Source organism: Streptomyces sp. NPDC091280 (genome assembly GCF_044768565.1).
GTDB lineage: Bacteria > Actinomycetota > Actinomycetes > Streptomycetales > Streptomycetaceae > Streptomyces.
The window spans coordinates 628,029-685,050 of sequence record NZ_JBIVUZ010000002.1; the positions used below are offsets into that span (position 1 = coordinate 628,029).

At 68.8% G+C, this 57,022-nt stretch carries 52 protein-coding genes and 1 pseudogene (2 of these 53 only partly in view); 14 read left to right on the forward strand and 39 right to left on the reverse strand.

From position 1 onward, the window contains the following. A protein-coding gene (locus ACIQPR_RS09375) for a GntR family transcriptional regulator (protein WP_403644370.1) crosses the window boundary here: on the reverse strand, positions 1 to 365 show its start. The gene continues 442 nt to the left of window position 1, outside the view; only the first 365 of its 807 coding nucleotides appear in the window; the start codon lies at positions 363 to 365; its stop codon lies beyond the left edge, outside the window. Between the two features lie 177 nt (positions 366 to 542). On the opposite strand from ACIQPR_RS09375, the gene ACIQPR_RS09380 reads away from it, so the two are divergent. The 6 genes from ACIQPR_RS09380 (at position 543) to ACIQPR_RS09405 (ending at position 7,480) form a co-directional block, all read left to right on the forward strand. Next, positions 543 to 1,964 carry an amidase family protein gene (locus ACIQPR_RS09380; protein ID WP_403644373.1) on the forward strand — a complete coding sequence of 474 codons (1,422 nt, stop codon included), beginning with the start codon at positions 543 to 545 and terminating at the stop codon, positions 1,962 to 1,964. 35 nt (positions 1,965 to 1,999) lie between these two features. Next, the gene (locus tag ACIQPR_RS09385) at positions 2,000 to 2,902 is read left to right on the forward strand and encodes a phosphotransferase family protein (protein WP_403644375.1); all 903 of its coding nucleotides are present in this window, start codon (positions 2,000 to 2,002) and stop codon (positions 2,900 to 2,902) included. A gap of 11 nt (positions 2,903 to 2,913) precedes the next feature. Beyond that, complete coding sequence (locus ACIQPR_RS09390) at positions 2,914 to 3,891, forward strand: phosphotransferase (protein WP_403644378.1); 978 nt, start codon at positions 2,914 to 2,916, stop codon at positions 3,889 to 3,891. Between the two features lie 73 nt (positions 3,892 to 3,964). Next, positions 3,965 to 5,314 (forward strand): aspartate aminotransferase family protein, encoded by a 1,350-nt coding sequence (locus tag ACIQPR_RS09395; RefSeq protein WP_403644380.1) that lies wholly within the window; start codon positions 3,965 to 3,967, stop codon positions 5,312 to 5,314. After that, complete coding sequence (locus ACIQPR_RS09400; RefSeq protein WP_403644383.1) at positions 5,311 to 5,976, forward strand: HAD family hydrolase; 666 nt, start codon at positions 5,311 to 5,313, stop codon at positions 5,974 to 5,976. The genes ACIQPR_RS09395 and ACIQPR_RS09400 overlap by 4 nt, the downstream gene beginning before the upstream one ends. Before the next feature lie 721 nt (positions 5,977 to 6,697). Next, a complete protein-coding gene (locus tag ACIQPR_RS09405; RefSeq protein ID WP_403644386.1) occupies positions 6,698 to 7,480 on the forward strand; it encodes an ABC transporter substrate-binding protein in 783 nt (260 codons plus the stop codon). Here the strand turns inward: ACIQPR_RS09405 and ACIQPR_RS09410 are convergent. Continuing rightward, a pseudogene (locus tag ACIQPR_RS09410) lies at positions 7,475 to 8,233 on the reverse strand (ABC transporter substrate-binding protein); the annotation flags it as partial. The gene ACIQPR_RS09405 and the pseudogene ACIQPR_RS09410 sit on opposite strands and share 6 nt — an antisense overlap. Positions 8,234 to 8,980: 747 nt before the next feature. Between ACIQPR_RS09410 and ACIQPR_RS09415 the strand changes: the two are divergent. From ACIQPR_RS09415 to ACIQPR_RS09425, 3 genes are read left to right on the forward strand one after another with little or no spacing between them, the layout of a single operon-like run. Next, entirely contained in the window at positions 8,981 to 10,078 is a 1,098-nt protein-coding gene (locus ACIQPR_RS09415) for an ABC-three component system protein (RefSeq protein ID WP_403644388.1), read from the forward strand. After that, on the forward strand, positions 10,075 to 10,536 hold the full coding sequence (locus ACIQPR_RS09420) for an ABC-three component system middle component 2 (protein WP_403644390.1): 462 nt from the start codon (positions 10,075 to 10,077) through the stop codon (positions 10,534 to 10,536). Before ACIQPR_RS09415 ends, ACIQPR_RS09420 begins: the two co-directional genes overlap by 4 nt. Further along, on the forward strand, positions 10,529 to 12,370 hold the full coding sequence (locus tag ACIQPR_RS09425; RefSeq protein ID WP_403644393.1) for a hypothetical protein: 1,842 nt from the start codon (positions 10,529 to 10,531) through the stop codon (positions 12,368 to 12,370). The genes ACIQPR_RS09420 and ACIQPR_RS09425 overlap by 8 nt, the downstream gene beginning before the upstream one ends. 293 nt (positions 12,371 to 12,663) lie before the next feature. Here ACIQPR_RS09425 and ACIQPR_RS09430 read toward each other — a convergent pair whose 3' ends face one another. The 6 genes from ACIQPR_RS09430 to ACIQPR_RS09455 all read right to left on the reverse strand — a co-directional run bounded on the left by ACIQPR_RS09430 (position 12,664) and on the right by ACIQPR_RS09455 (position 20,866). Then, the gene (locus ACIQPR_RS09430; RefSeq protein ID WP_403644396.1) at positions 12,664 to 14,760 is read right to left on the reverse strand and encodes a hypothetical protein; all 2,097 of its coding nucleotides are present in this window, start codon (positions 14,758 to 14,760) and stop codon (positions 12,664 to 12,666) included. A gap of 46 nt (positions 14,761 to 14,806) precedes the next feature. After that, complete coding sequence (locus tag ACIQPR_RS09435) at positions 14,807 to 16,816, reverse strand: hypothetical protein (protein ID WP_403644398.1); 2,010 nt, start codon at positions 16,814 to 16,816, stop codon at positions 14,807 to 14,809. Further along, entirely contained in the window at positions 16,813 to 17,511 is a 699-nt protein-coding gene (locus tag ACIQPR_RS09440; protein WP_403644400.1) for a hypothetical protein, read from the reverse strand. The genes ACIQPR_RS09435 and ACIQPR_RS09440 overlap by 4 nt, the downstream gene beginning before the upstream one ends. Positions 17,512 to 17,857: 346 nt before the next feature. Continuing rightward, positions 17,858 to 18,400 (reverse strand): dihydroxy-acid dehydratase, encoded by a 543-nt coding sequence (locus tag ACIQPR_RS09445; RefSeq protein WP_403644403.1) that lies wholly within the window; start codon positions 18,398 to 18,400, stop codon positions 17,858 to 17,860. A gap of 205 nt (positions 18,401 to 18,605) precedes the next feature. Continuing rightward, a complete protein-coding gene (locus tag ACIQPR_RS09450) occupies positions 18,606 to 20,588 on the reverse strand; it encodes a TniQ family protein (RefSeq protein ID WP_403644406.1) in 1,983 nt (660 codons plus the stop codon). Next, positions 20,588 to 20,866, reverse strand: coding sequence for a hypothetical protein (locus tag ACIQPR_RS09455; RefSeq protein ID WP_403644409.1), 279 nt, complete (start codon positions 20,864 to 20,866; stop codon positions 20,588 to 20,590). The genes ACIQPR_RS09450 and ACIQPR_RS09455 overlap by 1 nt, the downstream gene beginning before the upstream one ends. A gap of 240 nt (positions 20,867 to 21,106) precedes the next feature. Here ACIQPR_RS09455 and ACIQPR_RS09460 point away from each other — a divergent pair, with 240 nt between their 5' ends. Together ACIQPR_RS09460 and ACIQPR_RS09465 are read left to right on the forward strand one after the other, a co-directional pair. Next, the gene (locus ACIQPR_RS09460) at positions 21,107 to 22,276 is read left to right on the forward strand and encodes a hypothetical protein (RefSeq protein ID WP_403644412.1); all 1,170 of its coding nucleotides are present in this window, start codon (positions 21,107 to 21,109) and stop codon (positions 22,274 to 22,276) included. Between the two features lie 236 nt (positions 22,277 to 22,512). Next, on the forward strand, positions 22,513 to 22,770 hold the full coding sequence (locus tag ACIQPR_RS09465; protein WP_403644415.1) for a hypothetical protein: 258 nt from the start codon (positions 22,513 to 22,515) through the stop codon (positions 22,768 to 22,770). Between the two features lie 367 nt (positions 22,771 to 23,137). Here ACIQPR_RS09465 and ACIQPR_RS09470 read toward each other — a convergent pair whose 3' ends face one another. The 29 genes from ACIQPR_RS09470 to ACIQPR_RS09610 form a co-directional block, all read right to left on the reverse strand. Further along, the gene (locus tag ACIQPR_RS09470; protein WP_403644417.1) at positions 23,138 to 23,824 is read right to left on the reverse strand and encodes a type I-E CRISPR-associated protein Cas6/Cse3/CasE; all 687 of its coding nucleotides are present in this window, start codon (positions 23,822 to 23,824) and stop codon (positions 23,138 to 23,140) included. Next, the gene (cas5, locus tag ACIQPR_RS09475; protein WP_403644420.1) at positions 23,821 to 24,579 is read right to left on the reverse strand and encodes a CRISPR-associated protein Cas5; all 759 of its coding nucleotides are present in this window, start codon (positions 24,577 to 24,579) and stop codon (positions 23,821 to 23,823) included. Before cas5 ends, ACIQPR_RS09470 begins: the two co-directional genes overlap by 4 nt. Further along, positions 24,579 to 25,805, reverse strand: coding sequence for a type I-E CRISPR-associated protein Cas7/Cse4/CasC (locus tag ACIQPR_RS09480; RefSeq protein WP_403644422.1), 1,227 nt, complete (start codon positions 25,803 to 25,805; stop codon positions 24,579 to 24,581). The genes cas5 and ACIQPR_RS09480 overlap by 1 nt, the downstream gene beginning before the upstream one ends. Beyond that, the gene (locus tag ACIQPR_RS09485; protein ID WP_403644425.1) at positions 25,802 to 27,904 is read right to left on the reverse strand and encodes a type I-E CRISPR-associated protein Cse1/CasA; all 2,103 of its coding nucleotides are present in this window, start codon (positions 27,902 to 27,904) and stop codon (positions 25,802 to 25,804) included. The genes ACIQPR_RS09480 and ACIQPR_RS09485 overlap by 4 nt, the downstream gene beginning before the upstream one ends. Next, positions 27,901 to 29,526: a helicase gene (locus ACIQPR_RS09490; RefSeq protein WP_403644427.1), complete on the reverse strand. Its 1,626-nt coding sequence runs from the start codon at positions 29,524 to 29,526 to the stop codon at positions 27,901 to 27,903. The genes ACIQPR_RS09485 and ACIQPR_RS09490 overlap by 4 nt, the downstream gene beginning before the upstream one ends. 371 nt (positions 29,527 to 29,897) lie before the next feature. After that, complete coding sequence (locus tag ACIQPR_RS09495) at positions 29,898 to 30,416, reverse strand: tetratricopeptide repeat protein (RefSeq protein ID WP_403644430.1); 519 nt, start codon at positions 30,414 to 30,416, stop codon at positions 29,898 to 29,900. Further along, on the reverse strand, positions 30,413 to 31,087 hold the full coding sequence (locus ACIQPR_RS09500; protein WP_403644432.1) for a GntR family transcriptional regulator: 675 nt from the start codon (positions 31,085 to 31,087) through the stop codon (positions 30,413 to 30,415). Before ACIQPR_RS09500 ends, ACIQPR_RS09495 begins: the two co-directional genes overlap by 4 nt. Then, positions 31,084 to 31,707, reverse strand: a complete 624-nt coding sequence (locus ACIQPR_RS09505; RefSeq protein ID WP_403644434.1) for a methyltransferase — start codon at positions 31,705 to 31,707, stop codon at positions 31,084 to 31,086. Before ACIQPR_RS09505 ends, ACIQPR_RS09500 begins: the two co-directional genes overlap by 4 nt. Then, entirely contained in the window at positions 31,704 to 32,993 is a 1,290-nt protein-coding gene (locus ACIQPR_RS09510; RefSeq protein WP_403644437.1) for a protein-L-isoaspartate O-methyltransferase, read from the reverse strand. Before ACIQPR_RS09510 ends, ACIQPR_RS09505 begins: the two co-directional genes overlap by 4 nt. 3 nt (positions 32,994 to 32,996) lie before the next feature. Further along, a complete protein-coding gene (locus tag ACIQPR_RS09515) occupies positions 32,997 to 34,496 on the reverse strand; it encodes an NUDIX domain-containing protein (RefSeq protein WP_403644440.1) in 1,500 nt (499 codons plus the stop codon). Next, positions 34,493 to 36,496, reverse strand: a complete 2,004-nt coding sequence (locus ACIQPR_RS09520; RefSeq protein WP_403644443.1) for an ATP-binding cassette domain-containing protein — start codon at positions 36,494 to 36,496, stop codon at positions 34,493 to 34,495. Before ACIQPR_RS09520 ends, ACIQPR_RS09515 begins: the two co-directional genes overlap by 4 nt. Before the next feature lie 379 nt (positions 36,497 to 36,875). Beyond that, entirely contained in the window at positions 36,876 to 37,904 is a 1,029-nt protein-coding gene (locus ACIQPR_RS09525; RefSeq protein ID WP_403644445.1) for an endonuclease/exonuclease/phosphatase family protein, read from the reverse strand. A 127-nt stretch (positions 37,905 to 38,031) separates the two neighbouring features. Then, the gene (locus ACIQPR_RS09530; RefSeq protein ID WP_403644448.1) at positions 38,032 to 38,952 is read right to left on the reverse strand and encodes a hypothetical protein; all 921 of its coding nucleotides are present in this window, start codon (positions 38,950 to 38,952) and stop codon (positions 38,032 to 38,034) included. Beyond that, positions 38,949 to 39,860, reverse strand: a complete 912-nt coding sequence (locus ACIQPR_RS09535; RefSeq protein ID WP_403644450.1) for an SAM-dependent methyltransferase — start codon at positions 39,858 to 39,860, stop codon at positions 38,949 to 38,951. Before ACIQPR_RS09535 ends, ACIQPR_RS09530 begins: the two co-directional genes overlap by 4 nt. 876 nt (positions 39,861 to 40,736) lie before the next feature. Next, positions 40,737 to 41,516: an aldo/keto reductase gene (locus tag ACIQPR_RS09540; protein ID WP_403644452.1), complete on the reverse strand. Its 780-nt coding sequence runs from the start codon at positions 41,514 to 41,516 to the stop codon at positions 40,737 to 40,739. Next, a complete protein-coding gene (locus ACIQPR_RS09545; RefSeq protein WP_403644455.1) occupies positions 41,513 to 42,109 on the reverse strand; it encodes an AAA family ATPase in 597 nt (198 codons plus the stop codon). Before ACIQPR_RS09545 ends, ACIQPR_RS09540 begins: the two co-directional genes overlap by 4 nt. Next, on the reverse strand, positions 42,103 to 42,711 hold the full coding sequence (locus tag ACIQPR_RS09550; RefSeq protein WP_403644458.1) for an exonuclease domain-containing protein: 609 nt from the start codon (positions 42,709 to 42,711) through the stop codon (positions 42,103 to 42,105). Before ACIQPR_RS09550 ends, ACIQPR_RS09545 begins: the two co-directional genes overlap by 7 nt. Then, complete coding sequence (locus ACIQPR_RS09555; RefSeq protein ID WP_403644459.1) at positions 42,708 to 43,898, reverse strand: radical SAM protein; 1,191 nt, start codon at positions 43,896 to 43,898, stop codon at positions 42,708 to 42,710. Before ACIQPR_RS09555 ends, ACIQPR_RS09550 begins: the two co-directional genes overlap by 4 nt. 26 nt (positions 43,899 to 43,924) lie before the next feature. Next, positions 43,925 to 44,956, reverse strand: a complete 1,032-nt coding sequence (locus ACIQPR_RS09560; RefSeq protein ID WP_403644462.1) for a nucleoside-diphosphate kinase — start codon at positions 44,954 to 44,956, stop codon at positions 43,925 to 43,927. A gap of 17 nt (positions 44,957 to 44,973) precedes the next feature. Beyond that, on the reverse strand, positions 44,974 to 45,996 hold the full coding sequence (locus ACIQPR_RS09565; protein WP_403644465.1) for a thymidylate synthase: 1,023 nt from the start codon (positions 45,994 to 45,996) through the stop codon (positions 44,974 to 44,976). A gap of 218 nt (positions 45,997 to 46,214) precedes the next feature. Then, positions 46,215 to 47,195 carry an endonuclease/exonuclease/phosphatase family protein gene (locus tag ACIQPR_RS09570; RefSeq protein ID WP_403644468.1) on the reverse strand — a complete coding sequence of 327 codons (981 nt, stop codon included), beginning with the start codon at positions 47,193 to 47,195 and terminating at the stop codon, positions 46,215 to 46,217. Continuing rightward, positions 47,173 to 48,192, reverse strand: coding sequence for an MvdC/MvdD family ATP grasp protein (locus ACIQPR_RS09575; RefSeq protein WP_403644470.1), 1,020 nt, complete (start codon positions 48,190 to 48,192; stop codon positions 47,173 to 47,175). Before ACIQPR_RS09575 ends, ACIQPR_RS09570 begins: the two co-directional genes overlap by 23 nt. Before the next feature lie 44 nt (positions 48,193 to 48,236). Beyond that, positions 48,237 to 48,485, reverse strand: coding sequence for a hypothetical protein (locus ACIQPR_RS09580; RefSeq protein ID WP_403644473.1), 249 nt, complete (start codon positions 48,483 to 48,485; stop codon positions 48,237 to 48,239). Between the two features lie 294 nt (positions 48,486 to 48,779). After that, the gene (locus tag ACIQPR_RS09585) at positions 48,780 to 50,024 is read right to left on the reverse strand and encodes an acyl-CoA dehydrogenase family protein (protein ID WP_403644476.1); all 1,245 of its coding nucleotides are present in this window, start codon (positions 50,022 to 50,024) and stop codon (positions 48,780 to 48,782) included. Between the two features lie 79 nt (positions 50,025 to 50,103). Next, on the reverse strand, positions 50,104 to 50,751 hold the full coding sequence (locus ACIQPR_RS09590; RefSeq protein WP_403644478.1) for a GAF domain-containing protein: 648 nt from the start codon (positions 50,749 to 50,751) through the stop codon (positions 50,104 to 50,106). Then, positions 50,748 to 51,323 carry a GTP-binding protein gene (locus tag ACIQPR_RS09595; RefSeq protein ID WP_403644787.1) on the reverse strand — a complete coding sequence of 192 codons (576 nt, stop codon included), beginning with the start codon at positions 51,321 to 51,323 and terminating at the stop codon, positions 50,748 to 50,750. The genes ACIQPR_RS09590 and ACIQPR_RS09595 overlap by 4 nt, the downstream gene beginning before the upstream one ends. A gap of 46 nt (positions 51,324 to 51,369) precedes the next feature. Beyond that, on the reverse strand, positions 51,370 to 51,774 hold the full coding sequence (locus tag ACIQPR_RS09600) for a DUF742 domain-containing protein (protein WP_403644481.1): 405 nt from the start codon (positions 51,772 to 51,774) through the stop codon (positions 51,370 to 51,372). Continuing rightward, on the reverse strand, positions 51,774 to 52,232 hold the full coding sequence (locus tag ACIQPR_RS09605) for a roadblock/LC7 domain-containing protein (RefSeq protein WP_403644790.1): 459 nt from the start codon (positions 52,230 to 52,232) through the stop codon (positions 51,774 to 51,776). The genes ACIQPR_RS09600 and ACIQPR_RS09605 overlap by 1 nt, the downstream gene beginning before the upstream one ends. A 111-nt stretch (positions 52,233 to 52,343) precedes the next feature. After that, positions 52,344 to 53,843, reverse strand: a complete 1,500-nt coding sequence (locus ACIQPR_RS09610; protein ID WP_403644484.1) for an ATP-binding protein — start codon at positions 53,841 to 53,843, stop codon at positions 52,344 to 52,346. Positions 53,844 to 54,220: 377 nt separating this feature from the next. Between ACIQPR_RS09610 and ACIQPR_RS09615 the strand changes: the two genes are divergently transcribed. The 3 genes from ACIQPR_RS09615 to ACIQPR_RS09625 are packed head-to-tail and all read left to right on the forward strand — an operon-like array spanning position 54,221 to position 56,089. Then, positions 54,221 to 55,402 (forward strand): helix-turn-helix domain-containing protein, encoded by a 1,182-nt coding sequence (locus tag ACIQPR_RS09615; RefSeq protein WP_403644487.1) that lies wholly within the window; start codon positions 54,221 to 54,223, stop codon positions 55,400 to 55,402. Further along, positions 55,392 to 55,844 (forward strand): GNAT family N-acetyltransferase, encoded by a 453-nt coding sequence (locus ACIQPR_RS09620; protein ID WP_403644490.1) that lies wholly within the window; start codon positions 55,392 to 55,394, stop codon positions 55,842 to 55,844. The genes ACIQPR_RS09615 and ACIQPR_RS09620 overlap by 11 nt, the downstream gene beginning before the upstream one ends. Then, positions 55,841 to 56,089, forward strand: a complete 249-nt coding sequence (locus ACIQPR_RS09625; protein ID WP_403644493.1) for a hypothetical protein — start codon at positions 55,841 to 55,843, stop codon at positions 56,087 to 56,089. Before ACIQPR_RS09620 ends, ACIQPR_RS09625 begins: the two co-directional genes overlap by 4 nt. 176 nt (positions 56,090 to 56,265) lie before the next feature. Here ACIQPR_RS09625 and ACIQPR_RS09630 read toward each other — a convergent pair whose 3' ends face one another. After that, complete coding sequence (locus ACIQPR_RS09630; protein ID WP_403644496.1) at positions 56,266 to 56,502, reverse strand: DUF397 domain-containing protein; 237 nt, start codon at positions 56,500 to 56,502, stop codon at positions 56,266 to 56,268. Beyond that, positions 56,495 to 57,022, reverse strand: the 3' portion of a protein-coding gene (locus ACIQPR_RS09635; protein ID WP_403644499.1) for a helix-turn-helix domain-containing protein. The gene runs 444 nt beyond the window's last position; only the last 528 of its 972 coding nucleotides appear in the window; the start codon falls outside the window, past its right edge — the gene reads right to left on this strand; the stop codon is at positions 56,495 to 56,497. The genes ACIQPR_RS09630 and ACIQPR_RS09635 overlap by 8 nt, the downstream gene beginning before the upstream one ends.

Sequence of the window (57,022 nt, forward strand, 5' to 3'; positions counted from 1 at the left end):
GGTGGTTCGAGTGTGGCGGCGATGACCCGGGTGCCGGAGCGGAAGCCCTGGGTCTTGAGCATTTCCGGGACGCCGCTGACCTGGTTGAGGCTGCGGTGGACCTTGCGCCGGATGCCCTGGGTCTGGACCTGTTCCGGGCCTTTCAGGCTGGTGTCCACGGCGGTGAGGAAGGCGCCGCCGGAGCGGCCCTGCACCCGGCGGACGATGCCGCGCTCTTCCAGGTCGGCCAGCACCTTGCGCACCGTGGTGCGCGACATCTGCAGCCGGGCCGCCAGCTCCCGCTCGGAGGGCAGCTTGGCCTGCGAGCGCGCGGTGAGGTCCTCGGCGAGCCGCATGACCGTCTCGTGGGCCTCTTCGTATGTCACGGTTGTTCCTCTCGTCGGCCGCTCGCGGTGGGGAGATCTTCCCGCGTCGGCGGGCTGCGGGCGACGGCCGGAGCAGACCTTTTACATCCAGGAAACGCAGACCAATCGGTACCAGTAATGGTCTGAAGTGAACCTTTTGGTGTCCCCCTGCTTCCCTCTCCGCCGGAAGGTCGATTCATGCACCGGCTCCTCTCCCAGACCGCAGCCGAGCTCCGGCAGGGGTTCGCAGACGGCAGCGTCACGCCGCTCGATGCCCTTCAGGCGGCGCTCGACCAGATCGACACCGTCAACGGCGCCCTCAACGCCGTCGTGGCCGTCGACCGGGAGCGGGCCGCGCATGCGGCTCAGGAGGCGGGGCGCCGGTGGGAGAAGGGCTCGCCGCTGTCCGTGCTGGACGGTATCCCGGTGACGGTCAAGGACAGCGTCCGGGCGGTCGGAATGCCGTGGCGGCACGGGGCCGCCCCCAACGACACCCTGCCCGACTGCCAGGCCGACTCGCCTCCGGCGGCCCGGCTGCGGGAAGCGGGTGCTGTGATCGTGGGGAAGACCACGATGCCGGACTTCGGCATGCTGGCCTCCGGGGTCAGCTCCCTGTACGGCATCGTCCGCAATCCCTGGGGTCTGGCGGCCAGCCCCGGCGGGTCGAGTTCCGGGGCGGGCGCGTCGCTGGCCGCGGGCATCGGCTGGGGGGCGGTCGGCTCCGACATCGCCGGGTCCGTGAGGCTGCCGGCCGGTCACTGCGGACTGGTGGCGCTCAAGCCGACCCAGGGCCGCATCCCGCATCTGCCCTCCAGCACCGTCCGCTCGGCCGGACCGATGGCACGGACCGTCGGCGAGCTCGCCGACCTGTACTCGGTCATCGCGCGCCCCGATGCCCGCGACGAACTGTCCCTGCCGGGCGAGGACTTCGACCCGGCCGCCGACCTGCTCGCCGCCGCCGGCGTGCGCGGGGCACGGATCGCAGTCCTGCTGGACATGGGCTACGGGCACCGGGCGTCCGACGACGTCACGGCGGTGGTGCGGCGGGCCGCGGACACGCTCGCGGCGGCGGGTGCGAGCGTGGAGACGGTGGCTCCGCCCTTCGACGAGGACCCCTACCCGGCCCTCGACACGCTGTTCCAGGTCCGCGCGCGCACCGAGTGGGAGGCCTTCGACGACGCCGGGCGCGCCCGGGTGCTGCCGGAGCTGGTCGCCTGGTCGCAGCGGGCCGACCACCTGTCGGCCACCGACCTGGAACGGGCCGCCCACCTGGTGGGCCGATCCCGCGACCGCATCACCCGGCATCTGGCCGCCTACGACCTCGTGCTGGCTCCCGTCCTGCCGGTCGTGGCGTTCCCGGCCCAGAGCGTAGGCCTCGACGTAGAGCGGCCTTTGGCCCACTGCCTCTACACCTGCTGGTTCAACCAGACCGGCCAGCCCGCCGCGGCACTGTGCTTCGGCATGGCCGAGCAGATGCCCGTCGGCGTTCAGGTCGTCGGGCCGCGCTTCGCCGACCAGCGCGTCCTGGCCGTGACGCGCTACCTGGAGGCTCACCGCGGCTTCACCCCCGACTGGCCCCTCGTCCCCCGGGACGCCGGCCGCACCAACGTGCCGGCCTGAAGCCGCCCGCCCGACGACCCCTGCGAGGAGACGCCTTGACCACGACCGTCGACCCGGAGCTGATCCGGCCCGCGCCCCCCACCATGGCCAGCCCCAGCTGGTGGGGCGCGGACTCCGACCGCCACCGCGTCCTGCCCGCCCACAGCGCCACACCGGGTGCGTTCGTGAAGGTGACGCGGCCGGCCTCGGCCGCCTACCTCCACCTGCCCACCGTGTTCGGGGCCGCCCGCGCCGCCGGAGAGGCCGGCATCGGACCCCAAGTGCTCCACACCGACCCCGCAGCGCGCACGCTGGTGCTGGAGGACTTCACCGGCCGGGCCAAGACCGCCACGCTCCACGACTTCCTCGACCACCCGCTCGTGCACCGCTACCTGGCGCTGCGCCGCACCGTGGACCGTCTCGCCGTCCCCGACCCCAGGCGCGCCACGGTGTTCGACGACATCCGCAGCCTGCGCGCGCTCACCGAACGGCAGGCCACCGTGCTGCCCGAGGATCTTCCGTGGATGCTGCGGGTCCTCGATGACGCCGAGCAGCGGATCGCAGCGACCGGATACGACACCGAGTTCTGCCACGGCGACGGCAACGTCTCCAACGTCCTGATCGACGCCGCCGGCCGGCCGTACCTGGTCGACTGGGATGTCGCCGCGGTCATGGACCCGCTGCAGGACATCGGGGCCGTCCTCGCCGAACTGGCCCCCTCCGACGACGACGCACGCGAGCTGTTCGAGTCCGCCTGGGGAAGGTGGGACGCGAAGCTCTTCGACCGGGCCCGCGTCTACGGCATCGCCGACCTCGTGCGCTGGGGCCTGGTCGGCGCCTACGTCAACAGCGTCGACCCCGGGACCTTCGAGTACTCCAAATTCTCCGACTGGCAGTTCCTGCGGGCCCGGTGGGCCCTGGCCGCCTCGCAGCTCGACGACCGATTCCGCAACCTGTGAGGGGCACGAACATGACCATCGACCAGGACACTTCCATCGCCGGCACCGAGACGCCGGACGCCATCGCGCCGGACGCGGACGCCGCCCGAACCGTGTACGACGCGGTGCGCTCGGTGCCCGGGTGGGCCGAGCGCCGGTTCACCACCAGCCCCGTCTTCGGCGGCCTGCAGAACAGCAATTGGCGGGTGCGCTTCGACGACGAGGAACAGCAGTACTTCGTCAAGCTCCCCGGGGCCGGCACGGAGACGTTCATCGACCGCGGCAACGCTCACACCGCCGGGATGCGCGCCGCGCAGGCTGGCATCAGCCCGCGGATCGCCGCGTTCTTCCCCGACAGCGGCATCGAGATCGTCGAATTCCTCGACGGTTACCGGGCCTGCACCAACGGCGACATGAAGATGTGGCACATCACCCAGGGTGTCCTGAACCTCTTCCGCGCCTTCCACAGCACCGGGCCGCTCCCGGTCACCAAAACCCTCTTCGACATGATCGACGAGCATCTGCAGCAGGTGAGCGGGCTCGGCGTCGTACTGCCGCCGACCGCTCCCGCGCTGCTGCGCGAGACGCAGGCCGCCCGGGCGGCCCTGGAAGCCTCGGGACTGGACCTCGTCCCCTGTCACAACGACCCCATGCCGGGCAACTTCCTGACCTCCCCGACCGGGCCCATGAAGCTCATCGACTTCGAGTTCGCCTCCAACAACGAACGCGCCTACGAACTCGCCCTGGTGCTCGCGGAGTTCTTCTACGACGAGCCACGCTCCATGGCCTGCATCGAAGAGTTCTACGGAGCCGCGAGGTGGGACGTCGTCTCCCGGGTCCGCGTCTGCGCCGCACTCGCCGACGTGAAGTGGGGCCTGTGGGGCTGCGTGAACCAGCAGCTCAACGACAGCTGGGACTTCGACTACTTCAAGTACGGCACCTGGAAGCTCGCCCGGGCCCGCGCCGCGATGGCCGACCCCCGCTGGCCGCAGTGGCTCGCCGCCCTCTAACCACGCCACCGGCCCCTGCCCTCGCCACCCACCCTGTGCACTGCCCGCACCCACCAGCTCTGGAAGGCCCGCGTTGACACGCTCGACGATCCTCGACGGCAACAGCTTCTCCACCACCGATGCCGATCACCTCCCGCCCGAGGACCACGCCCTGATCGCCCGCCGCCAGCGCGTCCTCGGCCCCAGCTACCGGCTCTTCTACCGCCGCCCCGTCCACCTCGTCCGCAGCGCCGGCACCCGCGTATGGGACGCCGAGGGCCGCGAATACCTCGACGCCTACAACAACGTCGCCAGCATCGGCCACGCCCACCCCGCCGTCGTCGAGGCGGTCCACCGGCAGATGGGCACCCTCAGCACCCACTCGCGCTACCTGCAGCGCGGCGTCCTCGACTACGCCGAGCAGCTCCTCGCCACCTTCCCCCAAGACCTCGACACCGTGATGTTCACCAACAGCGGGTCGGAGTCCAACGACCTCGCGCTGCGGATCGCCCGGCACGCCACCGGCGGCACCGGCGTCGTCGTCACGGCCGAGGCCTACCACGGCACCACCTCGCTGGTCGCCGACGTCTCCCCGGCGATGGGCAAGGACTACGTCCTCGGCTCCTTCACCGAACTCGCCGCCGCACCCGACGCCTACCGCCAGGGCAGCGGCCACCAGCTCGGCGCCTGGTTCGCCGCACAGATCACCGCCGCGTTCCACCGGCTGCGCGCCCGCGGCATCCGGCCTGCCGCGTTCCTCGCCGACACGATCTTCGCCTCCGACGGCGTCCTGTCCGACCCCGCCGTACTCGCGCCCGCACTGCGCGCCACCCATCAGGCCGGAGCGCTCTTCATCGCCGACGAGGTACAGCCCGGCTTCGCCCGCACCGGCTCGGCGTTCTGGGGCTTCGCCCGGCACGATGTCGTACCCGACCTGGTGACCCTCGGCAAGCCGATGGGCAACGGCATCCCGGTCTCCGCCATGGTCGGCCGCCGCGACATCGTCGGCCACTTCGGCGCGACCGTCCCCTACTTCAACACCTTCGGCGGCAGCTCCGTACCCATCGCAGCCGCCCAGGCCGTCCTCGACGTCATCCAGCAAGAGAACCTCCCCGCCCGCTCCGAAACCCTCGGCGAACTCCTGCGCGCCGGCGTCCGCAGCCTCGCCGAGCGCCACCCCGCCATCGGCGACGTCCGCGGCGCCGGTCTCTTCCTCGGCGTGGAGATCGTCTCCGACCGCCAGGCCCGCACCCCCGACAGCGTGCACGCGCTGGAGCTGGTCAACACCCTGCGCGACCTCGGCGTGCTGATCTCGGTGGCCGGCCCCCACAACAACGTCCTCAAGATCCGCCCGCAGCTCGTCTACACCGAGGCCGACATCGCCCTCCTGCTCGAACGCCTCGACGAAGCCCTCACCCTCTGCGCGGCCACGGCCACCGTGTGAACACTCTGCCCGCAGCCGTCCTGTGGGACATGGACGGCACCATCGTCGACACCGAGCCCTACTTCACCGACGCCCTCACCACACTCGTCGCATCCTGCGGCGGGACACTCAGCGACACCGACCACCACGCGCTGATCGGCGCCAACCTGTGGGACATGGCCGCCACCGCCATCAAGGCCGGCGCCCAGCGCGACGCCCACACCATCGTCACCGACGTCGTCACAGCGGTGCAGCAGCGCCTCCGACACGGCATCCCCTGGCGCCCCGGCGCACTGGAACTCCTCCAGGAGCTGCACACCGCACGCATCCCGACCGCCCTGGTCACGATGTCGTTCCGCCCCATCGCGAACGCCGTGGTGAGCGCCCTCCCCTTCGCCGCGTTCGACGCCATCGTCACCGGCGAGGACGTCGAACACGGCAAACCGGCACCCGACGCCTACCTGCGGGCAGCGGACCTCCTCAACGCCGACATCACCCGGTGCATCGTGATCGAGGACTCACCCCCAGGCGTGGCCGCCGGCGTAGCCGCGGGAGCGAGGGTCGTCGCCGTGCCCTTCTACGTGAGCCTTCCCGACAGCGACGCCTACACGAGATGGGACACCCTCGCAGGCAAAGGACTCTCCCTCCTTGCCCAGGCAGCCCTACGGCCTACGACCAGCTAGGACGGCTCACCTCGGAGCTGCACGACACCTTGATCCCTGTCCTCAGACGGGGGAGCACACCGGTCAGGATGAGGGCGATGACCGTGTCCCGTAGGCCGGGCATCTGGATGCCGTTTTCCCCGATGCCCCCGTATGCGGATCCCCCTCTCGTTCGATATCGATCAGCTGGCCTTCCCTCCTGGCCCGATGGAGCTTCGCTGAGCCCGGAACCTGTCACCCTGAGTGACAGCAAGCCGAGCGTGATGCATGAGCCAGTCGATCGCGGCCAGGGTCTTGAGGATGATCTCGTCGAAGCCCCAGGAGCGAGGACTGTGATCGAGTGTCGCCCGCTTGTGCTGGACTGACTACGGCCACGATGGCCGCGCGGACGTCGGAACTGGCCCTAGCAGGGCGTTCCCGTACAGGGGCCAGCCACCAGCAGACCAGTCAGCGATGTCGAGCCGGAGCGACCTGGCGGATACTGCAAACATGGACACCGGCACTCCCGATGAGCTGGCAGCCGCAGGCCATAGCCTGCGGGTCCGCCGCTGCCGCCGTCTGCCCGAAAGTCTCCGAGGCCTGACAGATCCCATGCACGAGGTTGTGGTGTTTCCCCTGAATGTGACCTCGTCGGCTATCCGAGCGTCGCCCTGGACCAGCCCCAGGTCGGGATGAGCCTGTACCGGCTTGGCCACGTGGGACGCGTGGCCAAGCCGACGCCGCCAGCAAGGAGGCTGGATTCATGGTGGGAAACGCACGATGTGCCCTGGCCATCGTGGCTGGATGCGGGCTCATCGCCGCACTGGGCACCGGGTGCGGTAACCGCCTGGTCGGCGGCTCCCAGAGCGGGGACACCATCACCCTTGGGGCGATCCTGTCTCTCTCGGGGACGTTTTCCACGCTCGGCCCCCCGCAGAAGACCGCCATGGAGATGGGCACCACAGCGGTCAACGCGGCGGGTGGCGTCACCGTCGGCGGCAAGAAGTACAAGGTCAAGGTCAAGGTCATCGACGACAAGTCCGATGTAGGACTGGCCGGTGTCGCTGCCTACCGGCAGCTCGCGGTCGTGGACAAGGTTCCGGCGCTGGCCATCGGCCTGGGCACCTCGAACTACCAGTCGGTGATCGAGCGCAACCCGCTGCCGGTCCTGAACATTCTGGACAGCACCTATCCCAGCATCCTGCGTTACAGCGACCAGCTGTTCCTGGTGCGGACCGCGACGCCGGGATATGCGCCGGGCTGCACCTGGTACGCCAAGAACGTCCTGAAGGCCGACCGCATCGCGATCATCGGGTCGAGTGCGAGCACCTACTCCGCGGGCCTGGAGACCTGGGTCGAGAAGAGCGCGGACTTCTACGGGGTCAAGGTGAGCGCACACACCAACTACCCGGCCGGTACGACGGACTTCTCGTCTTTCATCCAGAAGGCGATGGCCTCTCATCCGCAGGCCATCTATCTCGGCGGTGTCACCGGCGAGGTAGATGGCCTCCGGCTTGGACTTCATCGCCTTCTGGATGAAGGGTGAGAAGTCGGTTGTTCCGGCCGGGTAGTCGGCGTGCGCGCTCACCTTCAGCCCGTAGGAGGCCGCGCTCTTCTCGACCAGCGTCTCCAGGCCCGCGGAGTACGTGTCCGCACTCGCGCCGATGATCGCGATGCTCTTCTTCTTGAGGACGTTCTTGGCATACCAGGTGCAGCCCGGCGCGTACCCCGGCGACGCGGTCCGCACCAGGAACAGGTGGTCGCTGTAGCGCAGGATGCTGGGGTAGGTGCTGTCCAGGATGTTCAGGACCGGCAGCGGGTTGCGCTTGATCACCGACTGGTAGTTCGAGGTGCCCAGGCCGATGGCCAGCGCCGGGACCTTGTCCACGACCGCCAGCTGCCGGTAGGCGGCGACGCCCGCGGTTCCGGCGTCGGACTTGTCGTCGATGACCTTGACCTTGAGCTTGTACTTCTTGCCGCCGACGGAGACGCCGCCCGCGGAATTGACCGCGTCGATTCCCATCTGAATGGCCGTCTGCTCCGGGGGGCCGAGCGTGGAAAACGTCCCCGACAGGGAAAGAATTGCCCCGACGGTGACGGTGTCACCCGACTGGGAGCCGCCGGCCGGGCCGTTGCCGCACCCGGTGCTCACTGCGGCGATCAGCCCGCATCCAGCCGCGACAGCCAGTACGCGCTTTGTTCTACCAACCATGAATCCAGCCTCCTTGCTGGTGGTCGGCCTGACCCCGCGTCCCACGTGGCCAGGCCGTTGTCCCGCTGCCGCGCTGACGCTACGCATCCCGGGAACCGGTCGACAGACGGAAAATCCAGCATTTATGCCAAGTGAACATGGTGTTTCGGAGTACTCCCCAGGAGTACTCTTCCGGCCCGTAGTGCCGGGAATTCTTGAGACGTTCAAGGACCACGACACGCGACTGGCTGTTCCTGCGCTGGTGCAGCATTCGCGGAAACGTCATGAGGCACCAATCGGTGGATGGAGAGGACGAAGAACTGGTCCCGGCGGTGAGCACTGTGTGCGCCCCGGGCGAGTGCCTGGGTCTGCATCCCGGGCAACGGCCGGTGCGGACTCTGCGTGGTCTGTGCGACGGCCCTGAGACCGGGCTCTCGGACGGCCGCCGGCCTGGCCTGCCACGCCCTCGGCGAAGGACCGTCCGCAGCTGCGAGCCAGGAGGATCCCGACGAACGCTGTGTGCGGACTCGCCCGCGGGATGGTGGCGGTTCCGCAACGGCTCATCCGCTGCTCGGAGGCGGGCTCCTCCCCAACTCCCGGGCGGTCCGCAGGAGTCCACCGCAAGCGATGGCTATGGGTCGCCCTCGTGCGGTGACGGGGAGAGGGTCCACGGCAGCATGGGCGAGGCGCCGTCCGGGAAGGCGTCGCCCTCAGGTCCCGCTGGTGCCCCGGAACCGGCCACATCTTGGGGGTGCGTCCGCCCTACCGTTTGGTGCGACCTCGCAGGGGTATGAAAAGCGTCTGCTCAGGAGTGATACGCGTGGTGTCGCCTGACAGGCCAAGGGGGATGACGGGGTGTCGGATCCGCAGGATGCAGAGCCAGAGGCTGCAGGCCCGGCGCCACTGACAGTGCTGCCGCCTACGCTGCGTATGGCGTCGATGCCATCACCGAAAAAGATCGTCTCCTTCTACGATCCGGACGAGTTCGAGGAGTTCGTGAAGGAGTGGGTGCCCGCACTGGAGCCGCAGTACATCCTGGTCGAACGGCACGGCGGCTCGGGGGACCACGGGATCGACGTGGCCGGCTGCCTGTCGCGGGAACGGTTGGAGGGGGAATGGCACAACTACCAGTGCAAGCGGTACGCCGCCGCCGTAACCTGGTCGACCGCCGCCCAGGAGATGCGCAAGATGTTCGTGGCGGCAGCGGACGGCGAGTTCACCGTGCCCACCCGGTACGTGTTCGTCGCGCCGGTGATCTCACGCAGCCTGCCCCGCCAGTTCGCGAAGCCGACCGAGTGCCGGGCCAAGTTCCTGCAGGAACTCTCCACGACGAGGGACAAGCTCGTCGTGAATCTCACCGGTGAGCAGCGAAGAGCGGTCCAGGAGCTGGCCGCGGCCACCGACTTCGCCATGTTCGAGTGCATCGACCTGGACGAGATGCTCGCGCTGCACAAAACGACCCCGCACTGGCTCGACCGGTTTCCGCACGCCCCCTTCGAGGGCGGACCGCAGACGATGCTTCCGCCTGCGCAGCACCGCGAGGACGAAGCCCGCTACGTCCAGCATCTCGTCGACGTCTACCGCGAGCATTTCCCCGGCACGATCAACAGCCTGGAGGAAGTAGCCGGCGTCGGGGAAGCCGACGAGCACCTCAAGCGGCAGCGCGTGGCTTTCTACGCGGCCGAGGCCCTACGCGTGTTCGCCCGGGACGCCACCCGGCCCGCCTACTTCGATCAGGTGAAGCAGGATGTGTACGACATCGTCGTGGAAACGGCGGCCCGCGCGTACCCGGACGGCTGGGAGCGGCACAGCGCTGTGATGGAGGCCGCCGGGACCGTGCAGCTCACCCAGACGGCCCTGGCCTCCTTCGCGGGGGCGAGGGCACGTAAAGGGGTATGCCATCACCTGGCGAACGAAGACCGTCTGACATGGTGCCGGGAGGGAGAACGGTGATCCCGCTCAACAGTCCGCTCGAGGTCGGCGTCCGCGCCCTGGCCCTCCTCGCGGAGAGTCACCCCGAGCCCATGGACCTGGCCCAGCTGGTCGCGCTGGATTATGTGCTGCTCCACAGCGGTGAGTTCGACGGGCCTCCCAGCCTCCACCCGGACCTGCCGGCACGGGCAGGAGAACTTGGCAGGAAGCGGGCCGTCCTGGAAGAAGGGCTCCGCGTCCTGATCAGGGCAGGCCTCGCGGGCGTGGTGGACCGCAGCGAGGGCCTGATGTATGCGGCCACCGACCGTGGGCCGGTCTTCGTCGACGTCCTCGAAGCGCCCTACGCCGAGTCGCTGCGCGAGCGAGCCGAATGGGTGGTCCACCACTTCGCGCAGGGCACGGACGCCCGCTCCGCGACGCAGGAAATCATCGGCCGCGCCTCCGCCCACCTCGCACCGGGTGAGGCGGGCCATGGGTGATCTGCGTCTGATCCACCTCACCTACGCGGGCATGAACAAGCCGACCGCGAGCGTGGAGTTCGACCCGGCGCTCACGGTGATCTACGGGGCCTCGGACACCGGCAAGTCGTTCATCGCCGAGTCCATCGAGTACATGCTCGGCGGCGCCCGGGCACCCGAGGTCCGGGAATCCGAGGGCTACAGCCAGATCCTGCTGGGCCTGCAACTGCCGGATTCAACGGTGCTGACCCTGCTGCGCGCACCGCACAGCAACACCATCCACATCTACCGCCAGGACCTGCGGGACCTGGTGACCGGGTTCGCCGACGTCCACGTCACGGCGGCGCACACAGCTCGCAGCAGGAACAGCCTGTCGCTGTTCCTGCTGGGCGAGCTGGGTCTGGCCGACTTACGAATCCGCAAGAACGAGGCGGGCGGCAGCCGGCCCCTGGCGCTGAACGACCTCGTGCATCTGTCGGTCGTCCCGGAGACGCGGATGGTCGCCCCGCTGTCTCCGGTCCTGCACTCGGCCGCCGCGAGTGGCAAGACCGCGGCGGCCTCTGTCATGAGGCTGCTGCTGACCGGGGAGAGCGACCCGGACATCGACACCGGCCTCAACGCCGGTCAGCGCCGCGTCAACAAGGGAAAGATCACCTTGCTCGACCAGATCGTCCTCGATCTGCAGAGCAAACTGACCACCAGCGAGAACGTCAGGGAGCTGCGGGACCGGCAGGTGCGCCTGCAGACGTCCATCGACGAGCACTCCACCACGCTGCGGGTCATCACCGACCGTCATCTCGGCGCGGTGACCGCCCGCATGAGGGCGGCCGAGGAACTGGCCACGGTCGAGGCCCGTCTCACGGAAGTGGGCGACCTGGTCTCCCGCTTCGGGCTGCTGGAGGAGCAGTACCGCTCGGACCTCGCCCGCCTGGTGATGGTGACCGAGGCGGGCGGTCTGCTGGGCTACTTCCGGGTGGGCAAATGTGTCTTCTGCGGCGCCGAGCCCGAACACCAGCACCCCGGCCACCAGGAGCAGGAGACGACCCATTTCCACGCCGCGGTGCAGAACGAGACAGTCAAGACCAGCGCCCTGCTCGCCGATCTTCTTCCCACGATCGAGGACCTGCGCGCCCAGTTCGACACCCTCAGTACCCGGCGGGCGGGCTTACTGCAGGACACCGCCCGCCGCGACGGGGAGATTACCGAGGCCCAGGCACTGCTGGCGCCCCTGCGGGAACGCATGGACGAGTACCTGCACGCCCGCTCGGAGATCGAGCGGAACCTCGAACTCCACAAGCGCATCGACGAACTGGAGGACCGGCGCTCACATCTGGACGGCGAGACGGCCGGACCGGGGCAGCGGCCCGCCGGATACGTCCCCAACCGGACTCTGTCCACCTTCGACGAAGCGGTGCGCGCCACCCTGGAGTCGTGGAAGGTCCCCGCCGTGGACTTCGCGGAATACGACCAGTACGCCATGGACATCCGCGCAGGCGGCCGTCCCCGGGCCAGCCGGGGCAAGGGAGTCCGCTCCGTCCTGCACTCGGCATTCACCACCGCGCTGGCCCAGTTCTGCCTGAGCAACTCCAGGCCGCACCCGGGCTTCATCGTCCTCGACTCGCCCGTGGTGACCTACCGGGACCCCATCGAAGAGCCCATCGGCGAGGACGTCGACCTGACCTCCAACGTGGTGGACCACTTCTACCGGAACATGATCGACTTCCCCGGCCAGGCCGTCATCCTCGAGAACGGAGACCCGCCGGCAGAGGTGATCTCCCAAGCCTCCGTCTACCGGTTCACCGGCACCGGACCGGGCAGGCACGGCTTCTTCCCCACGGCAGCGGCAGACGGCTGAGGCAGACACGGCGCTGCACCGAAGCATCGTGCACAGAAAGACAGCTGCGTGTGCCCGGTTTGATGCAGCTGATTTCCTCGAAGCCGCGGGCGTCAGCCCGACTGAGGTGGAGCACTTCATCGCCGTGATCCAGGCCAACTCCTTTGCCTTGTACCCCGAAAGGCCACGGAGAGAGCAGACCGCTTCGTCCGCTGCGCTCCCGGGACGGGACGAGGTTCCACCCCGGGATGGCTACGGCATCAATCCACGCGACTGGCGACGAGCGGTCTGGACAGCTTGACCGAGCCGGAATTCTAGGCTTGGCCGCTGCGTCGCTGTCTGCCCCGTGTGCCGGCTGAGCGCTGTACGCGCAGCGCGTACGGGGTCTGGCGTGCGGTCGGGAGGACGCCGGTCACGACCAGGCGCGGGATCTCGGTGGCACTGCGGGCATGGCTGATGACCCAGATGCTGTCTTCGATGTCACGGTAGCCGGCAGAGTGGTCGCTGGCGTCTCCGACGAGAAGGAACGCGAAGGGCGGTCCGGTAGCGGTGTAGTTCGCGGCCTGAGCGAGGTAGTTCCGCTCGATAATCTCCTGGGTCTTCCACGGCGAGGTGCGCCACTTGATCTCGGCGACGAATCGGCTGCCGGGCTGCGGCGTGAAGATGACGTCGGCGCGTCCGCCGGCCACGTCCCACTTCTCCCGCTCGATGCTGCCGGGCGGGAAGAGCGGGCTGAGGTGCTGGTGGAAGTCATCCTGGAGGTTCTTCTCGTTCCAGGGGACCTCAGTGCCCTCAGTGTTCTTGCGTGCCGGTCCGAGGTAGGCGGTGCGATCGCCGTAGAGATTGGCCTGGGCGTCGAAGCGGTCGTAGAGGAAGCGCAGGAAGTGCTCAAGAAGAGTGGTGAAGTAGTGGCTGTCGCTGGGTTTCCAGGCTGGACTGGTCTTCATGATGTCGAGCAGGGTCTCCAGGTGCTCATCGACGCGGGCGTTGCCGGTGGGGGTGTATCCCTTGGTGATTTCGTGTGCACGCTGCTCGAGCAGGTCGAGAGCATGCGGGTCGGCAATGCCGTCAGTGAGGAAGAGTGCGGTAAGCGCCGGGCGGCCTTCGAGGGATTTTCCCGGCATCCCCTCCTGCTGTGCCCCTGTGGTGGCTGATTGCTGACGCCGTTTCTGTACGGCGTCGTGCAGTGCCTGGGCGTCGGGGTGACCGGTGAACTGGGGGTCGTGGGCGAGGGCTTGCTCCATCTGATGCAGGAGGCCTTCGCTGCGTATGAACGGAGTCTCCAGGGTGGGGCTGATCAGTGCGTTGAGTCCTGGCGCGTCGGGTGCGGGGATGTGGATGCTGCGGCTGGCGACGTAGATCTGCAGGAGGTCGTTGAGGGCGCTGGCAGGGTTGTACCAGCTGGGCTGGTCCAGGTGTGTCTGTGCGGTGTTCAGGGTGGTGACCAGTCGTGACCAGGCGCTTTGGGTGAGGCCGCGTGCGCTGAGCCAGTCAAGCTGGTGCATGCGGCCTGTCCACGCGGCCAGGTTCGCGGCGGTGGCGTCCAGCTGGCCGGATGCCTCGGTGAGTTGCTGCCGGGCTTTGTCGGCGCCCGTTGGATTCTTCTCAAGGTCGGCGAATGCGAGGACCGCTTTGATGGCGGCTGCGTGAGCTCGGGCGTCAAGGCGGGCTTCGTGGTTGCGGTCGATCTCCGCGAATCGCATCAGGGCTCGGCGTAGTTGCTCGTCGGCCGTGGTGCGGTCTGCGGCCTCAAGGGCGGTGCGCTCGTCGGCCAGGGCCAGCTCGAAGCTCGCGTCGGCCCGTGTGGCTGGGGTGAGATCGGGTTGATTTTCCAGGGTGCTGAGGACGTCGAGGAGCCGGCCGGTGTCGGCGAAATGGTCGCGTGCGATGCCGATCAGGATCGGTAGGCGTTCCAGAGCGTCGGCCGGCTCGGTGCCGGTGATCTCGGTGAGCAGTGTGAGCAGACGGTGCGGGGTGCCTCCGGCGACGGCCAGGCGCAGGAGGCCGGCGATGGCTGGCTGGGCAAGTGCGGGATCCGATTCGCCGGAGAGCGCATCCTCGGCGAGCGAAGCAAGATCTCTCAATGTCCGGGCGCCCAGGCGGGCTGCGAGTCCGGGCCGGGTGCACACGACGTCGAGGGCGTCGGCCAGGACCCACGCCGAGTGGGGATGACGCAGTCCGCTCGTGGCAGCAGCGAGGAGGGGGCGCGTCCGGTCGTCAGGAAGGGTGCCGAGGCCGTGGGCCAGCGCGGTGAGGAGGTAGGGCAGTTGTGGGCCGCTGGCCCAGGTGTCGGCCTCTGCCGCGACGGCGTCTGCTCCGCCGAGGTCCTCCATGCGGGGGCCGGAGTCCAGTTCCTCCTCGCTCGCGCGGCTGGCCCATTCCTGGAGGGCCTCCTCCACGCTCGAAGTCACCGTCCCTCTCCCTTCTGCTGTGTCACGTGGGGCTCAAGCGAGCAGACTAGAACATGTGTTCGCCATCGTGGGTGATGAGCTGGTCGGCGGGCAGGGCATCCACGAGTTCGGGCTGTGCGGTGGTGAGCACCACCTGCAGGTCGGGAAGATCCTTGGCGATGGCCTGCAGCTCGGCGATTAGGGTACGAGCCGGCACTTCGGTGACCTCCTCGGCCGCGACCGAGTCGATCAGCAGCAGACCGGGATGGGCGGCAACGCCGCGATCCGCTCCGACACGCAGCAGCGCGATGACCGTGGCAATCCGCATCCGGAGCCGGTCACCGCGGCTGAGGCTTTTGAACGAAGTCTTCACACCGGCCTTGACGGCGTTGACCTTGCCCGAGCGGTCGAGCCGGACGCTGTCGAGGTTCTGTACTCCGAAGCGGGTCGCCAGCTCAACGATCTGGGTGTTCATCGCTGGGAACAGAAGTTTGGCGGAGGCATCCACCGCTTCCCGGACGGCTTCCGTCACGGCCGCCAGGACCTGCGCGGACACGGGCACGGGCGGTTCCTCGGGGACCGAACCGGTAGCGGCCAGGCGCCCCTCCAAACCAGCCGCCTGCAACTCCAGTTGGCGAAGACGCTCATGATTCTGCGACGTCGACAGGGCTTCCTGCAGCGCCGCCGCGGCCGCCCGCTGCTCCGCGAGCGCGTCCGTCACCGTGCCGGTCACGGCATCGCGCTGCCGACCCGCCGCTTCCTCGGCCTCTCGGGCGCTCCCCAGCTGCAATTCCAAGTCCTGCAGCAGCACTTCGGCAGTTTCTTCGTCGACCTCGGGCAGCTGCCGGGTGCACACCGCGCAGGAGGCGTCCTCTCGCTCCTGCTGATGGCGAACCCGGTCGAGAGGCTCCTCGCATCGCGGACAGCACACCGGATTGAGCCGGCCCAGCACCCGCCGTGCCTGCCAGGTCTCGCGCGCGTCCATCAGCGCCTGATCGGCGCGCACCCTGGCCGTGTTCGTCTCGGTCAAATCCTGCTCGGCCTCGCGCAACAGTCCCTGCGCTTCCCGAAGGCGTGCCGCGGCCTGGTCGGCGGCCTGGAGCAGGGGCGAGACATCCCTGCTTGCCGCGTCCCGGAGGTCGGCGATCTGGCGGGAAAGCTGCTCCACCTGTTTCTGCCAGGAGACTCGCTCGGTCTTGCGCGCGTCGGCGTCTCCCTCCGCGCGGCGCTTCTCCTGTGCGAGGGTCTTCCGCTCGCGCTTGCCGGCGACCGACAACTGGGTGAGGACGGTGCTGTAGGGGATGTCGACGAAGAGCTCCATGAGCCGGGCGGACAGGCCCACTGCGTTGACGTCCCCAAGAAGGATCTCGTCCCCGCCCGGGTTGAGGTAACACGCTCCGAAGTACGAGGCCCAGCCGTGGACCTGGGGTGCGCCTCCACCGTCGGCGCCACCGCCGGTCTGCCACAGGCTGGTGTGTCCCATGCGCAGCGCGTCGAGGAAGAAGGATCCGATACTGCGGTCCACTTCGTCGGTTCCGGACGCCTGCCCCAGCAGCCGCAGCCCGGTCCCGCTGTCGTCAGCGGCCAGCAGCTGCTCCGGTGTGTCGGCGGCAAGGATGCGTCCCGTCAGTACCGGATGGGCGTCGGGGTCAATGTCGAGGGCGATACGGATGGCACGCCCGGCCACAGCCAGGTCCAGGCTCAGATGCCGCACCCAGGACCGGACGTCCGGGGGTAGATCTCGCGGCTCTCCACGCAGGGGCCAGACCAGGAACTCCAACAGGCTGGTCTTGCCTGCACTGTTGTCGGGATGGACGATCGCCCACACGCCGGAGGAGAAGCCCTGCTCCACGCTGAAGGGTTCACCCGAGTGCTTCACGCCCTGGGCCCGAAGGCGCAGCATCCGCAGCCGGCGGTCGGCCGCCGCGGGGCTCTTCAAGGTGATGTTGGCCTCCGCGAGCGACCGTTCGACCTGTTCCGCAGTCAGGCCCATTGTCGAGGCGACACTTTGCAGAATGTCGCCGGCCAGAGGGACGCCGGTTGCCTTGGCAGTGCTGGTTTCGGACGGCGTGCTCACGAGGCCTCCTGGTCGACGCCTGGCACGGGCATTGCGGCCTTCAGCTGACGCAGCCGTACTCGGGCCGGCTCGGTGATGGGTCCGATGTAGTGCCTCCACGGAGTGTCGGCATAGTCACTCAAGAGATACTGCCTGTTCTTGATCTGCGTTCCGCCGAGACCGTCGACCAGCGCCACGACCAGCTGAGTACGGTGGGCGTACCACTCCAGTGCGGGCGCATCTTCAATCAGTGAACCGGCCACTTCACGGCCCCGTTCGAGAAGGAAGTACACGTGCTCGACCACGCGCTTCTGGCCGGTGCGGCCAAGGATCTGTGTCTTGCGCAGCAGACCACGCTCCACCAGCGGCGCCAGTGCGTCATCGAGTTCCTCGAAGGCACCGAACTTATGACGCAGCATAGGAAAGCGCCGAAGGTCCGGCTCTTCGGATTCCAGGATGTCGGCAGCAAGGGCAAGCAGACCCGGCTCGTCAGGCGCTGCCTCGTATTCATTCATGAGCTCGAAGGCCAGATAGTCCGGGTAGCGCACCCAGAAGTCAAGCTTCTGCAGGCGCACCTGGGTGTGCACCACGCCCACTGTTGAAGGGGGCACCGTCTCACCCTCGGCCAGCGGCCTTGCTGCCGCGTCGATCAGCAGCAGCAGTCGTACGGAGTCCTGCCAGCGGCTTGCCCTGCGTACCCCCAAGGATGCGACCATCGTGCTCCTTCACACAGACCATCCGTTCCGTCACCAGCCGTCATAGTGGCAGCTAAACGGAAGGGAGAGCCAGGCGGATGCACAGAATGAAGGATTGCCGCGAGAACTCGGAACCGACAGCAGCCGTCAAGGCGTCGAAAGATCCTTTTCCCGTCGCGCCCCCGCAGACTCCGGCGCCGTGGCGGTCGATTGTGGTCATCGCCAGCCCGTCTGCCCTGTGTCATTCGGTCGCTGTCGCGCCCCGCCCGCCGACGCCTCCGGTCACGAGGGCTGCTCTGGTGGTCGTCGTGTCTCGCCGCGACATCGGGGCTGGTTATCCATGGAGCCGGACGTCAGCCAGTGCGATTCACGGCTTACGTCGGAGCTGCTGGAGCCGACGAGGAGGTCCGGGGCGGCGTCGGCTTGGAGGGCATGGTGCAGGTAGAGCCGTTGCCCGCCGCGCCGGGGTTCGCGAAACCGGCGACGGTGGCCTTGGCGGGGGGTCCTGCGGGCGAGTTCGTCGGCCGGTACGTGAGGCTGATGTGATCCCCCGTACGTGCGAGCGTGAGCGGGCCTCCGGTGCCATGTGCAGGACGACGGTGCCGTACGCCGTGCCGCTCATGCGACTCTCGCAGACGAGGAGCATGTCGCGCACGCCCTGTTCGAGCAGTTTCTTCAGGAGCAGCATGTTGGCCACCTCGGGCATGCCCGGGTAGTCCTTGGGACCACAGCCGCGCAGCACGAGCACCAAGTCGACGTCGAGATCGGGAGCATTGATGCGGGCGTGGAAGTCCTCGATGGAGTCGATGATGACCGCCCGGCCACGATGGCGCAGCAAGCGCGCGGAGGCGGCAGCGGGTTGATAATGCGCCTGTCCGAGGCGAGGTTGCCGCGGAGCACAGCGAGGCATTCAGCGCCGCTCTCTGCTTCCGTGCGTACACGATCGAGGCCGTCCTCACCGACGGTCCACCACGTCACGGACACCTACGCGATGTAGCTGCGCAGTTCACAGCCCACCTGTTCAGTTCGAAGGTCGGTATAGCGGAGGAAGCGTCGATTGCTCTGCGCTGGTCATCGGCAGGGCTGTTCAACATAGTTGGCGATGCTGGTGCACGTCAGTCGGTGACCGCTGGAACTCGATGGCTCATGGAGAGTTGCTGTCGGTGTCCAAGCCTGGATGTGAGGATCTCCTCGGCGGTTCGTCGCAGGACCCCCGCGAGCTCGGTGCGGACGGCGCTCCCTGTCAGGTCTGAAAGCTTCCTCACGAGTACGTGCTCCGAGACCGTGCAAGTCCTGCCGGCGGGCGAGTGGGGTGGCTGGAAGCAAGGTGCGAGCCTCCATTCGCTGCCGGTGAGGAGCGTCCAGATGAATGCGGAAGAGCATTCGCGGAGTCTGAGTTCCCATTCCTCCGCCCCTGGTCGACCAGATCGGCCAGCCCACGCGGTTGCGGGCATGGAGCGGCGGATCCTTTTCCAGGCGGTAGTGGTGAGGTTCCAGGATGTGAAGGTCTCGCGGCGTTGTCGGTAGTCGATCGGCTCGGAGAGGGATGCGATGTGTTCACCGAGCTGTTCAAGGGCTCCGGGCAGGTCGTAGGGCTTCTTCTGGAAGGTCAGACGGAGGGGATGCAGCGGGGCGGGAAACGCGCCGATCCAGTGGGAGGGGATGCCGAGGAACCGGGCGGCTTCGTCCATGCGCATGCCGGTGACGGCCTGGACGAGCTGGACGGCGAACGCTCTCCGCATCCCGTTGGTCTGCGGTGATCGGGGCAGCGGCTTCGGGCGGGAGGCATTACTGAGGAGGGTGATCCACTCGTCTGGCAGGTGCTGGGGGATGTGCTCGGCGCGATAGCCGCGTGCGCGGACAGGGATGACGCAGGCGGTCCGGTCGGGTTGGTCTGACGCGCCAGGGGGGTGTTGGGCGGGGAAGCGCCGCCTGAAGGCGTTTTCGATCTCGTGCCGGATCAAGGGGGAAGCGTCGCGTTTCAGAGTGGCCCATGTGGCGCCCCAGCGGCGGTCAGAGATTTCCGGTGCGTGCTCCAGCAGGGGGATCAGAGTCTGTCGCATCTGGTGGACGGGGTGCTGGAGGCGGGCGTCAGCAAGGGCCAGCAGGGCGGCAGTTGCCGCTGAGGAGCGCGGTTCTGTGCTCCAGAGGCTGGGGTGGCGGCTGTCGCGGTGGGGTGGTTTGCCGCCGACGGACTCGGCTGCTTGTTGCTGTAGGGAGTAGTGCTCATCCAGGGCTGCCATCAGCACGTCGGGAAGATCGGTCGCGTCTGCGCTGTGTGGCCAGGTCGCGTTGATGATCGAAGCCATGGCCCGCAGGTCCGCGAACTTGTGGAAGGCGGTCTGGGCAGGTGTGGCAGGGCTGAGCCAGTCGAGGATCTTGCGCTGCAAGTGGGCCAGCTCGGGGCTGAGGCGGACCTGGTTGAGGCTGCTGCTGTCGTCGAGCCGGTGACCGCAGAATGTTCTCCCGGCGGTGATGCTGGTGCTGCTGTTGCGGCATTGAAGCGGGTGAAGTCCTGTTGCCGTTGGTGACGGAACGAGCTTGATGCGGCCCTCACGGTGTCGGCTCTGGGCGAGGTGCCGGCAGGCCGGGCACGTGTCCTGGAGCAAAACCTGGTGCTCCAGGCAGGCGAAGACGACGGGCAGGTGCCACAGCAGTTTCCAGGCGCCACCGAATCGTTCCTGGATCCCGGACCCATCACCCTTGAGACACGCCGGGCAGTATCGGGTGGAACCGACAAGGAGCCAGGAAGGGAAGAGGTTCCGGGCCCGGGGCGGGTCCCCCGGTTGCCGCGTGAGGGCCTCGGCGACGGGCGGATAGCGGCGGAGATAGGGCAGGAGCGTGAGCTGCTCGGCGGCCGTGGTGGACATGCGGGTGGCGTGCGCGAACGCGGCGGCCTCGGGAGGCTCCATCATGAGCAGGTGACGGACGGGCGACATTCCGGTTGCGACGCGATAGGGGGTCAGGCCCGTGCGCCAGGTGATCTTGCTGGGCGCGACGTGCAGGCGATGAGACAGACGCAGGATGAAGCCGGCCATGCTCTCTCCCGGCAGCGGGATCAGGCTGCGAGGCATGGCACCGGTGGGCGGCGTCTGCATCAATACGCCACTTCTGCCGAGGATTCGGAGTCGGCCCGGGGACCACGGTCGTCGAAGGCGGTGTTGCGTGTCTTTCCAGGCGCCTTCTTGTTGTCGGTGGGCTCGGCGGCGACCGCGACATTGACCTCCTGGCCGACGTCCAACGGCTCGGACGGATACCCCGTCCGACACGTTGATGCCTCACGCCGAGGAATCCGAGCGATCTTGGCTTTCTCCCCTTCAGCACGTACGGGCCGCACCAGCACGCCCGCTCCGTCAAGCGCGGTGCCCTTCACCATTTCCCAAGCTCCCCCCCAGCCGGAGCCGATTGATCAGGGACCGCACGCGAGGACCTGGGGCTGGCTCGGACATGGAAGTGAGCCTAGTCGGCGCCGACCGCACTGGTTCCAACCTCGTGACCAGATTCCAACCGGCGTATCACGGCGCAGCCGCCTCGAAGGACGATCGTGATCATGGTGCCAACTATCCATCTTTTGTGCCAACTATAAATCCTCGTCACAACCATCCTGCGGGATCAGGTGGACCAGTGGCTGCGCGGCCGATACTGGCGTCAAGGGGCCACCAGCGACAGCGTGTACACCCCGCTGCGCCCAGACCCTGTCGGCGAACAACTGATCCTTCGAGTCTGCCGCGACGAGGAACCGAAACTGCTGGGCCTGGTGTTGGACCTGCCCTCCGACGAGCAGGTTACGCGGGTCCTTGGGCTCCTTACACGGCTGGCGACCGACCAGGTCGTCGCCGAGACGGTGACCAACGCCCTTACCCAGGACGGTGCCGACCGGTACCTCACGCTGCTCAAACGCGGCGAAAAGCAACTGGAAGACATTCTGGCGAGGTGGGATCAGAGACAGCCCTTCGACGGGGTCACCCTCCTCGACGAACTGCGCCGCCTCGGGGACCTCCTGCTCACCGAGCGGGACGACCTGCGCCAGGCACGGAATCGCCTCGCGCGACAGCTGGCCCGCTTCCGGATCCGCAAAATCGACGCCGAACTGAACTTCGGCATCATCTATCTCTACTACGACGACTTGACCCCGGCGATCCGCCGCATTCAGGCCCTGCGCCGCGCCCTGGACCACGGCGACACTTTCGCCGACCTGTCGTCGCTTCAATACGTCCGCGAGCTCCTCGACAGGCTTGACAGCGATCTGTGCCGCCATCGCGAGTGCTTTCCCAAGCGCCCCGCAGGAGGATTCTTCCGCGCACTGACCAAACCGAAGGGCCCGGACCTTCCTCAGGACAAGATCTACTTCCGCTACCAGGTGAAGCAGCTGCGAAGGGCACTCGACCAGCTGTTCCGAACGGAACCCGCCACACCGGGCGAGCGTCCGGCCATGGCCGCACGCCATTCAATGCCGTCGTTGGCGGCGTTTCGGATGGCGACAGCGGTGACCTGGCTGCTTCCCGCCAAGTTCCGGCCACGCCTGTTGCAGATGCAGCACGCCAAGCTCCAGGACCTCGCGGATAGCGGATTCCCCGTCCATGCCCAGATGTACTACGTGATCTTTTGGTTGACCCGGGCCTTTACCGGGCTACTGATTTGGCGGTCGCCTCAGCAACCACGCGACGACCGAGCACTTGCTGACGACATGGGTCTGAACCGCGATGTCGTGGCGAAGTACCGCGGAACACATCCGAGATCCGCACCGCCGGACACGCAACCCAGCCCGACTCTCCCAAGAAGATGACAGACCCGTCCGCCGGGCCCGCCGGCGTCAGGGCTCTGTCGTTCTCGCAATCGGTCCGAACCCACCGGCGTGGGCCGGATGCCCCAAGCCGATGGTGGTGGGCGGCATGTGACGGTGGCAGATACACGTACAGACACGGCTTCCGCCGATCATGGAGTGTCGAGTTCACTGATCACCACAACGGAAAACCGTGCCAGCTGCGCTAGCAGCGCATCGATGGCAACGCGCTCGACACGGTGATCAGCGATTGGCTGACCGGTCGTGCCGCCTTCTCGCTCCCGATGCTCCTGGTGCGGGGATCGCAGACGATCGCCGTCCACGGAATGCCTGCCAAGTATCCGGGTGAGGGCGTTAAAGCCACCACCAGCCCCGCGATTCCCAAGGCAGCCCTACCGCCTGCCGAACGCGTGCGTCCTGACCTGGTCATCAACGAAGACGACGACCGGGGAAGTCCTTTACGTGAAGCGGGGAACTACTCGTCCACAGAGTCATGATGTCCATCTCCGTGGCCGGCCGGCCGCCGGTGTGTCAGAGGCTGATGCGGTGGTACGACCACTCGCCGAGGAGGGGCTCCAGCCCGAGGGGCAGGACGGGCCCGGTCGGCGCTGTAGGGGTGGATGGGGCGGTCGGTGCGCAAGTGCCGCCCCGTCACGGTGACCGGGTCGTCGTCGGCGAGGCCGTGGCCGAGTGCAGCGAGGCGTGCGCCCCACTGGTGTGGGGATGGGGGTGCCTTCCCAGTTCCGCGTACAGGTGGCCGGAGACAGCCCCACGGGTGTGGGGAATTGAGCGTCCGCCCAAATGGAGCAATAAGCGCCCGGAGACAGCACCACTGATGTGGTGAGAGGCCATGTGCCTGTTGGTTCATTCTAGCGGGCGGGCGACCAGGAGTCCGCATCCGTAGGGTTTCGCCGGCCCCAGCCCCTCGGCGAGGAGGGTGTGGAGCGCGTGGGCGTGGGTGACGGTGCCGTGGGCCTGCAGTTCACGGCAGACAGCAGTGATGGGGTGGGGGCCTTTGCGGCCGGTGAGCACCACGGGGTCACCGACCGTGATGTGGTTGCGGGCAACGTGCATGCCGCCGTCGGTGAGGCGCTGGTGGAGCCAGGCGGCGCAGTCGGCGGCATCGGTCAGTGCGGTCCGCTGCCGTGTGATGAGGTTGCGGTAGGTGGGGTTGGCGATGATCCGCACCGCGATGCGGTCGCCCTCGCCGTAAGTCTGCTGAACGAATGTGACTGCTGCTTCGGTGACCTGACCGGAGGTCAGCAGCGGCTGCCAGTCGGGGAGCCCGGGGCTCTGTACCAGCACTCGCGTGGGAGGACCGGCGGCGGGTGATGCGGTCCGCGGGCGTCGCTGTGGGCCGCGGGCGGCGGCGAACAGCACGTGGGCGGGCCGGTCGGCGCCGGGCTGGGCTGGTATGCCCTTCAGGACAAGCCCGTGAAGACGGTTGACGTTGAGGGCGTCGCGCTGGGTCTGGGGGGACAGGGTCAGCCCGGAGCGCCACACGGACAGGGTGGAGCGGGTCTTGGGCAGCGACGGGGATGGTGTGGTCACGGACTGTTCTCCGGGCGGATGGGTGGGGCGGCGTAGGTGGTGCGCAGGTGCAGCAGCCGGTGGTCGCGCGCTGTGACGGTGCTCGGGGCTTGTTCGGGGCTGGGTTCGCTGCCGGGCCCGGGCGGGGTTTCCGTCCACACGCGGGGGTGGGGGTCGGTTGCCTCCGGCAGGAGCGCGATGCGGTGTGGCCACTGGTCAAGGCCGTGGTGGGTGAGGCCGTGGCCGACGGGGTGGGCGGGCGGGCAGCAGCGGCGGCCGAGGAAGAGCAGCCGGCTGGGCCGGTGCAGCCCTTGGAGGATGCGGTCGGCCAGTGCGGTGTCGTCGGTGGTGAGGCCGGCGAGGAACGCGGCGTCGGCGAGGTAGTGCTTGGTGATCAGGACGGGGTCGCGCAGTGATGCGTGGTGGGACACCTCCAGGACGCCGGTGACACCGAGTTCGGGGCGGCGGGGGGCTCCATACCAGTGTGGGTTGTTGTCGGTCTTGGGCCGGGAGGCGGTCAGGGGGGTGAGGGGGAAGAAGCCGCCGCCGGCGGTCTGTTCATCGACGAGAACGGCTCCGGGCCGGTCGGCCCGGACGGCGAACAGCAGGCGGCCGAGATCGCTCAGGTCGTCGCCGTGGTCGCGGCTGAGGGCGTTGGCCACCAGACCCAGGACGCCGCTCTTGGTCGGCCGGGGCGCGGTGGCGTGTTCCTCCCAGCGGGAGCGCAGGCCCCAGGCCTGGTACGGGGCGGAAAGCCGGAGCAGGACGGTGGGCATCACGGCGTCCCGAGGGTGAGTGTGGGGGGCAGGTCAGGGGGTGTGTCGTCGGTAGGGGAGTGCCAGCGGGCGACGCCCGCGCGTACGCCCGCCGAGTGGAGGAAGCGGGCCAGTCGTTCGGCGGCATTGGGGCCGACCGGGTCGGGGACGGGGACTTCGAAAGCCGCGTCCGCGGTCAGGGGCTGGTCACAGCTGGCCGCGACGATCAGCAGCGGCCGGACCGCGGATCCGGTGCGGCTGCGGCGGGCGTGGGGCAGGGCGTAGGCGATCGCGGTGACGAAGGCCCGCTCGGCCTCTTGCGCCGCCTGCTCGGTCACCTCCGGGTCGGCGCCGCTGCGGGCGAGGTTGCGCCGCAGCTCACGCCGGTCGAGTGCCGCGAAACGGTAGAGGGTGCCCGAGGCGAGGTACTGCTGGCCGATGTGGGCGGAGCCGAAGACGCCGTGGTCCTGCCAGTCGTCGCGGACGGTGAAGTCGTCGGCGATCAGGTTCATGGGGTCGACGCTGAGGGCGTGTGCGATCTGCACGCTGGAGGGAACCGTGCCGTCCGGGAGTTCAGTCAGCATGCGGCCGAACAGCGCGATGGAGTCGATCAGGGAGGGGTCGAAAGCGCGGCGGGCGGCGGTGGCGACCTCCTCGGGAATTCCTTGTGCCGGGTTGAGGGCCTTCTCGCCCTTGGTCTTGCGGGGGACCTTGCCCAGCAGGGCCTGGGAGATGAGCTCCTCCATCGCCGTACGCTGCTCGGCCAGTTCGTCCCAGTGGCGAAGGACGACGTCCGCGAGCCGGTCGGGGGCGTCGGCCGGGATGAGGGACACCGTGCGCGTCCGCTCGGGGTTGGTCTGGGAGATGTTCACCCCGGCGGCGGCCACGATGAGGGCGGCAGCGGGAACCGCGTCCGCGGCATCGACGCCCCTCTCCTGAAGTCTGCGCGCGGTCTGCTGGGGCAGAAGCCGGCTGCGGCCGGCGGTGGGCCGCTCTTTCTCAGTGTGCTCGATGACCCAGATCCGGGCGGCCCGGGCGAGGGCCTGGGAGGAGACCCGCATCCGCTCGACGCCGCCCCACAGCCCCTGCTTGGGCATCTGGAACATGTCCTGGTTGAGGTTGACCGCATGCAGCGGGGTCAGGCTGTGCACGACGACGAACGGTCCGGGCGCACCCGCGGTGTCGATGAATTGGGCGCGGGCGGCCTCCGGGTCGGGGGCCAGGTCGGTGGCGGTGGCGGTGTTCATGAAGTGCTGTCCTTGAGGGAGTGGGCAGAAGCGGGCGAGAGGTGCGGGGAGGGGACCGGCGCGTTGGTGTAGAAGAGCTCGGCCCACCGGGGGCGTGCTTGATCCCAGTGCGTCAGGTCTTCGACGAGGCTGAACCAGTTCGGCGTCAGGTTCTGGGCGGCCATCTGCCGCAGCAGCGGTGCGAGACGGGTGCGCAGCGGCTTGACCTGTCGGGTGTTCAGTACGAGCCGCACTGCGACGTGCGTTGCCGGATGGGACGGCCCGTGTCTGCCGTTGAAGCCCAGCCGGCGGGCCAGCCGCGGAAGGGAGGCGCCCCCGCAGAGCGAGGCCCGGGGGTTGAGCTGGCGGTGCGTGGCGAACAGCCCGGACGTGAGCAGAGCCGCCTCGTGCAGGTGCACGGGCAGGCCGAAGGTGACGCGGTCGATGGCCGGGTTGCTGATGTCCGGCAGGTTCGTCCAGCGCACCAGCTGGCTCATGACCGCCCGCTGATGAGGACTTGATGCCCAGCCGAACAGGCGCGCGACCAGGACGCGGCACGGATCCTCGGCCTCCGCCTCGCCGGTGTCCCAGTCCGTCTGGAAGGACGGGCCGTCGCCGGTCGAGAACAGGCCATCGTCGTCGTCCAGTTCCTCGGGCCGGTAGAAGCCGGCATCGGGCAACGCCTCGGGCACTGACACCGAAGCGTTTGCCCCACCGGGTTCCTCCTTCTCGTCCCCCTGCTGCTCGGCCGGCCGAGAACGCAGGGACCAAGCCGCCAGGGCGGCCGTCTTGTCGCCGTACCAGGCGAGGTTCTGGCCGGGGGCGGGACGGGCCAGCGAGAAGAGGGCCTCCTCCTGGGCGGGGATGTCGGCGTTCACGTACGGCTCCTGGTGGATGAGGTGACTCCCGAAGCCGGGAACCGGCAGGGTGGAGAGGGCCGTGCGCGGCGAGGCCGCCTCCTGGGCGCGCGCACGGAAGTGGAAGACCGAGCGCGCCGCGTGTGCGGACCGCTCGTCGGTCAGTAAGGAGGCGGGCAGGGTGAGTTCGCGCTGGAAACAGATCTTGGCGTGACTCTCGATGCCGAGGCCGACGACCGTGACGTCGGGTGCACGGCGCGTTTGCGCGATGGTGTCCCGGACGACCGCGGCCCAGCTGCCGTCCGGCGCCGTCCACCAGCGCATGAGCGGCGCGACCAGATCGTCTTCGCCCGTGACGGCCTGCGCGGGCACGGGTTTCCCGCTCGCCGTGGTGACCAGGTCCCGGCACCCCGGCCGCAGGTGGGCCGCCCCGGAGTCCTTCACGCGGCGCAGGCCCTGCGAGAACAGCGCTTCGCGCACCAGCCCGTCGGAGTCGGGCAGCAGCAGCACCCGCCGCTCGTGCCAGGTCAGGCCGTCCAGTTCACCGTCCGGGGTGCACTCGGCACCCGCCGGCCCGCGCAGCCGGTACGTCCAGCCGGCCGACCCCAGGCCCGCCGGTACCGGAATCAGGCGCCAGGCGAGCAGCTCGGCGACCGTGCCGGAGGGCCACCACACCATGCTGCCCGTCGCGGGGGCGGGCCGTCCGAAACTGCCTCTGGCACCGTAGACGTTGTCCGGAATCGGTATCTTCCCGCCCGTCGCCCACATCTGCTGTACCAGCAGCAGCTGGAATGCCCGGGCGGCCGGCACCGCGGCCGGTACATGGGCGTGCCGGTGATCCGACAGCAGAGGCCGGCTCGTCGCCGCGGTGTGATCCAAGGCCAGCACCGGCAGCCGCGTCTCGCGCACCTCGCGGATCGCGTGCAGGGCCCCGTCCTGGAACAGCGGCCGGGTGGGGTGGAACAGGTCGAGGTCACGGGCGTGGGCGCGGACCCAGGCGGCTGCCGGGGCGGGATCGATGCCGCCGTTCACCCGGTCGAGGAACTCCTCGTGCGTGCTGGGTGCCAGTCCGGCCGCGTAGCCGAACGCGGTCAGCAGCCGGGCCGTCGCGGCCTTCAGCAGCGGATCCGGGCAGGCAAGACGGACGTGTGCGGCCTCCTCCAGGACGGCCCCGGCCGACAGCGTCCGCAGCTGACCGCGATCGTCGAACACGTCGATCCACGGCTGGTCGGCCGCGCTCCAGGGCATCACGCGTCCACTCATCGCAGGCCCGTCCCGGCCGGCACACGCGCAGTCCGGTCGCCGCCGGCACCGTCGTCTTCCAGCTGGGCGCACAGCCGCAGCAGGGCCTCGGCGTCGGCGGGCGCATGCGCCAGGTCCTGGGTACTGGCCGCGGCGGACAACGCCTGGGCCAGCCACTCCTGCTCCTTGGTGTCCCACGCCACCAGGTAGTCCGCCGGTGCCTGGCGGCCGTCGCGCTGTCCGCGTCCTTCCGCCTGCAGGAACCGCTTCCCGCCCGTCAGCACATCCGCGATCACGGTACGGCGGGGCGCCGAGGTGGCCGGGGTACCCCGGCCGTCCACATCGGCCTCCCCGGCGTGCAGGTTGATGCCTTCGACCACGTTGGTCACGCACACCCGCGCCCGCCCGAGCTGGAAGGCCATCCGGCGGCGCTCACGCAGACCCGGCTCCGTGCCGGTGATCTCCACGACCTGCTCCGGCAGCCCCCGCTCGCGCAGTGCTCGGACGATGTGCCAGACCAGCGCCCCGACCGTCCGCCGGTACCAGGCCGGAACGATCACCTGATGGCCGGAGGCCACCAGAGCGGCCACGTGACGGGCCACATGCGGCGCCTTGAGCAGACTGGCCTGCATCACCAGCTGCAGAGCCCGGCCGCGCGCCGAAGAGGCGTCCTCCTCCTCGTCGTCCGCCGGCCCCGCGACGGGATCATGGACGGCCAGGAACTGCCCCCACGCCATGTCGTAGCGGCGGCGGTCGGCCTCCGACAGGCGTATCGCGTGCAGCTCGCGGTGCTGGGCCGGCAGCCCGAGGTCCTGGACCGTCGCGGACGAGCCCACCCCCCGCCGGTACAGCAGCTCCTTGACCGTCTCGACGTCACTGACCGTGCGCGCGACACCGTCGTCGCCGGTGACCCGCAGCGAGGCGAGCCAGTCCAGATACGCCCCGCCCATAAGGTCATCGGGCGGCTCGGCACCCGCGGCATAGGCGATCAGCTCCGCCGCGTACGCCGTCTCGGACAGAAAGGAGAACGGTGTCGCGGAGGCCGCCAGGAAGAACGGCGGGCGGCCGCGCTCCGGATGAGCGAGACGGTGCACCAGACGGGAACGCAGCGACTCGGGGTGCGCGAGGATCTGCGACTCGTCGACGACCACCGCGTCGAACGGGATGTGGGGGACTCCCTCGGCCGCGGCGATCTCGGCGGCCCGCTCCGGCGCCAGATTCGCCAGCACCAGCTGGTGGTGGGTGAACACCTTCCACAGCCGCTCAGGGTTGATCACCACCCAGCGCTGGCCGGCGCCGAAGGCGTCGATACTGCGCAGCCAGGCCGGGATGATGCCGTGCTTGGTGATCACCAGCACCGTGTCGAGCGGGCGGTGGCCCAGCCCGCCCACCGCCATGGCCGTTTTGCCACTGCCTGTCGGCGCGACCAGCAGATACCCCGGACAGCCGCCGGCATGCGCGGCGTCGATCGCTTCCACCCGCGGGACCTGGTACGGATGCAGCTGCGGCCGGGAGTGCTGCCGCGCGGCGGGAACCACGGGGACACCGTTGAGGACATCCTCAGCCAGCCGCTCGAAGGTGTGCGCCGGGGCAGCGAAACCGCGCAGCGCCGCGGGTAACCGCGCGCCCTGGTACACCCGCACGCCTCCCCAGTTCCTCTCCCGCCGCACCCCGGGATAGTCAGGGGCCTCCGGTCTCAGCGCCCAGAACCGGCTGCCGGTTGCCGGAGCCCCGCCGGATAGAGGCGCCGACCGGGGAGCCGGAATCGACACGGTGCCGGAGGCGCCGCTCGGCCGTGCAGTGACGAACGCTTCAGCCAGGCCCGGCTCGTCCGGGCTCCTACTGCCGTCGTTCAATGGATTGTGGTTCATCACGCTCGTTCGTTCTTCTCGTAGCAATTCAAGGGCAGATGCGGTGCAGACCGTGGAGCGAGGGGGCCCGGCGGACGGAGGGCGCGCTGGAGCGAGAGATCCCTGCGCCAGGGTCTGGTGAGGCCGGGCGGCGGTTGCCACCACTACCGGCTGGTGATGGCCTGATGGTCCAGGCGGATGCGCTCGGCGTCCGGGTGCTGCGGGCCAAGGACCTGCCGGCTCTCCTGGAGGACCTCATCGGCCAGCGCGATGGCCTCCTGTTGCTGGCCGGCGGCGTGGAGGACCAGGGCGAGGTCGCAGCGGATCCGCAGGGTGTGCGGGTGCCCGGTGCCCTGATGGCGCGTCCGTGACGCGATCAGGTCCCGGGCGGCCTCTTCGGCCTCCTTCCACTGGCCCAGAGTGCGCAGCGTGAGGACCAGCAGGTGCTGCGCCGACCAACTGAGCGGATGAACGCGGCCCACCGCGTCCCCGATCGCGTCGCGGATCTCGCGGATCCACTGCTCGCACTGCGCGGGAGAGGTGTGCGAGCGGACCCAGGCCAGCGCGAGAAGGGCACCGAGTGTTGCCTCGTGCCGCTGTCCGAGTTCCTCCTCCCCACGCCGGACCGCGTCCCGGGCCAGGGCCTCGGCCTCGAGCGGCTCGGTGTGCCGCCCGCCGCTCACCGGACACCGCCGGTGCCGCCCGGCGAGAGCGGGACGTACCCGCGGGGTTCATCGCCGTCACCGTGGTGCACTGCGGTCGCGCCAGCCCCTTGTGGCACCGGTGCCGCCGTGCTCCTCGCCTTGCGGACATCGGGGTCAACGAAGTGCCCGTTGGGGTTGTGGGAATACAGAAGTCTCTCCTCCTTGAGCACGGTGAGTGCCTGTCTGACCAACCACGTCCGGGCACCGAATTCGGCGGCGAGCTGGAGCACGCTCGGTATGCGCCGAGCCGGTGGGTACGTGCCGTCGGCGATCCGCTTCCTGATCTCCGCCGCGACGTGGTTCGCCGTGTCCCGGTTCGAGCCCGGGCGGGGCCATGACTCCGTCCGGGCCTCGCCCGTGGGCGCCACGACGGCGGGACCCGTCGGCGGGTGCAGCGGATCAAGGACCACGGTTCCGCGTCCGCGTCCGGGAAAGCAGAGCAGGTACCCCTCCTCCGCGAGCGCCCGGCAGGCGCTGTTGATGGTGGATCGGCTGACCCCGAGTTCCTCCGCGAAGAGCCGACGCGCGGGGAACACCGAGCCCACCGGATACGTACCGTCTTCGATCCGGCCGCGGAGCACGCACGCGATCCGGTCCCGCAGCCTCCGCGCATCTTCAGCAGCCGCCGGCCAGCGATTCGATCCGCTCACCGTGCACCTCCGCCACGTTGGGCGAGCAGCACAGTGAACACCGCGTTCTCCACCAGGGGCCGTTCGCCGGCCTGCGTGGTGAGCAGCGCCCGGGCGTCGGCTTCGAGGACGGCATGATCGTCGCCGAAGAGGTCCGCGCCCGCGAAGGACGTGGTCCGCAGATGTCCGGGCACGCTCTGCGGCGTCCAGGCCCGGGTTATGGGGATGCGGTGCTGGGTGACATCGCTCCACGCTGATGCGGCGAGGCCCTCCTCGAACCGGCCGCCGGGCTCGGTGTAGTTGCGGACGGCGCCCGCCCGGCGCGTGGCTCCCAGGCGGTGCTGGATCAGCTCGCGCCGGGCGCGGGCCCGGTCGGGCGGGTGGGTCCTGAGGCTTCCGTCCCCCATGATCGCCAGCACGGCGCCGGGAGTGGCGGCCAGGAAGGCGAGCGGGATCTGCCCGGTGCCGGTGCCCAGGTCCAGCAGCATGGGGTACGGCAGTTCGCTGAGGGTGTCGGCCAGCAGGCGGGCAGCCTCATCAGGCAGCCCGGGCCGGTAGCGGGCATACTCGGCGGCGGCTGCCGCGAACAGCGCCTCCTTCTCCGGATCCACCGAGGGAAAGGGCTGGTCGTCGTAGGTCACGTGGATGCGCTCCGATCGGCCGGACGGGATGCCGGCAGGGGCCAGGACAAGCGGCCGCAGGGCGATGAGGCCCGCTGGGTGCCGTCGGCGTTGAACGACAGCGGGTAGCGGTCGGGGCAGCCGGCCGCCCGCCACCGGTCGGTGACGTCCTGGATCTCCTTCCACAGGTCGCGCGGCCCCGCGGTGATGACGTTCCACCGCCGGGCGCTCACTGGTTCGACGCGCAGCCAGGAGCCGCAGCCGGGCGCGCCGACTGCCAGGTGTTCGGCGGTGAAGTCCCGCACGAGGGTGCCGCCGAGGAGGTGGTCGACCGCCAGCCACAGGCCCCTGTCGGTGTCCGCGGGAGGAGCGAGCTTGCTTCGCTGCGTCCAGTCCCCCTGGCCGGTGGAGATCCGGGTGCGGAACTCTTCCGCGAGGTAGATCCGGTCCATGCCGTGGCCGGCGCGGTGGCCGGACTCCACCGCGCGCAACTCCGCCCGCAACCGCCCGCCCTGGTCCCGTTCGACGACGGCGAGCGCAGGCCACGACGGGGACGCGGAGGTCACGTGCGCCAGTAGCCGGCCCCCGGCAGCGAGCTGCTCGACCAATGCGGCCGGCACCTTCGAGACCGCGTACGACACGAAGATCCTGTCGAACGTCAGGCCCGGACACCCCGCCTGGCCCGACCCGCACATCACCGTCGGCCGCAGCCCGAGTGCTGCGAGCCGCACGGCAGCGGCGTCGGTGAGGTGCTGGTCCCGGTCGAGGGTGACCACCCCGGTGTCACCGCACACCCGGCAGGCCACCGCGGCGGTCACCCCCGCGCCCGTGCCCACGTCCAGCACCCGCTGACCGGGCCGGAGGTCCAGTTCCTCCAGGAGCATGGCCGTCAGGCTCATGAGCGTCGACATCGACGTGATCGACGCACCCGAGCGGACCCCGCGTGCCCGGCCGAGGAGCTGCTCACCGTCGTGCTGGACGGGCACGCTGCCCCCGTCGTACAGCAGCCCCTGCAGTTCGGGCCGGTCCTGCGGCGCCGACCAGTCCAGCAGCTCCCAGCGCTTGGGCGTCTCGCCGTCAGGACTGCGCCGTACATACGCCTGAGGGATCAGCTCCTCGAGCGGGAGGCTCAGCAGCGCAGCACGGACCGCGCCCAGGCTCAGCGCGCCCTCGGCCTCCAGGCGGGAGACCATCGTGGCGCGCGCGGCGGCCGGATCCACCACCGTGGCCGAGTCCGAGGCGATGGGCGGGGCCGTCCGCGTCGGCGTTGCCGCTGTCTGGGCCGAGCCGGTGTTCAGGGAGGTCACTGCTCACCACCCCGTCTCGGAGTACGACTGACCGGCCAGGATCTGCTCGATGACGTGCCGCGTGTAGGGGACGATCGGCTCGGGCAGGTGCTGCGGCCGCCACCACTGCCATGCGAGGCACTTGTCCTTCTCCAGCAGTAGTGGAGTGCCCGTCCAGGAGCGGACGCGGAACACCACCTGCATGCGAGGCTCGGCCTCGGGGGCTTCGCACAGGTGCACGGTGTGCACGTGGGTGACGTCGGCCGGATCGATGACCAGGCCCGCCTCCGCGCGCGCTTCGCGCACCAGGCACTGGATGGCCGACTCCCGCTCACAATGGCCCGCCAGGAAATGCCACGCCCCTGCGGCGTAGGGCGAGTCGGGGTGCCGCAGGCCGAGCAGGACCCGGCCCTGGTCGTCCTCCAGATACAGGTGGACGCCGATCACGTTGGGCACCGTCGCGTTGACGATGGCCGGTCGCGGGAGTCCGGACTGGGCAGCGTGTCGGTAGACGAGGTCGGCGGTCGACGGACTCAGCCGCAGCCGGTGCAGCATCTGTGGTGCGAACCAGCGCAGCAGGACGCCCTCGTGCAACGGCAGCGTGTCCGGGTCGCCGGTCCACCGGCCCGCGAAGACCTGAATCGGAACGCGCAACCCCTCGACGGAGGTCGCCTCCTCGACGGCGAAGGGCACCAGGTCGGACAGGTGCAGACCGGGTACCTCCTCGGACAACTCGCGCAGGAGGGTCGCCTTCAGTGACAGGTCCTGCGGTTCCTTGCCGCCGCCGAGCAGCGCGAACGCCCCCGGCTCCCAGATGTGTTCGAAGTTGTCCCTCAGATGAAAGAGATAGCGGCCCGCTCCGTCGTGGATGAGAGCGGATGCGTTCACCGGCTCCGGCCGGCCGTCGAGGTCCGCATTGAGGAGCTTGGCGCGCAGTGTCGGGGAACTGACCTCGGCGAGCGGACGCCACTCGGCTCCCGAGACCTCGTCGTCCTGGACGGCGATTGCCGGTGAGCGGCCGGAGGCGAGGTAGAACGCGAAACGGACGTCGTAGTGCCGATGAGCCGGTTCGCTCTTGTCCGGGCGGGCGTCGATGTCGTGGACGTCGATGTCGACAGGCATGTCGAGGAACTGCGGGATCAGGCACAGGGCGCCGGGCCCGATGCCGGTCTCCTCACACACCTCGCGCAGCACCGCGGCGAGCAGGGTGCGGTCACTGGGCTCGATGTGGCCACCGGGGGCCAGGACCAGGTTGCTGGCGTTGTGGCGGACGTGCAGTACGCGCAGGTCCTGGTCGATCACTGCCGCGCTGCAGGTGATGTGCCCGGGCAGCGTGGAACGGCTCGTGGGATCGACGGCCTCCTCGTCGAGCAGCGACAACAAGCCCCGTAGTCGCGTGAGGTCGCCTGGATGGCGTGACAGGTAGGCGTGGACGAGGTTGTTGACCTCGGTCAGGGCGGGCGGCACGGCAGCGTCCTTGTGGGTGGGGCCGGGGCCGGATGCGTGGTCGGATGCCGGGGTCACGTGCCGACCTCCTCGGCGGCGATCGGCGCGGCCTGGTAAGCGGCGGCCTGCAAGGTGAACATCCCGGCGTACTCACCGCCCAGGGCGAGCAGTTCCTCGTGCGTCCCGGCCTCGATGATCGTGCCGTTGTCGAAGACGTAGATGCGGTCGCAGCCGATGACCGAGGCCAGCCGGTGGGAGATCAGCACGGTGATGCGGTCCGGATGGCGGGTGCCGTGCAGGACCGTCTGGTAGACGGCGTGCTCGGCTCGGGGGTCCATGCTGGCGGTGGGCTCGTCCAGGAGCAGTACCGGCGCGTCCTTGTACTCGCCGCGGGCAACAGCGATCTTCGCCCACATGCCGGCGGAGAGCTCCTGGCCGCCCCTGAACCGCTTGGACAGGGTCGCCGCCCAGGTACCCGTCAGACCGGCGATGACCTGGTCCGCGCCGGAGGCGACGGCGGCTTCGAGGACCCGCTCCGGGTCGGCCCGGGTGAGGGTGCCCCTGGAGACGGTGATGTTGGACAGGGCGGAGAACGGATAGCGCGTCGGATCCTGCAGCACCGAGGCGACCCGGGCCTGCAGGGACTCGGTGTCGAAGTGCGTCGTGGGCGTGCCGTCCCAGCAGATTGCGCCGTCCGTCGGGTCGTACAGCCCGGCCAGCAGTTTCGAACAGGTGCTCTTGCCTGAGCCGTTGGGGCCGACGAAGGCGATGGTCTCTCCGGCGTTCACCGTCATGGTGATCCCGGCAAGCGCGGGCTTGTCCTTGCCGGGATACGTGTAGTGCACGCCGTCAAGGGTGATGCTCCTGACCGTGTTCGGGGCCGCCGTCCCGGTGCGGCGCGGCAACACCCTCCGGCACCGCTCCTGGTGCTCCAGGAGGTCGCCCACCCACAGGCTCGTCTCGTACAGCAGGTGCGCGACGTCCACGACGCGGGTCATGGACGAGCGGGCGCTCTGCAGGGCCAGCACCGCTCCCGCGCCGGCCGCGAGCGGCAGCCAGCCGTGGATCAGCATCAGGCCCAGGACCACGTAGGTGACGGCCATCCCGAGCCCGCCGGCGCCGCGGCCGAGCAGCGACAGGCGGGCCTCGTCGAGGTTGAGCCGGATGTCCTCGGCGGTGATCTCTTCGGTCAGCCGCCCGTGCTCGTCCAGCAGTGCCTGCTGGGCGGTGTGGGAGCGCAGTTCAGCCGCGGCGTCGCGGTCCAGCATCAGCCACGAGAACACGTCCGTACGCCGGGACATCTCGTTGAACCGCCGGAAGCTGTGGAAACGGGCCTTCGCGGACTTCACCGAGGCCACGCCGACCGGCAGGACGGACAGCGGCAGCAACAGCAGCAGCACCGGATGCAGGAATGCCAGGACGCTCGCGGTGCCGACCAGCATCATCAGCGCGGAGGCAAGCGTCACGACCTGGCCGATGACTTGCCGCGCGTAGTGCAGCCCCTGGTTGCGCGCGCGGTAGCACTCGTCCTGCCAGGTCGGGCTGTCGACCGCCTCCAGCTTCACATGCGAGGTGAGACGGTAGAACTCGCCTTCCAGGGCTGCGCGGATGAGGGGTGTCAGCCTGCCTTGGGCTGCCGTGACTCCGTACTCCAGCAGGCCGCGTGCCGACAGCAGCCCGACTACGAGCAGCAGTTGAGGGGCTGCGGCGCGCACGCGGTCGGGGGTGGGACCGTCGGCGAAGATGTGCTGGGCCACCCCCACCGTGGCGACGAGCCCGAAGGCGGACATCACGGCGGAGGCGGCCTGCAGCACTGCCAGGGCGATGGTGGCCGTCCGGTTTGCCCGCCAGGCGAAGGCGCCGATCTGCCGCACGGTGCGGGGCAGCTCTGCCAGGATCTTCCACACGCTGGTGCGGGCGGAGGCTCCCTGGTGTACCAGCCACCAGGCCTCGACCATCCCTTCGCCGTCCTCGTTCTGAGCAATGCTCTCGGCCGAGGAGGGCGGCAGCGGGAGAGGGGCGGACCGCGGCGCGGGAACGTCGTTTCGCGGCTGGGCTGCACCCGTGGTCTCACTCATGCCGCCCACCTGGAATCCGGCTGTGCCCCGCCGAGGGAGAGGACGCCAACACCGTGCACGGCAGCGACGGCAAGATCAGTGGCGGGCTGCCGCTGTTCGAATCCGAGAGGTCGATGCGTGGAGGCGGGTACGGGATGCATGGTGTCCTCCGTTTGAGGGTCGGGGTGGCACTGGTGCTCTAAAAAACGCGTCGGATTCGAGGGCGTCACGGCTATTTCGAGGCAATCGGCGAACTGATGTTCCGATGTGGCCGGTTGAGTGCGGAGGACGGTGGGCGGCGGCTTTCAAACTCGTTCGATGGAGTGCAAGTTGCTCGGTTGAGGACGTGCCGGGGCGGCCGGTGCCTCCTGGTTCCAGCAGCCGACCGCCACCGTGCTGCTCATGCGGGAACCGTCCCTTCACTTCGAGTGTTTCGGTGGTGGATGTGGTGGGAGCCGTATCCGGCCGGCGTCCAGAGGGCCAGCGGCAGGAAGTTGCGGCGCAGGGCTTCGGCGAGCTTGCGGCGGGAAAGGATCACCTCGACGCCGTGGTGATCGCTCACTCCAGTGGTGTCCAGGACGTTGACGTCCAGGACGGCCTGGACGATCCAGGGGTCGAGGTAGATCCGGTCGATGCGCCGGGGGCCGCCCTGTCCTGCTGCTCCTGGGGCGTGTCCCGCGGTCGGGTTCAGGGCCTCGGTGTTCACGCGGGCCGCATAGCGGGCCGCGTCGTGCAGGCCACAGCCCAGCAGGGTGTCGTCGAGGTAGGTACAGCTCACCCGGGAGCCGTCCGGACCGGTGTTGGTCCGGTGCCGCACATGCACCGGGTCCGTGATCTGCTGGCTCGTCCAGTCGATGTGCGGGACCTTCTCGCCCGGCTCCAGCGGAAACTCGTTGCAGTCGCCTCCACCGAGGAAGGCGGTACCGGCCTTCATCTTGTCGACGAACGTGGTGAGTTCCTCGGTCTCACGCTCCCGGCCGCGGGGTGAGTTGAACGCGGCGTGCCAGGACACCATCACCCAGTCGACGTCGGGTACCTCGGCGAGCTGGGTCTTGACGACGGTGGGCGGGGTGCGCCACCACGCACGCTGCGCGTCGGAGTCGTAGAGGATCTCGGTCGAGGGAAATGTCTCGGGCCGCAGGAACATCGCCGTGGGATTTCGGCCTGACCCGTTGGGGGGCAGGATGCCCTTCATCCCGAGGGCGTCCTCCGCGGCCCGAAGCCGCCGCTCGCCGTCGAGATGGCTGTAGGTGGCCGCCTGCCGGAGCACGATGTCGGGACGCCGCGGCGCGAGTATCCCTTCGTGGGCATCAAGCCACCGCTGTGGGAAGGCACCGTCTGCTGTGTCCTTGCCTCCGTCTCTCTCCAGGTTGAGGGAGATCACTCGCACGATGGGCTCGCGGTATTTCTCCCTTGCCCTCACAGGCATGGTCAAAGGTCCGTTTTCCTCTCCGCGTTCGGGGGAGTGAAGCGTCCGCGGGCTACTGCCTGCAGATCGGGGCGGCGACGACGGTGATCCGACGTGAAGAGGTCGGCCGCCTCCTTGTGAGGAGCTGTCATGCGGGATCACCGGCCGCGATCGCCGACCCTGTGCTGGTCCTGTTGTCGTGAGGCTGGTACATCGCTGCCGGCCGGTGCAGGACGCTGCGCAGCACAGCGGCGTCGAACTCGGCGCGCAGCGGCAGATGGTCGGAGAGCCGCCGCAGATGCGGGGTGTCGCAGACGGTGAAGCCGGTCAGGGCGGGGGCGAGTTCGCCACTGAGGTAGCCGCGGTCGACGCAGTAGCGCGGGCCCGGCGGCCGGCCAGGGTGCTCGCGGTAGCCGGCCGAACCGCACATGGCGTCGGGCTGGTCCAGGTGCTGGGCAGCGTGGCGGGCCATCTCGATGTAGCCGGTGGCGAGCATCTCGCGGTCGGGCCGGTCATCGGTACGCCGGAGGCCGCCCTCGTCGTAGGTGCGGTTGGCGACGAAGGTCTGGTCGTCGTAGCCCTCCCAGGGACCGCCCTCCCCGATGCGGTAGGAGTTCCAGTCCCAGAAATGGACCGCCAGCCATCCGGGTTTGGCCAGCGTGGAGCACCACTTCGCCTCGATGAGCCGGTACTCCGGGTTCCAGTAGCAGGCGTGGCCGCTGACACAGCTGACCTGACGGGGGCTCAGAGCGCCATCGACGTCACGGAACTTGACGGCGATGTTCGCCGGGGCGTGCCAGGGAGCCCAGTCCTGTGGATACTCCTCGACGAAGGCAAGGGGGCCGCCGCGCTTGAGGAAGATCGCGTTGTCGTTGGTGCTGCCTGGCCGGCCCACCGCGATGTAGCCGTCCATGCCCAAGCGGTCGGCCTGGTCGGCGAGCTGGCCGGGCTGTACCTCCTGCTGGAAGAGAATGTCGGGGTCCTGCTCCCTGATCCAGGCAGCGCCTTGCTCCCAGTTGATGCCCTTCTCCAGGTTCCAGTTCAGCGCGGTTATGGTCGTCGCGGTCACGCGGAAGTCCTCTCGGTACCAGGGCAGGGGATGCTGTGGGCCTGAACCGTCAGGCCCGTCAGCTGGGCTGTTCCGCCAAACTGTTTGAGTGAGACGCCGCCGTAGATGTCGATCTCGGCGGGGGCTTCGGTGTCGGGATCGGGGCGCCACCGCGGGCAGGAGACGATGCCGGGGTCCAGCAGGGTGAGGCCGTGGTGGAACGTCGCGAGTTGGGCGGGGCTGCGCAGGACATAGGGCAGTACGTCGGCGATGTGGTTGTAGTTGTCCTGGGCTTTTGCGAGGGCGGAGTCGGTGTCGGTGCGGTCGGAGTACACGAAGTAGCTGCCGGCGGGCAGGTCTGCCGTAAGGCGGCGGACGATCGCCGTCGCAGCGGCGTGGTCCTCGACGTGTCCGAGAACGCCCATGAGCATCAGCGCGACGGGCTGGGAGAAGTCCAGGTGGTCATGGGCGGCGGCCAAGACCGTGTCCGGGGCGTGCAGGTCTGCGTTGACGGCGGCGACGCGGCCTTCGCGTGTGCCGATGGACAGGGCTCGGATGTGGTTGATGACGTTCGGGTCGTTGTCGACGTAGACGATCCGGGCTGCCGGGGCGACCCGCTGTGCCACCTCGTGGGTATTGTCGGCTACGGGCAGCCTGCTATCAGTGTTGACGCTCTGCCTGTCACCGATGTCGACGGGCATCCCAGTACCGATGTCGAGGAACTGGCGGACCCCGAGTTCAGCGGCGAGGAGGGTGACCGCGCGGACGCGAAACCGACGCGCTTCGCGGACGATGGTGTCGATCTGGGGGGCGATGACACGGTAGGCGTCGCCGGCCCGGTGGTCGGCGTCGTAGTAGTCCTTGCCGCCCATCCAGAAGTTCCAGACGCGCGCGGAATTCGGGACCGACGTGTCGAAGTGTTTGATCATGGGTTTCTTCCGGGCCGGAACTGGTCGTCAGTGCAGGTCTGCGGCGGGGGCCGTAGACGTGGGCGGGTCTGCGGGTGAGAGGGCGGAGAGTTGGGCGTGGCGGGTCTCGTGCTGCACGTGTGTGCCGGTCATCGGCGGTTTCTCGTGGTGTGGGCGAGTTCAAGGGGGGGCAGGCGGGCATGTCGGCCCCGCGGATACTGCGGATGAAGCCTTCGGACCACTGCGGGTGGTCGACGTTGAGCGCTTTCTCGGTCAGCCAGCGCCGCTGGACGTCGTCCGGATCTGCCGGTGCGCCGAGTTCCGGCTGCGGTGGGGGTGTGGTGCTCTGGCTCATGCTGGCTTCGGCTTCCTCAGCCACCTCTGGACGGATGGACGGATGCACGATGCGTCCTTCGACGTACGCCGTTCCACCTGTGGAGAGGGCCTGTAACGCGACCTGGAACCGAAGTCTGCTCGGCGGCGGGATATCGCCGAGGACTCGGGTGATGGGGAGCACACGGAGGTTGGCCCTCGGGTCGCGGTACGCCAGGCGTCCAACGGTCTGGCGAGTCATCGGTTCAGTTGCCCAGATGTGCGTGATGACCTTCCTGCGCCTCATCTGGGTGCAGGGCAGCGCGACGCGCCGAAGGAGAGGGAGGCCGTCCGTGGCGCCGTGAAGTACCTCAGTGGCAGCTTCCCTCGGATTCTGCCCGCCGCTCATGGACCCGGTGGGCATCAAGATCAGGTCGCACAGGTCGGCGACGACCAGTGAGTCCGGCCCCACGGGCACGAGTAAGGACACTCCGACGACCGGAGGCCGCCAGTTCTCGTACGGAACAGTCCTTCGCTCGGGATCAGAGCTGTGCACGGCAGGTATGCCGACGGTGATGGCCGACATCAGTTGCAGCCCTCCGCCGCAGCCACGATTTCCGCGAGATGGCGCGGCTGACTGGTACTGGGGATGGGAGCGATGTGCCTGCCGTGGTCGAGGAGCCACTGCAGCGGTTTCGCGGGGCCGCCGTGGGCACTGGCGAGACGGCCAGCATCGAGCGGACGGTAGGCTACGTACGGAATGCCGAGTTCTGCACACAGCTCTACGACGTCGTCGAAGCGATCGGTGGTGTTGAAGACGTTCTGTACCGCTGCCACGGTCAGCTCTTTGGCGATGCGGCGGACGTCGGTGGGAGTGACTTTCGACAGACCGATGTGGCCGATCTTGCCTTCGTCTTGTAGGGCCTGCATGACGGCGATCTGGTCGTCGAGGCCCACCTCGGGGTCGATGCGGTGCAGGTAGCACAGCTCCAGACGCTCGACCTTCAGACGCCGCAGGCTCGCTTCCACGCAGGCCCGTAGATAGAAGGGGTTGCCGAGGGGTTTCCACTGGCCCGGCCCGGGGCGGAGCATGCCGACCTTCGTGGCGATCAGCACGCGATCCGGGTACGGGTAGAGGGCGTCGCAGATCAGGTGTTCGGCAGTATGGGGTCCGTAGGCGTCGGCAGTGTCGATGTGGCTGATGCCGTACGTGTGCACGGCCTGGACGAGGATGCTGCGCGCTGTGTCGACGTCGGTGAGTTCCCCCCAGGTGCCTGGGCCCGTCAGACGCATGGTGCCGAACCCGAGCCGGGCGACTGTCTTCCCAGCGATGGCGATGGTGCCCTCAGGGGGCGCGGAAGTCATACGAGGGCCTCATTCAGGCAGCTCTGAACGGCTTCTTCGACGATGTGGGCCTGGTTGTCGGGGTTGCTGGTCACCCGCAGGTGTGGGATGTTGTCGCGGTCCAGGAGCTGATGGACGTGCTGGTCGACGAGGCGCCGGTAGCGGGCGTCGTAGTCGTGACCGGTGTCGACCGGCACACTCTCGTCGAGGACCGTCGCCAACAGCAGGTGGTACTTGGGCAGTTGGGTGGCGGCAAGCGTGAGGAGGCGCTCGTTTTCCACCCGGGGAACGGTGTCGCCTCGGTATTCCAGCGCGGCGTGGAAGTAGGCGACGGCGTCGTGGACGGCCCGGTCCACGAGGACCACCTCGGCGTCCCGGGTGGCTGCGCCGATCTCGTCCGCGATGCCCTGCGCGATGATCCACTCAGTGGACCGGGCGGTGTGGTGCTGCATCTTGGGCAGACCGGCCGCGGCGGCGCGCTTGCCGAGACGGCCGGTGCGTTCCACGGCGACCCCCTGAGCGCGTAGTTCCATCTCGATGCGCCGCAGGAGCATGGTCTTGCCGGTGGAGTGGGTGCCGAGTACCCCTATGCGGATGGGCTGGGTCGTTACCACAGGGTGGGTTCCTGTTCGGGTTGGGGGGCGCCGGGCAGGCCGGGCGGCACTGCCGCAGCGATCAATTGGTCCCAGGTCTCGTAGTGCTCGGCCATGGCGAGCAGGAGCTGGGCGGCGGCGTAGGCGTCGTAGGTCGCGCGGTGACGGCCCACGCGCGGGGCCTGTGACAGGTCCGGCGTTACGTGCTTGAGCAGGGCGTCGAGGGTGTACGAGGGCAAGTCCTTGTAGGTCGCCTTGGCCAGGCGCAGGGTGTCGATGACCCCGGCCGGCTCCCACTTTGGAAGGTGGCGGTGCAACTCCCTGTAGTCGACGTGCGCGTTATGGGCGCAGATCCAGGCCTGGCCGAGGAAGTCACCTACCTGGTTGGCGAGTTCTGCCCAGGCCGGCATGTCGGCGAGGACGTCGTTGGTCAGGCCGTGGATGCCGGCCGCGCGCGCTGTCACCGGCCGCTCGGGGCGGATCAGCCACGCTCCGGCCGCGCTGGTGTCCGGCAGTCCGGCGCGTACGGGCAGCGCGGCGATCTCGACGAGGTCGGGCGGGTTGGTCCCGTTGCCCTCGACGTCTACGACGAGCAGCGCGGGCCAGGAGGCGAAGTCGTTCATGTGGCGTCGGGTCCGTTCTCCGCCTCCCAGCCGATGGGGGCCCGGCCATGCTGGCGGTACAGGTGAGGTTTGTCGCGGTCGTGGCACTGGTAGCCGAACCCGTGCTGGAGGTAGTAGCGGGCAGGCTCGTCCAGTCCCTCCACGACGATGGCACGGCCGTTGACCTCAACATTGCCCACCGCACCGAGGGAGCGTGCCTCGCGAATGACCTCGTCCAGATCGGGCTTGACCCACGCCTTCGCACACAGGGCTATCTGCTCGGGCGGGCAGATGTCGCACAACTCCCGCACCCCGTAGTGGCCGTTGTAGTCGGCCTCCGCGTGGGCGTAGGCGACTGCGCAGCTCGTCTTGCGGAACAGGGTCCCCCACGGCGCAGCTCCGGGGATCCGTGCCGTGTCGAAGGCGTCCAGGATGCGCTGCTCCGCTTCCTCCGGCATGATCTTCCGCCGGGCCGTGCCGTCGTACGGCATCGGTAGACCATGTTCGTCGTAGTAGGCGGCGATCTCTTCCCGGAAGAACAGGCCGGTGAACACCGTGGCGTGCGCGGTCAGGGACAGTTCGCGGGCCCGTTCGATGTGCTCGGCGGAGTCGTTGAGTCCCGGCACGATCGGCCGCCAGTACAGCACCGTCTTGTACCGCTCGGCGTGCTCGTGCAGTATGCGCAGGCTGTCGGCCGCGATGGTGGAGTTCACCGGCTCGATGGCGGGGTTGTCGATGCCGGAGTGTGTGACGAGGATCGTCAGCCGCAGGTTCCGGAAGGAGTTGAGGACGACGCAGTCCTCGTCACTCACCCGCCAACGGGTGATGATCAGGACGTGGTTGGTCAGGCTCTTGTCGTCGAGCATCCGGAGCACCGCGAATACATGTGGTTTGACCTGCGGAAGCATCGGGTCGGTGGCCCGGTTCAGGAGCTGAATTGGCGTCCTGTGGGGCCGGAAGTACGGGTGGCTGGTGAGGAGGGCGACGGCGTCCTCGTCGCTCATCAGCCGCCGCGGCGTTTTCATGGCGAAGTTGTCGAATGAGTGACGGACGCAGTAGCCGCACTCCAGCGGGCAGCCGACGATGTGGTTTACCGAGACGCCCGACTTGCGGTAGTTGATCACGTCCGCGAGTTCGCGCCTGAGCCCACCGATCTGCTCTGCGGTCAGCAGGGGCAGCGGGCGGCGGGCCAGGGTGGGGGCAGTCACGGAATCCTCCAGATGCTTGGGGGTGGTCACCGGTCGGCGGGCGTGGGCTGGAGCGGCACGCCGGAGGGGGAGGTGAGCAGGAGGCGGCGCTCGGCACCGAACCAGGTCCCGAAGTCCCGACGGGCCGCATCGGGGTCGTCCGACGTGTGGACGAGGTTGTGTACGAGGCGCTTCTGCGCGAGGGCGGCTTCGAGGCTGTCGTTTCCGTAGTCCCCACGGATCGTGCCGGCGGTGGCCCGGGTGGGGTCGAAGTGACCGATGAGCCGGCGCAGCCGGGCGTGGAGGCCGGGCTTGCCGTACACGAGGGCGACCGTGACCGTCTTGCCCGCGTACGCGTCGTCCAGGCACGCGGGGATGTCGCGGTCGGGGAAGTAGTCGGCGTCGACGAGGAGATCCCAGTAGTGCACGTGGGCCTGCCACGGCTGCACGGTGACGTCGACTCGGCGGCGAACGGTGACGCCAGCGGCGGCGATCCGCTCCAGTACGGCGTCGACCAGGCCGCGCTCCACTGCGTCCGGCTTGCACAAGATCACGGAGCAGGTGTCGAAGTCGGATTCCAGCAGCCTGCGGCCGGGGCCCCACCATGTGCCGTATTCGCGGCGGGCGCTGTGCGGATCGTCCGACGTGTGAACCAGGTTTCGGATGAGGCGGTTCTCCGCATTTGCCACGGCGAGGCTGTCGTCGCCGAGGTCACCGCGGATGGTGCCGGGCACGGCCCGGCTCGGGTCAGTGTGCCCGATGAGCTGCCGCAACTTGGCGTGGATACCGAGTCCACCGTGCGCCAAGGCGATGGTGACCATCTGATTCGCGTACGCGGCGTCGATGTAGGCGGGCAGGTCCCCTAGGTTCCGGCGGCCGGTGTCGGCGAGCATGTCCCGGTACACAACGTGTGGCTGCCACGGCTGCGCCACCACGTCCATATGGTCCGAGACGGTGAAGCCCGCGTCGGAGACCATCCCCAGGATTCGGTTGACCAGGCCGCGTGCTACTGCGTCCGGCTTACACAGGACGACCGCCCATCGCTCGAAGTCGACGCCATCCACCACGGCGCCGCTCATGGGCCTCCCGTTCGGGTTCATCGCACGCTCCCGTCGTAGGAGACGGCACAGGCCGGCCACTTGCGCGCCATGAGCCATTGCAGGCCCGGGGCGAGTGCGGCGAGGAGGTCGGGAGCGACGGCCGCGGGCTGGTCGTGTGTGATCTGCCGGTAGATCTCGAACAGGAGCACCGGCTGTTGCCAGTACGGTTCCAGGTCGAGGTTCCCAATGTGGTCGGCGCTGTACCGGATCTCGTTGTTGCGTAGCGCCTCTTCGTGGTCCAGGACATCGGCGATGGTCGCCACGGTGGTGTTCTCCGGCATCTTCGGGAACTCGAAGAAGAGGGCCGGGCGGGAGTCGGCCTCGTCCAGGACTCGCTTGACGCGTTCAGCGTTGCGGTCGTTGACGTGGGCGGACCCGATGAAATGCGTATACGTTCCCGGGCGCAGACCAAGCTGGATGGCGGCGTACTCCTGGACCATCGTGAAGGAGAACACGTCGGACAGCAGGCCGCAGTCGAGATCGTTCGCGCGCATGTTGCACACCATGTGCAACTGTCCGTCCCGTGGGAGCAGGTGGAGGCCGGTCAGGCATGCGACGTCGGGGTTGTTGCGGTCGCTGAGTTCGTTCGCTGCGAATACCGGCATGTAGGCACGCTTGCTGTCGGTTTCGCTCTGCAACAGCTGCATCACCTGGTCGAAGGGTGACTGCTGGGCGCCGTCGGCCGGGCTGAACAGGGTGTGGCCGTACGCCGATCCGCCGAGGTGGATACCGTCGGCGCTGCTGGCGCGCATGGACGGGGCGTAGTAGCCGATCATCTCCAGGTCGCGGCGTCCGGCGAGGTACCAGAGCGCTTCGGCGAACTGGAACACCGGATTCACCCTGCGCTCAGACAGGTACGGAAGGCGCTGGCTGGGATCGGTGAGGCGGAATCCCACGCCAATGACCTCGCTGGCCTCGTTACCGCGGGCCTCGATGTGGTGTGCAAATTCCTCGGTGGCCAGCCGGAGAAGGGCCAGGTAGGCACCTTCCACGCTGGTGAACTCGGGGGTGGTGAGCATGGATGCTCCAATCGAAGGGCGACGTTCTCTGCGCGGGCGGTGAAGGCGGTGGTGCCCGGCGCGGGGGCGGATACGGCGGCTTCTTAAGGGGAGGAAACGCCGTTCCCCGCGCCGGGCTGGGGTCCCACGCTCGGCATAGGGGGATGCCTGGCGTGAGACGTTCTCCCCGCGCACGGCCATGCGGATTCACGGGTATCCGACCGTGCGCGGGAGCTTGATCAGGCCCTGGCCTCGTAGCGGCCGGGAAGGGGTATGGCCACGGCCTGGATGGGTGGGAGGGGCTGGTGTTCGCGCCGCAGTGCTTCGCCCAGCCCTCGTCTGGAGAGCACGAGTCGAAGGCCGTGGTGGTCGCTGACGCCGGTGGTGTCGACCACGTCGACGGACAGGATCGCGCGGGCGATCCGGCCGTCCACGTAGATACGGTCGATCCGGCGCGGCCCGCCCTGATCGGGCTTGGCGTGGCCGGCCGTCGGGCCGATCGCGTCGGGCTGGCCGAGTGTGTGGGCGGCGTGGCGGGCCGCGTCGTGCAGGCCGCAGGTCAGCAGGGTGCGGTCCACGTACCGGCAGCTGACGCGGGACCCGTCCGGGGCGAGGTTGGTCCGGTGCACGAGGTGGCGGTGGTCGGTGACGGTTGCCCAGGGGATGGGAGTGACGCTTTCGCCGTCGGGGAGCGGTTCCTCGTTGCAGTCGCCCCCTCCGATGAAACCGCCCCGCCGCTCCATCCGGTCGACGAATGCCGTGACCTCGTCGGCCTCGCGTTCCCTGCCCCGGGGGCTGTTGAACGCGTTGTGCCAGGACATCAGCAGCAGTTCGGCCTCGGGCACGTCCGCGAGGCGGGCCGACACGATGGTCGGCGGGGTCCGCCAGAACATCGTGTTGTACTTCACGCGCTCGAAGACCGGGAAGGTCTGCGGCCGGACGAACAGGGCGGTGGGATTGCGGCCGATGTTGTTGGGCGACAGGAAGCCCGGCATTCCCAGCAGTTCCCCGGCCGCCTTGAGGCGCCGTTCGTCCTCCAGGTCGCTGCAGGTGGCCTCCTGCCTCAGAATCACATCGGCATGCAGCGGCTTGAGGATCTCGTGATGGGCATCCAGCCATCGCTTCGGGAATCGGCCGTCGGGGGTGTTCTCGCCTCCGTCCCGCTCCAGGTTCAGGGACACGATCGTGACGACGTCCTCACCGTGAACCGAGGTCTGCACTGCTTGCCTCCTTGGTGTTCGGCTGGGCTGGTCGTGGTGACCGCCGCCGGGCGGCGGGCGGAGTGCCGGCCAGCAGGCGCGCTATGGCGGCGGATATGGCCAGCTCGGGAAGTTCCTTCTGGAGCCAGTCGTAGTTCCCGGCCGGATTCAGGTCGAGCAGCCACCACTGGTCATCGGGGTCCACGATCAGGTCGATCGCCGCGTAGACGAGGCCGTAGTGGTCGAGGATTCTGGTGATGCCCTCACGTACCGAGCCGGGTACCTCGACGCGGGAATAGCTCAAGGCCGGATAGTCGGACCGGAAATCCGTCCGCGCTGCCGCACTGTGGGCATGAATCCCGGCGGCGAACATGTCCCTGCCGACGACGACCAGGCGAACCTCATACGCCTTTTCCACAGCGTGCTGGAGCTGATGTGCGCCGCCCGCGATCGATCCGTCGATCTGGCCGGCCTCCACACGGCTGGTGTAGAAGGAGCTGGAGTACGGGCCCTCGACGAGGGACGGGCTGACCAGCGACTTGCACACCGCCCCGGACGGGCTCCCGGTGACGAACTCCCGTGCCGGGATACGGGAGTTGCCGATCCAGGTCTGCGGCACCCGTACTCCGCACAAGGCCGCGCGTGCCAGTGCGTCAGCCTTGAGCTGGGCCGCCAGAGTGGACGGCGGGTGAGCGAACTGGAAGCAGTCCAGGGCCGCCAGCACGCCGATCAGCCCGGCGGCTGCTTCCTTGCGCACCCACTCCGCCTGACCAGCCGACAGGCCATCGGCGGCGATCTGAGGCTTTCCGGGATGCCACCACAGCACGGCCTGGATGTCCTCCAGAGCCACCGTCCGGCCGCGCGCACTCAGGGTGCCGCTCCACCGGCTGTTGCGCAGGGTGGCGTCCAGAGCGAGGTGGTGGGGGAAGTCGGCCAGATCGAAACGGACCACGCTGACGTCCAGCTTCGCCAGCTCCAGGACGATGCGGTCGGCCGTGATGTTGGTGTCCTCGGTCACCACGCACACCGGGCGAGGACGCCCGGTGTGCGTGAGGGTGCTTCCTACCACGTCAGACTCTCTGCACCGTCGCCGACGGGGAACGCGTCGAGGGCCTCGTACTCATCGGACGTCGTCATGCCGTTACAGGTCGCGCTGGGGTCGTAGGCGGTCAAGGCCCGCGGGGTGCTGTCGGCGAGGACGGTCACCTGCTGGTGGCGGTCGAAGCGCTCGCCGGGTGCCGGTTCGCGGACAGGGGCCTTGGCGGGCTGGGTGAACAGGCCCAGGGCAAGCACGCTCGGTGTGGACTGCATCGTCTGGGATCTCCTCAGTGATGGCTTGGCGTCATCGGTCGTCGTGGGGTGTTGTCCCGGTCCCTGCGGGCACCACCCCGCAGGGACCGGGACGGGTCCGGACCCGTCGGGATCAGACCCTCCCGGCCGTGTGGCCGGGGGTGGGGCCCTCGTTCCCCGGCCGCCGTCGGTCCCGGGGAACGAGGTGCGGGCCCTGCCGCCGAGACAGGGAGGGAAGGCGTTGCGACTCGGCGGACAGAGGGCTGGGCCCGCGCGCGGCAGTTGGCGACGACGGGGCTGCCGCGCGCGGGGGTCTCAGGCCGGTGTCGGGTCAGGTTGCGTCCAGGCGGCTTCGGCAGCGAAGTGTTGGGACCACTGGATGGGTTCGGTGCCCAGGGCGGTGTTGGCGAGGTGGATGCGCTGGAACTCGCCGGTACCTGCGGGCGCGTAGGTGTGCTGACAGTCCCGGAACACGCGTTGGACCAGGCTGTTGCCGTTCACGGCGTAGGCGCCGTGGAGTTCCATCGCGTCCTGCGCGGACGCGGCGGCGAGCTGGTGACCGGTGTGCTTGGCGCCGATCAACTCGCTGTCGCACGCTGCCCTGTTGTCGAGGAGGTGGACCGCGCTGTAGGCCGTGGTCAGGGCGGTCTGGTAGCGGGCCTGCATGGCGCCGAGCCGGTCCTGGACGACGGGATGGTCGGACAGGTGTCCGTCGTAGCGGGGCCGGGTGCTGAGGTAGTCGGCGGTGGTTTTCACGAGGGCTTCGTGGATGCCGAGACTGACCGCGGTCAGGTTGGGACGGCCGTAGAGGATGCTGCTGCTCTGTGCCACGTACAGGCCCTGGCCGACTTCCCCGAGCACGTTGGCTGCGGGTATTCGCACGTGGTCGAGGTGGAGGCGTCCGGCGGTGAAGCCGTGCAGGCCCAGCCCGGCGCAATGCGGGTCGAGGATCACGCCCTTGCGGTCGTACTCGACGAGGAACGCGGTCAGCGCGCGGGACGCGGTGACACCCGGCTTGGCCGTGCGGGCGACGACGACGTGGACGCGGGTGATGTGCGAGTTGCCGATGTGGGCCTTGATCCCGTTGATCACCCAGTCCTTACCGCGGCGTTCGGCGACGGTCTCCATGCCGCCGATGTGGCCGCCGGCGTCGGGTTCGGTGACGGCGATCGACGGCAGCAGCGACCCGTCGGCCACCTGCGGCAGCCACTCCTGTTTCTGGTCGGCGGTGCCCCAGTTCTGGATCGCGCCGACCGGGATCAGGCTGGCCTGGAGGATCGCTGCTGCTGCGGCCGAGACGACCCCGGTGCGGTGGATCAGCACCGTCTTGGCGACATGCCCGGCCCCCATCCCCCCGTACCGGATGGGGATGGTCACCCCGAACCAGCCCTGCTGCGCGAAGAGTTGGGGAATGCTGCGCTCCACCTGGTTGGGGGAGGCTTCCATGTACTGGACACCGGGCGCAATGTGCTCGGCGGTGAAACGCTCCGCCATCGCCCACAACGCGTTGTGGGCGTCGGTGAGGTAGGGGGTGAGTGCGATCGGCGGTGTGGCGGACATGGTCGTCTCCCTCTCCCTGTACGGGGTCGCAAGGCGGGTGCGGCCGGTCCCCGGAGGCGGGGCTGCCGGGCGACGGGACTCAGTGCACGGGGGCGCCGGTGGTGAGGGCGTGGAGGACGTCGGCGCCGGTGGCCTTGACGATGCCGAGGATGCGGCGGGCGTCGGAGTGCGGGCGGGCCTCGGGGTCGACACCGCACACGGTGCCCAGCACGACACCGCTCTCCCCGTGGATCAGCGGCGCGCCGAAGTACGCCCGGACGCCGATGGCGTCGACGACGTGGTTCCCGGAGAACCGTGGGGAGGCGTAGACGTCAGGCAGGGGCAGAGCTCGCCGGCGTCTGACGACGGCGGGGCACAAGCCGTGCTCGCGGTCCATGGTCCGGCCAAGGGTGATGTGTCCGCTGTCGGACGGCGGGTTGTGCAGGCCGATGAACGTCTGCCTGCCGAAGAAGATGTTGACGAACCCGTAGAGCAGGCCCGTCTTCTCGGTGAGGGCGGTGGCGAACTCGTCCATGAGCGCGTCTGCGCCGGTGGGCAGGCCCAGGTGCCGGATCAGGTCCTCACGGGCCTTCTGCTCGGCGATCTCTGCTGCCTGCGACGCACTGAGCGTCTCTTGCCCGGTGGCCATACCGGGCCCCGGGATGATCAGCTCACCGTGGGCGGGGGTTTGTTGGAAGAGGGCTTGTGTCCGGATGGTCAGCGAGGGTGTGTAGGGGTGGTGTGTCATCGGGAGTCCAAGAGGGTTGGGGTGGATCGGGCGAGGGAGAGGGCGTGGTCGACGAGGCGGAGCAGTACGCCGGTCACCGAGGAGGCCTTGCGGGCGTCGCAGGTCGTGACCGGCAGGTCTGGGGGGAGGCCGAAGGCGTCGCGGATCTCGGTGACGGGGTAGCGGTGGGCGCCGTCGAATTCGTTGACGGCGACGACGAACGGAAGCCGGGTGCGTTCGCAGAAGGTGACCGCGTGGAAGCTGGAGTCCAGGCGGCGGGTGTCGGCCAGGACGACCGCACCTACGGCGCCGTGGGCCAGGTCGGTCCAGAGGTCCATGAACCGCTCCTGGCCCGGTGTGCCGAACAGCATCAGCTCCAGAGGCAGGCCGAGGCCGACGTCGTCGAAGGTGATGCGGCCGAAGTCGAAGGCGACCGTCGTGGTGTGTTTGGTCTCCACCCCGTCCAGGCTGTCGGTGGGAGTGCTGGCCTGTGTGAGGTACTCCTCGGTGCGCAGCGGAGTGATCTCGCTGACCGCGCCCACGGCGGTGGTCTTGCCGACGCCGAAGCCTCCCGTGATGAGGATCTTCAGCACGGCCGTGCCTTCCGCCGGCCGACGGGCGGCGGCGGAGTGGGGCGGGTCAGCCGGGAAGGCGGGTGAGACCGACACGAAGGGCCTCCAGGATCTGATCGGTCGGGCGGTTTCCGAGCTGGGTATCGGTGGATGTGTAGGCGATGGTCACGGGCACCCGCAGGACGCGGGCCTCGACAAGATCCGAGATCAGGACCCGGGCCGTGCTGAGCGGGAGACCGGTGATGCCCGCCAGCTCGGCGACCGACCGGCGCCGTTCCCGGCACAACTGCGTGATCTCCCGGTACTCCCCTTCCGTGTAGCCCGGTCCGCCTCTGCCGGTGCCGATGTCCAGTACCGTCTCCGGTCGGAATTCGTGCCGGGCGCGGGTACGGCCTCCGGTAACGAGGTAGTTCCGTACGAACGCGGGAGCGGGGGCGGCGGACGGTCGGGTTTCCCGGTGGGGTCCGGTCATCAGGCCCTGCGCAGGGCCGTGACCATGTACGGGGCGAATCGATCCACCAGGACGCCCATCTCGTACCCGACGGTGCCCGCATTGGCGTTGGGTTCGGTGATTACGGCGAGCACCGTGGCGACCACGCCCTCTTTGGTGCCCGGCTGGTTGGGGAAGGCGGCGCTGGTCCCGGCGAACGACACGAAGATCAAGCCGTCGTCGCGTTCGATGACCGTCTGTTTCATCGCCCCCGCGTCACCGCGGGGGCCCGGGATGTTCTCGGTCAGTGAGGCCAGGGTGCCCAGTGAGGCGGCCCACTTGTCGGCCAAGTCCTTGTGGATGCCGTTGTCGACCAGGCGCAGTCCGTCGCGCGAGACCAGCAGCGCCTGGGTCACGCCAGGAACCTGCTGAACGAACTCCGTCAGCATTCCTGCCATTTGCCTGATCGGCTCGTGCGCTCCGCACGCGCTCGCTGTCATCGTGTCGCCGCCCTCCGGGCGGGGTGTCTCGTGTGTCATAGGGAATCGCTCCTGCGGATACGGACCCGTCGCCGAGACCGGCACAGGTCATGAGTGAGGGGACGCGGAGTCTCAGGTGGGGGGGACGGCCTGGTTCGTGCCGCTGTCCGCGGTGCGGCCTGCGCCAAAGCCGCTCCGGAAGGCTCCGGCCAGATCACGGCGGGCAGCCACCGCCGGAAGCTGGGGCCGCGACGGTGCCGGAATCTCCGGCTGCTCCTTTGCCACCCGCCGGGGCAACGGCGGAGCAGACGCCGCCTGTCCGCCCTCCGCCACCGGGGAAGCTCCGTGGTGCTGCGCGGGCCCGGGCCGTGTCGGGACGCTCCCCGCCGTCGTGTGCCGGGAGGGGGAACTCGGCCCGGTGGCCGGGAGCGGTGTACGGGCAGCAGAGCGGGGCGAAACAGGCACGGACACCAGCAGGTGTGCGGGCACGACGACCAAGGCGGTTGTCCCGCCGGTCGGATTCTCCGACAGCAGCACAGAGATGCCGTGGCGTCGGGCGATCAGCGCTGCGGTGCGTAGGCCGAGTTGCCCGGCGTTGATCTCGGCGCTCATGTCGACCTGATCGGGGTCCGCCAGGAGACGGTTCCACCGTGCCCGGTCCTCAGGGCGCATCGCGATAGCGGCCCGGTCCTCGATCTCGACCGCCAGTCCCTTCGCCACCTTGGAGGCCCGCATCTGGACCTTGGTGTCGGGAGCCGACATCTGCGTCGCGTTCTCGACGAGCTCGGCCAGCAGGTGTGTCAGGTCCGGTCCCACGTGGCGGGGAAGCTTCAGCTCGGTGCCGACCGCGCCGGCTGCGACGCTCACCCGGGAGTAGTGCTGGACCTCCTGCACCGCGCCCCGCAGCACCTCCTTCACGCTCACCGGCTCCCGCGCACTGCGCAGGGACTCCCCGGCCAGGATTGCCTTGCTCTCGATCCAGCGCCGCAGCCGCGTCACCAGGTGATCGAGCGCGAAGATCCCGTCCAGCTGGTCGGGATCTTCCGTCAGATCCTGCAAATGGTCCAGCTTCTCCAACGCCCGGTCGACCAGGGCGTGTTCACGCCGGGAGAACTGGTGCAGCGTCACCAACAGCACCGACGCCTGCGATTGGTCATGGACTCGGAGCAAGGCGGAAATGGCCTGTGACTGCACTTCGTCCAGCCGCGTCACCGCCTCGTCCGCCCACTCCGATCCCGCAGGCGGCGGCACGCTTTCCGGTACCGAGGGTCGGCCACCCCGGCACAACTCGTCCGCCGCCCACCCCACGGCCTTCTCCAGCGCGGCCGCCGCATCGATGACCCGCTGTACGTGAGCCTCCTGGGTCCGTTTCACCGCCGATGCCGCGGCCCCCGCTCGGACGGCCCCGACGCCAGCGGCCACCGCCACGCCGCACGTCACCGCTGCAAGAAGCTGTCCGGTCGGCATCTGCACGGTGCGCCAGGCGACAACGGCACCACCCAGCACAGCAAGAACGATGACCAGCGGGGCGGCGACCGCCGCCTGAACGTGCCCACGTATGTGGTCAGTTGACGCCTGGCGATGTCTGCGGCGGCGATGGGTGACCGGGCGGGCGGGAACGCGGTCAGACATGACATTCCTCAGCAGTCGAGTCGAGGGAGCGGAAGCCAGATCGTCGGGCTGGTCCACCACGGGGGAGGGAGGACCAGCCCGACGACGTTCTAGAGAGGCGGACGGGAGACGACGACGGGCGGAGGCAGGGGCAGCAGCCGGTTCATGGAAGCGGTGTCCTTACGAAGGGGGAGGAGAGTCGTTCCTGAGGCCCAGAACGGGTACAAGTCCTGGGAGAGCAGAGCGAATTGGCGTTCCGAATATGACCGTCCACATCGGAGAGCGCGTACGAGTAGCGTGGCGGTGACGGACAGCCACAGGCAAGGAATCCGTGTCCCCAGGTGTCCCCTCTTGAGTGGACACGGTGGACACGGTGGACACGGGAAATGGACTGAACGATGAGCGCGGAGCCATTCGGTCAAGCCCTCAAGCGATGGCGCGGGAGCCTCTCCATTCGCGATGCTGCCGCGCTCGCCAAGATTGGGAAGTCGTACGTGAGCAGGCTGGAGCGCGGCGACGCCCATCCCAGCCCGGACGTCGCCGCATCTCTCGACCAGGCTCTCGGCGCAGGCGGGGAACTGATTGCGGCAGCAGAGGTCAATCCGAGGGCCAATACCCTGGACAGGGCAGACACTCTGCAACGTGGCCTGCACGAGGTACTGGCCGCCGGCCCGATGACCACGGCGACCGTCGAAGAGTGGGAATTCACCGCCCTCCGTCACGGGCGCGCCACCCGCTTCCGTCCCGAGGCCCAACTGCTGGTGGATCTCCTCGACGACTTCCAGGATCTGAGGACCCTGCTCGCACAGCGGCATGCGCCGAACTCCCGTAACCGGCTTCACGTGGTGGCGGCGCAGATGTCGGGACTCCTGGCCCTGACCCTGCTCAAGCTGGGCGATGACCGGTCGAGGGCCTGGTGGCGCACCGGCCGGGCCGCAGCGGCAGCGGCCGAGGACCCGCCGACGCTCTCGTGGATCTATGCACACGAGGCCTATCAGCAGTACTACAGCGGAGACGTTCACGGTGCCATCGACCTCGCTGTCCGTGCCCAGCAACTGGCGCGCGGCCTACCCAGCGTCGGCCCGGCACTGGCCGCGCCGCTGGAGGCCCGCGCGCACGGCCTGCTCGGGGCAACGGAAGAAGCCAAGGCCGCGCTCAAGACTGCACGCTCCGTGCTAAGCCGCCTTCCCGAGGACCAGCAGATCGGCTCGGCTTTCGGCTACTCCGCCTCCCAGCTCCACTTTCACTCCGGGAATGCCCTGACACACCTGGGCGAAGTGGAACAGGCGCGCGAAGAACTCGCCCAGGCCGTCGAGCTGTACCCGGCCGACGACCTCACCGATCGGGCTCTCATCTCCCTCGACGAGGCCATGTGCCTGGCCGTCACCGGCGAACCGGCCGCCGCGGCCGTGGAGGCCAGGCGTGCCCTTGTCGCCCTGCCTTCGCAGCATCGTTCGGCGCTGATCTTGTCCCGGGCGCGTGAGATCGCCGCTAGGGTGCCGGAGGCGCAGGCGACAGCTGAAATCCGGTCCCTGCACGAGGTGTTGGCTCTTCCTGAAAGGAACAAAAGTGAGGGTTGAGGAGGCCACGGAGGCTGACGTTGGCGCTCTGTCTCAAATCCTGGGTGAGGTCGAGGCGTACTACGGAGGGGAGGACGCTGTCCCCGGAAACCCCGAGCAGATTCAGGATGCGCTCTTCGGCCCTGCTTCCGCCGCGACCGTGTTGATTGCCAGGGATGACGACGGTGAAGCTCTCGGGTTCGCCTCGTACAGCAAGCTGTTTCCCGCCGCCGGCGCCGACATGTCGCTCTTCCTGAAGGAACTGTTCGTCAGAGAGCGCGCCCGTAGACAGGGCGTGGGCGGGCAGCTCATGGATGCCGTCGAGGCAGCCGCCGCAGCTGTAGGTTCACGCCTGGAATGGCTCGCCGACGTCGACAACCCCGCAGCTCTCGCCTTCTACGAGGCTCGGGGAGCCCGGCAGAGCCGCGGTAAGGTCGTCTACCGAGTGGAGGTGCCGCGATGACCGATGCTGTGACCTTCGCAGTTAGCGGAGATCTCGACGCGTTGGACGTATGGCTTGAGCCTCACGGCTGGGCGGTGAACCGTGAACTCCCCGGGAAGAATGGGGGAGTCGTCCTATACCGCTGGGCGGACTGGTCGCTCATGGAGGTGTGCGAAGGTGACCTGATTGTCGCCGTCACTAGGCCTGACCTCACCACGGGGATCTCAGTGGTCATCCCGTCTTCAAGGGGCGATGAGAAGCAGTAGTTGTCGGGTCGGACACGTCGCTCTTCCTTCCGAACACCGGCACACTTCCTTGCCGACCGAGCCCGTGGCCGCACCCCGACTGAAGAGAGTGATGTCGGCCCTCGTCGGTACTCGGTGTCACGCCCGAGGGGCCGACTCCCATGAGCCGGCCCCTCGGGCGCGGAAAGCGTGCAGATCTATCGGTCTATGTCGTCGGCGTCAGCGAGTACGTCGGTGACGAAGGCGGTGAACTCGGCGGGAGTGAAAAGGAGCGCGGGGCCGGCGGGGTTCTTCGAGTCCCGTACGGCGATCCGGCCGAACAGCGGGCGGACGTCTGCGACCTCGACGCATTGCGACTGGTCGGAGCCGCTGTACGACGACGTGATCCAGGTGGCTCCTGGCAGGTCGGTGGCGTGGACCACGGCCTTAGGCATGGGGTGTTCCCTTCATGTGCTTCTTGATCACGGTGCGTGATTCGTCGGTGGGCAAGGCCGTTTCGTAGACGGCGTCGAAGACCTCCGTGAAGGCGGTCACGTCCTCCGGCTCCTCAAGGAAGACGCCGCCTCGGGTGTGGTCGACCGTGACCAGAGCAGGCCAGGGGGGTCGGAAATTCATGATCGTCATGTTGCTGGTGAGCCCCGAATGTACGGGTGCGTTCAGTGGCATGACGCGGAGGGTGATGTTCTCGCGTTCCGACATGTCGAGCAGGCTGAGGAGCTGATCGCGCATCAGGTCGGAGGCCGAGCCGGCCTGTGGGTAGAGGGCTGATTCGTCGAGCACCGCGCGCAGTTCGGTGGGGCCGCTTGGCCGGGTCAGGATTTCCTTGCGGGCCTGACGCACTTGCACCAGCGCGGTTGCTGTGCGCTGGGTGGCGGCCCGTGGTGAGCTTGAGATGATCGCGTGCGCGTAGGCCGGAGTCTGGAGCAGGGCAGGGATGAGCTGCGGGTGGTAGGC

Bases quoted from the DNA above. Each gene is read 5' to 3' on its own strand.
- ACIQPR_RS09380 (WP_403644373.1), top strand. From the start codon at position 543: ATGCACCGGCTCCTCTCCCAGACCGCAGCCGAGCTCCGGCAGGGGTTC.
- ACIQPR_RS09390 (WP_403644378.1), top strand. From the start codon at position 2,914: ATGACCATCGACCAGGACACTTCCATCGCCGGCACCGAGACGCCGGAC.
- ACIQPR_RS09405 (WP_403644386.1), top strand. From the start codon at position 6,698: ATGGTGGGAAACGCACGATGTGCCCTGGCCATCGTGGCTGGATGCGGG.
- ACIQPR_RS09425 (WP_403644393.1), top strand. From the start codon at position 10,529: ATGGGTGATCTGCGTCTGATCCACCTCACCTACGCGGGCATGAACAAG.
- ACIQPR_RS09440 (WP_403644400.1), bottom strand. From the start codon at position 17,511: ATGGTCGCATCCTTGGGGGTACGCAGGGCAAGCCGCTGGCAGGACTCC.
- ACIQPR_RS09445 (WP_403644403.1), bottom strand. From the start codon at position 18,400: ATGCCTCGCTGTGCTCCGCGGCAACCTCGCCTCGGACAGGCGCATTAT.
- ACIQPR_RS09450 (WP_403644406.1), bottom strand. From the start codon at position 20,588: ATGCAGACGCCGCCCACCGGTGCCATGCCTCGCAGCCTGATCCCGCTG.
- ACIQPR_RS09455 (WP_403644409.1), bottom strand. From the start codon at position 20,866: ATGGTGAAGGGCACCGCGCTTGACGGAGCGGGCGTGCTGGTGCGGCCC.
- cas5 (WP_403644420.1), bottom strand. From the start codon at position 24,579: ATGCCCACCGTCCTGCTCCGGCTTTCCGCCCCGTACCAGGCCTGGGGC.
- ACIQPR_RS09480 (WP_403644422.1), bottom strand. From the start codon at position 25,805: ATGAACACCGCCACCGCCACCGACCTGGCCCCCGACCCGGAGGCCGCC.
- ACIQPR_RS09485 (WP_403644425.1), bottom strand. From the start codon at position 27,904: ATGAGTGGACGCGTGATGCCCTGGAGCGCGGCCGACCAGCCGTGGATC.
- ACIQPR_RS09520 (WP_403644443.1), bottom strand. From the start codon at position 36,496: ATGAGTGAGACCACGGGTGCAGCCCAGCCGCGAAACGACGTTCCCGCG.
- ACIQPR_RS09525 (WP_403644445.1), bottom strand. From the start codon at position 37,904: ATGCCTGTGAGGGCAAGGGAGAAATACCGCGAGCCCATCGTGCGAGTG.
- ACIQPR_RS09535 (WP_403644450.1), bottom strand. From the start codon at position 39,860: ATGATCAAACACTTCGACACGTCGGTCCCGAATTCCGCGCGCGTCTGG.
- ACIQPR_RS09540 (WP_403644452.1), bottom strand. From the start codon at position 41,516: ATGACTTCCGCGCCCCCTGAGGGCACCATCGCCATCGCTGGGAAGACA.
- ACIQPR_RS09550 (WP_403644458.1), bottom strand. From the start codon at position 42,711: ATGAACGACTTCGCCTCCTGGCCCGCGCTGCTCGTCGTAGACGTCGAG.
- ACIQPR_RS09560 (WP_403644462.1), bottom strand. From the start codon at position 44,956: ATGAGCGGCGCCGTGGTGGATGGCGTCGACTTCGAGCGATGGGCGGTC.
- ACIQPR_RS09565 (WP_403644465.1), bottom strand. From the start codon at position 45,996: ATGCTCACCACCCCCGAGTTCACCAGCGTGGAAGGTGCCTACCTGGCC.
- ACIQPR_RS09580 (WP_403644473.1), bottom strand. From the start codon at position 48,485: ATGCAGTCCACACCGAGCGTGCTTGCCCTGGGCCTGTTCACCCAGCCC.
- ACIQPR_RS09585 (WP_403644476.1), bottom strand. From the start codon at position 50,024: ATGTCCGCCACACCGCCGATCGCACTCACCCCCTACCTCACCGACGCC.
- ACIQPR_RS09590 (WP_403644478.1), bottom strand. From the start codon at position 50,751: ATGACACACCACCCCTACACACCCTCGCTGACCATCCGGACACAAGCC.
- ACIQPR_RS09600 (WP_403644481.1), bottom strand. From the start codon at position 51,774: ATGACCGGACCCCACCGGGAAACCCGACCGTCCGCCGCCCCCGCTCCC.
- ACIQPR_RS09605 (WP_403644790.1), bottom strand. From the start codon at position 52,232: ATGACAGCGAGCGCGTGCGGAGCGCACGAGCCGATCAGGCAAATGGCA.
- ACIQPR_RS09610 (WP_403644484.1), bottom strand. From the start codon at position 53,843: ATGTCTGACCGCGTTCCCGCCCGCCCGGTCACCCATCGCCGCCGCAGA.
- ACIQPR_RS09615 (WP_403644487.1), top strand. From the start codon at position 54,221: ATGAGCGCGGAGCCATTCGGTCAAGCCCTCAAGCGATGGCGCGGGAGC.
- ACIQPR_RS09625 (WP_403644493.1), top strand. From the start codon at position 55,841: ATGACCGATGCTGTGACCTTCGCAGTTAGCGGAGATCTCGACGCGTTG.
- ACIQPR_RS09630 (WP_403644496.1), bottom strand. From the start codon at position 56,502: ATGCCTAAGGCCGTGGTCCACGCCACCGACCTGCCAGGAGCCACCTGG.